Origin of the sequence: Enterobacter sp. RHBSTW-00593 (genome assembly GCF_013784105.1) — a bacterium.
GTDB classification, from domain to species: Bacteria; Pseudomonadota; Gammaproteobacteria; order Enterobacterales; family Enterobacteriaceae; genus Enterobacter; species Enterobacter ludwigii.
This window is the reverse complement of the sequence record NZ_CP056393.1, coordinates 1,955,206-2,011,192: the sequence shown is the minus strand read 5'-3', so window position 1 is coordinate 2,011,192 and position 55,987 is coordinate 1,955,206. Positions and strand designations below refer to the sequence as shown.

Sequence of the window (55,987 nt, the reverse complement as noted above, 5' to 3'; positions counted from 1 at the left end):
CCTCTCTCAGTGAAGACTACTGGGTACGTCACTATGTCGGCGCACGCCGCGTGATGACGCCAAAAACCATTCGCTAACCCCTGCCCTGCCACAGCCGTGGCAGGGTAAGTTCCTCTTTTGCATACCCTTTCAATTTGCTATCCTGTCCCTGTTGTCTGTGTGGTTATTGGCAACATAAAAAACAATAAGGAGAGAAGCAATGTCGTTCGAATTACCTGCACTACCATATGCAAAAGACGCCCTGGCCCCGCACATTTCTGCGGAAACCCTGGAGTATCACTACGGCAAACATCACCAGACGTACGTCACCAATCTGAACAACCTGATCAAGGGCACCGATTTTGAAGGCAAAACGCTGGAAGAGATCGTCCGCAGTTCAGAGGGCGGTGTCTTTAACAATGCCGCTCAGGTGTGGAACCACACCTTCTACTGGCACTGCCTGGCACCGAATGCAGGCGGCGAACCTACGGGTGAACTGGCTGGCGCGATTAACGCGGCATTTGGCAGCTTTGCTGATTTTAAAGCGAAGTTTACGGATGCTGCAGTCAAGAACTTCGGTTCTGGCTGGACGTGGCTGGTGAAAGACGCGGATGGCAAACTGGCTATCGTTTCCACCTCGAACGCGGGTACGCCACTGACCACCAGCGCAACGCCGCTGATGACCGTGGACGTCTGGGAACACGCTTACTACATTGATTACCGTAACGCGCGCCCGAACTACCTGGAGCACTTCTGGGCACTGGTTAACTGGGCGTTTGTGGCGAAGAACTTCGCCGCGTAAGAGACACGCAGAAGGGGTTGCCCTTCTGCGTTTTTTCATTATTCAGCAGCGCACGCTGCTTCCGGCTGTTTACGGCCAGACATCATCACTAACAGCAGGCCGAGCGCGGCAATTATCGCCCCCATCACCGGCACAAAGCTGTATCCCAGGCCACCAGAAATGACGGCACCACCGGCAGCGGCACCGAGCGCATTGCCAAGGTTAAACGCGCCAATATTAACCGACGACGAGAGACCCGGCGCCTCATGAGCAACGCGCATCACGCGCATCTGCAACGGCGGAACCACGGCAAAGGTCGCAGCCCCCCAGACAACCATCGCCATCGCCGCCCCGACTTCATTACGCGCCAGCCACGGAATGGCGATCATGATGACAATCAGCAGCGTTAAAAAACCTTTCAGCGTCCCGCTCACGGAACGATCGGCGAATTTCCCGCCGAGATAGTTGCCTATAGAGAACCCGACACCAATCAGCACCAGCATCGCGGTCACAAAGAGAGGCGTCGCGTGGGTGATATCGTGCAACACCGGTGAAATATAGGTGTACAGGGTAAACATGGCGCCCGCCCCCAGTACGGTGGTCAACAGCGCGGAGAGCACCTGCGGGCGCATCAGTACCGACAGCTCTTTGCGGACATCAGGACGTTCACCAGCGCTGCCTTTCGGCAAGGAGAAGTACAACGCCACCATGGCGATAACACCCAGCACAGCCGTCGCCAGGAACGACATGCGCCAGCCGATCGCCTCACCCAGCCAGGTTGCGGCAGGTACACCGCCAATGTTGGCAATCGTCAGACCCATAAACATGGTTGCCACGGCACTCGCCTGCTTGTGTTTTGGCACTACGCTTGCGGCCACAACCGATCCCAGCCCAAAGAACGCGCCGTGGTTAAGGCTGGTCAGAATGCGGGACAACATCAGGGTGGTGTAATCCGGAGCAATGGCGGAGAGCACGTTGCCCAGCGTAAATATCGCCATCAGGAAAATCAGCGCATTGCGGCGCGCGCGGTGTGAAAGCAGAAGCGTCATGAGCGGTGCCCCCACCATCACGCCAATGGCGTAGGCGCTGATGAGCATCCCGGCCGCCGGGATAGAAACATCCACGCCCCGGGCGATAACAGGCAGTAACCCCATCGGGGAGAATTCAGTGGTGCCAATCCCAAAAGCGCCAATCGCCAGGGCAAGCAGGGGAAAATTGATTTTCATGCGTCAACTCCGGATGCCGTGTCATGTCGTGACACAGAACAAAGAAGCCGAAAGCATGACATCAATCACAAAAAATGAGAAGTTAACAAATTGGCAAAAGATTTTTGCCGCAGGCGTAACAATCAGGAAAACTGAGAGGGAGAGAGCTCTCCCTCCGTGTAAATCAGTGCAATGCAGCCGTCAGACCCGCCGCAACAATCAGAGCCAGTACAATAACGGTGGTCACCAGCGAAAACTTCAGATCGTAGCTCATCAATTTTTCTCCTTTTAATCTCCCCACGAAAAGTGAGCCTGCTCATTTTTACACAGTTTAGTTCAAAAATCTTCCTGGATTTAAACTGATAACCACTTTAGCTCTTCCCCTTTTCATCAAGATAGGACAAAATTCCACGCTAAATTTATTAGCGTACCGGCCATTGACCCCCTCCTGACGTCCTGTGTCGTTTTCCCGGCGTGCCGCAATTCAAGATTGCGTGATAAGGGTGAGAGAAGGCAAACGTTTACCTTCAAGTTTTTCAGGAGTTTAGGATATGGTCTGGAGTGACATTTAATGGCAACAATTAAAGACGTAGCAAAACGCGCAAACGTTTCCACTACAACCGTATCACATGTAATTAACAAAACCCGCTTTGTGGCGGAAGAGACGCGCAACGCCGTCTGGGCGGCAATCAAAGAATTACACTATTCACCGAGTGCGGTGGCGCGCAGCCTCAAAGTTAATCACACCAAATCCATTGGTTTGCTGGCAACCAGCAGTGAAGCGGCCTATTTTGCCGAGATCATTGAAGCGGTCGAGAAAAACTGCTTCCAGAAAGGCTATACCCTGATTCTGGGCAACGCGTGGAACAGCATTGAAAAACAGCGCGCTTATCTCTCCATGATGGCGCAAAAGCGTGTGGATGGCCTGCTGGTGATGTGTTCAGAGTATCCGGAGTCCGTGCTTTCCATGCTGGAAGAGTACCGCCATATTCCTATGGTGGTCATGGACTGGGGCGAAGCACGTGCAGACTTCACCGACTCCGTCATCGATAACGCGTTTGAAGGCGGCTATATGGCAGGCCGTTATCTGATTGAACGCGGTCACCGCGAGATTGGTGTGATCCCGGGTCCACTGGAGCGCAACACCGGTGCCGGGCGTCTGGCCGGGTTTATGAAAGCAATGGAAGAGGCGCTGATTACCGTGCCGGAAAACTGGATCGTGCAGGGTGACTTTGAACCGGAATCCGGTTACCGCGCGATGCAGCAGATTGTCTCCCAGTCGCATCGCCCGACAGCCGTTTTCTGTGGCGGTGACATTATGGCGATGGGTGCTCTCTGTGCCGCCGATGAACTGGGTTTGCGCGTGCCGCAGGACATTTCCGTGATCGGGTATGACAACGTGCGCAACGCGCGCTTCTTTACCCCGGCGCTGACCACCATCCACCAGCCAAAAGACTCGCTGGGTGAAACGGCCTTCAATATGCTGATGGACAGGATCGTCAACAAGCGTGAAGAGTCTCAGTCCATTGAAGTTCACCCGCGTCTTATCGAACGCCGTTCCGTTGCGGATGGTCCGTTCCGCGACTATCGTCGTTAATCTTTTACGGGGCCAGTTATACTGGCTCCCGTAGCCATTCCCGGTTAAGCGTCTCACTGTCTCCCAGGTAATCCAGAAGCCAGGCCATTGCGGGCGACACATCATTTTGTTGCCAGGTGAGGCAACAGGCCGCATCCGGAAAAGGATTTTCCAGCATCAGTTCAACCCATTCACCGGTGTCGATTCGGGGCCGTGCAAAATGGCCAGGGACCATGGCAACGCACAGCCCGGCGCTGAGGCATGTTGCTGAGGATTCCCAGTCCGGCGCAACCACCCGTCGCTGGTTATCCAGCAGCCAGGTAATGCGTTTGGGCAACGAACGCGAGGTATCTTCCAGCACCAGCGAGGGCCAGTTACGGAGCGTTTCGTCGCTGAGCGGCCCGTCCAGGTCAGCCAGCGGATGATCGCTTGCCACCACACATTTCCAGTTGAGCATGCCCATGTCGCGAAAGGCAAAGCGTCCCCCAACCGGGATCGCCTGCGTGGCACCGATCGCCATCTCTGCCCTGCCATCCGCCAGCGCATCCCAGACGCCGTTAAACACTTCCTGGGATACCCGCAATTCGACATCCGAGAAATGGCGATAGAAATCGACAATCATTTGCCGGGTACGTTCCGGTTTTACGATGTTATCCACGGCAATCGAAAGATGTCCTCGCCAGCCGTTAGCGATCTGCTGACACTGTTCGCGGGTGATCTGCATTTTTTTGATAACAGAACGCCCTTCTTTCAAAAACCATGCCCCGGCGGGCGTTAATTCCACATCACGGTGACGCCGTTCAAACAGCGGAACGGCCAGCCATTCCTCAAGCTGACGCACCGTATAGCTGATTGCCGAGGGGACGCGGTGCAACTCCTGCGCTGCACCGCTAAAGCTGCCGTTGCGCGCAACAGCATCGACCACTTCAAGAGAATAATCTGACCACATTTTCTGCCTGCAAAAATTTTGAATGCACTCGCCAAATATTAGCGTTTCACAAGCTGCTTTGCACTCCCTACACTCTGCGCAAACATAGACCTGCCTCCCTCAGGAGAAAAAAACAATGCAACCCAGGAAAGGATTTTTAGTCTGGCTCGGTGGTTTAAGCGTGCTGGGCTTTTTAGCCACTGATATGTACCTGCCCGCCTTCGCCGCAATGCAGGAAGATTTACAGACCCCGGCGGCAGCCATCAGCGCCAGCTTGAGCTTATTCCTCGCGGGCTTTGCCTTCGCGCAGCTGCTCTGGGGGCCTCTCTCTGACCGCTTTGGCCGTAAACCGGTGCTGTTGCTGGGGCTGGCTATCTTTGCCGTCGGCTGTCTGGGAATGTTATGGGTACGCGATGCAACCTGGCTGCTGGTACTGCGCTTCGTGCAGGCCGTTGGCGTCTGTGCTGCCGCGGTGACCTGGCAGGCGCTGGTCACCGACTACTATCCGGCCAACCGTACAAACCGCATTTTCGCCACCATTATGCCGCTGGTAGGGCTTTCGCCTGCCCTCGCCCCGCTGCTCGGGAGCTGGATCCTGGCGCATTTCGACTGGCAGGCCATTTTCGCTACGCTGTTTGCCATCACGCTGGTCCTGATGATCCCGGCATTCACACTCAAAGCGGCACATAAGAAAGAGACGCCTGCTGACACGACACCGGTGACCTTCACCTCTCTGCTGAGCACCAAAGCGTACCGCGGTAATGTCCTGATTTATGCCGCCTGCTCGGCGAGTTTCTTCGCGTGGCTGACCGGTTCACCGTTCATTCTTCACGATATGGGTTACAGCCCGGCCGCCATTGGTCTGAGCTATGTCCCGCAGACCATCGCGTTTCTGGTCGGGGGCTATGGCTGTCGCGCGGCGCTGCAAAAATGGGAAGGTCAGCAGATGCTGCCCTGGCTGCTGGTGCTCTACGCGCTGAGCGTGATGGCCACCTGGGCTGTGGGCTTTATCCCGGGCGCCGGTCTGGCAGAAATTCTGATTCCATTCTGCGTGATGGCCGTGGCGAACGGTGCGATTTACCCTATCGTCGTAGCCCAGGCGTTACGTCCGTTCCCACAGGCAACAGGTCGTGCGGCCGCGCTTCAGAATACCCTGCAGCTGGGTCTGTGCTTCCTGGCAAGCCTGGTGGTCTCTGCGCTGATTGCCACGCCGCTCCTGACCACCACCAGCGTCATGCTGGTTACGGTTGCGCTGGCCCTTCTGGGATACCGTATGCAGTCTGCGGCACAACGTGAGCAGGATGACCGCGCAGAGGTGAAAACCTCGCATGCATAATCGCGCCAGAAATTATGTTAAATATCAGTGATTAGGTTGCTAAGAATTTTCTATTGAATCACCAAATTTTGAGGCCTATACTAAATTTGGTTCGATTAAATACGATAAATATTAAGTGTTAACGGGAGCCGGAGCGCTCCCGTTTTACCATGGAAGGCATTTCGGCAAGGGTTATCTCCCTTCCTCTGTTCTACGTCGGATACTAGCCTCACGGGGAAATACCGTGAGATTTCTCACAAACCATAAAAAGCGTCTACGCTGTTTGAAGGTTCTGATCACAGTAAGGTGATGGAGAAGCTATGAGTTCATCGTGTATAGAAGAAGTCAGCGTTCCGGACGATAACTGGTCCCGGATCGTCAGTGAACTGTTAGGTCGCGCAGGCATCACTATTAATGGATCTTCGCCATCCGATCCACAGGTTAAGCATCCCGACTTTTTTAAACGCGTATTGCGAGAGGGATCGTTAGGCCTGGGGGAAAGTTATATGGACGGCTGGTGGGAGTGTGAACGGCTGGATATGTTTTTCTCCAGCGTGTTACGCGCCGGTCTGGAAAACCAGCTCCCCCGCAATCTGAAAGATACATTACGTGTCGCCTCCGCCCGGCTGTTTAATCTGCAAAGCAAAAAACGGGCGTGGATCGTCGGCAAGGAGCATTACGACCTCGGTAATGACCTGTTCAGCCGCATGCTCGATCCTTTCATGCAATATTCCTGCGCCTACTGGAAAGAGGCCTCAACCCTTGAAGAAGCCCAGCAGGCTAAGCTGCGTCTGATTTGTGAAAAACTGCAGCTACAGCCGGGCATGCGTGTGCTGGATATCGGTTGTGGATGGGGTGGTCTGGCCTATTTTATGGCGAAGCATTATGGTGCCAGCGTGGTCGGTGTGACCATTTCAGCTGAACAGCAAAAAATGGCACGGGAGCGCTGCCAGGGCCTTGATGTGGATATTCGCCTTCAGGATTATCGCGACCTGAACGAGCAGTTTGATCGCATAGTCTCCGTCGGCATGTTCGAACACGTGGGGCCGAAAAACTATGACACCTACTTCAGCGTGGTGGACCGTAACTTGAAACCTGACGGCATCTTCCTGCTGCACACCATTGGTTCTAAGCGCACCGACAATAACGTCGATCCGTGGATCAACAAATACATCTTTCCGAATGGCTGTTTGCCGTCCGTTCGCCAGATTGCTAACGCCAGTGAACCTCATTTCATTATGGAAGACTGGCATAACTTTGGCGCGGATTATGACACCACGTTGATGGCATGGCATTCACGTTTCCAGGAAGCCTGGCCAGAAATTGCGGACAACTATTCTGAACGGTTTAAACGGATGTTCAGCTATTATCTCAATGCCTGCGCAGGCGCCTTTCGCGCGCGTGATATTCAACTTTGGCAGGTTGTTTTCAGCCGAGGGATAGAACACGGTTTGCGGGTCGCACGCTAAAAAAAACCCCGGATATCCGGGGTTCATTTTATTCTTCTTCTGCGGTCTTTATTATTGCGGCTTCTTTTGCCGCCAACAGCCGCTCAACGGTATCCACAACCGCCTGAGTCTGCGGATCGATTTCGATATTAACCCGATGCCCCAGTTTTTTCGCCCCCAGGGTTGTACGCTGGAGAGTTTCAGGAATTAAATGCACGCAGAAACGGGTCGGCGTCACTTCCCCAACCGTCAGGCTAATCCCATCAATACCAATAAATCCTTTATACAGGATGTATTTCATTAATGAAGGATCCTGCACTTTAAACCAGATTTGACGGTTATTTTCCGAGGTGACAATCTTCGCCACTTCCGCGGTGGTCATAATATGGCCTGACATCAGATGGCCGCCAATCTCATCGCTGAACCTGGCCGCACGCTCTACGTTTACGGTATCCCCTACCACCAGCTCGCCCAGGTTGGTGATGCGCAGCGTCTCTTTCATTAAATCAAAGCTAATCTGGTTCCCGTTAATTTCGGTTACCGTCAGGCAACAGCCGTTATGTGCAATCGAGGCGCCAGTTTCAATGCCATCAAGCATATATTCCGGAAGCTCAACCACATGAGTTCGGAAATTAGGTTTTTCATCAATGGACACCACTTTGGCGGTGCCCTGCACAATACCAGTAAACATGCTTACAACTCCTGTTTTTTCCGGACGGTGGTGACACCGTTTAATCCCACCACAATAACAGTTGGAAAAACAGGTTGCCAGCGGAGCGCATTTTGTGGCGATTTTTTCACTAGATAAATAGCTAAACCCCGCTACAATAGCTGGCACCCCCCTGCATTTTCTTCTTGCTGCCAGTTACGGCGGCCTTTTTAGTCTCTCAAATAACTAGAATATAAAGGTGTTCACGTGCAGAAGTACATGAATGAAGCGCGCCAGTTATTGGCACTGGCTATACCAGTGATCATCGCGCAAGTGGCCCAGACCGCAATGGGATTTGTGGATACGGTAATGGCGGGTGGCTACAGCGCCACCGATATGGCCGCCGTGGCAATAGGCACCTCGATCTGGCTTCCGGCCATCCTGTTTGGCCACGGCCTGCTGCTCGCCCTCACCCCAGTTATCGCTCAGCTTAATGGCTCAGGGCGACGTGAACGTATTGCCCATCAGGTTCGACAGGGGTTCTGGCTGGCAGGGTTTGTCTCCGTGCTGATAATGGTTGTGCTGTGGAATGCCGGTCATATCATCCGCGCCATGCATAATATTGACCCGGCTCTGGCTGACAAAGCCGTCGGCTATCTGCGAGCCCTGCTGTGGGGTGCGCCTGGCTATCTGTTCTTCCAGGTCGCGCGTAACCAGTGTGAAGGCCTGGCGAAAACCAAGCCCGGAATGGTAATGGGCTTTATCGGCTTGCTGGTGAATATTCCGGTGAACTACATCTTCATCTATGGTCACTTCGGTATGCCGGAGCTCGGCGGCGTCGGCTGCGGCGTGGCGACGGCTGCCGTCTATTGGGTGATGTTCTTCAGTATGATCTCCTATGTGAAACGTGCCCGTTCAATGCGCGATATCCGCAATGAACGTTCGTTCAGCACGCCAGACTGGAACATCATGACGCGTCTGGTGCAGTTAGGCCTGCCGATTGCACTGGCGCTGTTCTTTGAAGTGACGCTGTTTGCCGTGGTCGCCCTGCTGGTTTCTCCGCTCGGCATTGTGAACGTAGCCGGTCACCAGATTGCGCTGAACTTCAGTTCCCTGATGTTCGTATTGCCGATGTCGCTGGCCGCAGCGGTGACCATTCGCGTGGGCTTTCGTCTGGGGCAAGGTTCGACGCTGGATGCGCAAACGGCGGCCCGCACAGGGCTTGGCGTCGGTGTCTGTATGGCCATCTGTACGGCACTGTTTACCATCACGCTGCGTGAGCAAATTGCCCTGCTTTACAACGATAACCCGGAAGTGGTGGCCCTGGCCTCCCACCTGATGCTGCTTGCCGCGGTGTACCAGATCTCCGACTCCATACAGGTGATTGGCAGCGGCGTACTGCGTGGGTATAAAGATACGCGTTCGATCTTCTTTATCACCTTCATCGCTTACTGGGTGCTGGGTCTGCCGTGTGGTTATATCCTGGCGCTTACCGATCTGGTGGTTGACCGCATGGGGCCGGCAGGATTCTGGATGGGCTTTATCATCGGCTTAACCTCTGCGGCAATTATGATGATGCTGCGCATGCGCTTCCTGCAACGCCAGTCATCCTCGGTAATATTGCAACGCGCTGCACGTTAAATACGCAGTAGCCGCCAGCTGGCGGCTACTTTCTCTTCACTTTGCGCGGTAATAAAGCAATCGCGTGAAATCAGAGAGAAAAATGCATTTTCCCTCTTGCCTCAACGATGCTGTGCCGCTAATATTCGTCCCCGTTGTCACCGACAACACATTGCGTTCATAGCTCAGTTGGTTAGAGCACCACCTTGACATGGTGGGGGTCGTTGGTTCGAGTCCAATTGAACGCACCATTCTGCGTCCGTAGCTCAGTTGGTTAGAGCACCACCTTGACATGGTGGGGGTCGGTGGTTCGAGTCCACTCGGACGCACCATTTCAGTCCTGAAATGGTGCAAATCCTCTTCTTAATGCCTGATTTTTCTTAATACCCCAATTTCATCATTATTCTCCTGCTACGCTTTTCTTATGGAAAAAAAACAGGAAGACTATCGATGAAGAAAATCGCCATTATCGGCTCCGGCCCTACAGGGATTTACACCTTTTATTCTCTTCTTAAGAACGCGTCGCCGCTCTCTGTCTCCGTTTTTGAACAGGCAGACGAAGCTGGCGTGGGAATGCCCTACAACGACGACGATAACTCTCGCCTGATGCTGGCCAACATTGCCAGCATTGAAATCCCGCCCCTTTTTATGACCTACCTCGACTGGCTTAAGCGCCAGAGTGAAGCCCATCTGGCGCGCTTTAAGGTTGATAAAGCCACCTTGCATGACAGACAGTTTTTGCCCCGTATTCTGCTGGGCGAGTATTTTCGCGACAGTTTCCAGACGATAGTCCAGGAAGCTAAGAGGCGGGGATTTCAGGTTGAGATCCACACGTCTGCCACCGTCACCGATGTTGCCCCGTCCTCCTCCGGCGTGACGCTTTCGGTCAATGACACGCCGTTTCCGGAACAATTCGATCTCGCCGTGATCGCCACCGGGCATGTCTGGCCAGAAGAAGAGGAAGCCACGCGCGCGTATTTCCCAAGCCCGTGGTCAGGGTTGATGGATGCCCGCATCCGCCCCTGCCGCGTCGGTATTATGGGAACATCCTTAAGCGGGCTGGACGCGGCGATGGCCGTGGTCATGCAGCACGGTGAATTTCGCGACGGCACGTTCCTCCTCGATAAAGGAAGTGAAGCGTTAAAAATTGTACTCATGTCCAGGTCCGGGATTCTGCCAGAGGCCGATTTTTACTGCCCTATTCCGTACGAACCGCTGTCGGTATTAACCGAATCGGTACTCGAAGCCGAAATCGCCAAAGGATCAGACGGTCTGCTTGACCGCATTTTCGCCCTGATGGTGAAAGAGCTTGAACTCGCCGACCCGGCCTGGTGTGAGAAAATATCGCTGCGCATGCAGACGGCGGACAGCCTTCGCGAAGCGTGGTTTGAGGATCGAAAACAGCACGGTCCGTTTACCTGGGCTGAAGAGAACCTGATTGAGGTCGAGCGGAACAAACGTGACCGGCGCACGGTGGCCTGGCGCTACACCGTGCTTCGGCTGCATGAAGTGGTCCAGGAGATGGTTCCTCATCTTACCGAAAAGGACGCTGAACGCTTTAAAAACGGGCTGGCACGCGTCTTTATCGACAACTATGCCGCCATCCCCCCGCAGTCGATTCGCAGGCTTCTCGCGCTTCGTGAGGCTGGCATCATTAGTGTTGTGGCGCTGGGTGATGATTACACGCTGGATATTGGCAGTGCGCAGACGGTCATCGCCACAAAAGAAACGACCTACCGTTTCGACGTCTTTATTGATGCCCGCGGGCAAAAGCCGCTTAAAACAAAAGATCTGCCCTTCCCGACGCTGCGCAAGCAGCTACAGGCGACGGGCGATGAGATCCCGGATATTGGCGAGGATTACACGTTAAAAGCGCCGGAAACGCTTCGCGGACGCATTGCATTTGGCGCAATCCCGTGGCTGATGCACGATCGCCCTTTTGTTCAGGGACTGGCGGAATGTGCAGAGATAGCAGAGGCGATGGCAAAAGCCGCAGAGAAAACCGCATCGGGTTCAAGAAGGAAATTACCGTACAGTGATGACTGACAGGGCATCCGTGCCCTGCAACGCGGGATTACTCGAAGTAAACCTGCGGGTTATCGGATAAAGAGACGAAGGTTTTCGTCTCTTTATCCAGTGCAAGGATTTTGCCGCTTTCAATGTCATACACCCAGCCGTGAAGACGGATGGCGTTGTTGCGCAGGCCCACCGCCACTGACGGGTGAGTCTTAATGTTGCTCAGCTGCGCAAACACGTTTTCCTGCACCATCGCATTCACTTTATCGATTGGCTTATCCCAGGTTTTCTTCTCAACCACCGCTTTTGCCGCATCGGAATAGCGTAACCAGTGAGAAACCGCCGGCATAGGTTCGAGGTCCGCATTGTCGGCAATGGCTTTCATCGCCCCACAGTTGGAGTGGCCGCAGATAACAATATCGGTCACGCCCAGCGCGACAACCGCGTATTCAATCGTTGCGGAGACACCGCCTGGTTCAGGGCCGAACGGTGGCACGATGTTGCCAGCATTACGAATGACAAAGAGTTGTCCTGGCTCTTGCTGAGTGACCAGTTCTGGGACCAGACGGCTGTCGGAGCATGAGATGAACAGCGCTTTGGGATTCTGGCTGGACGCTAAACTGCGGAAGAGCTCTTTACGTTGCGGGAAAATCTCTTTTTGAAAGCTGAGAAAACCTTCAATGATATGTTGCATAGCAATTTCTCTTTTATCTGTTTTAGTTTAGGTATGATCGGGATCACACAAGTAAAGTTTACCCACCGGACTTTACTTCAGACAAGCAATATATTTCTGGCCCGACCGCTGCACAATCTCATCCGCATTCGCCAGGATATTTTGCCCTTCAAAAGCGCCGTACAGGCGAGCGAATTTTTTCCCCACCAGCCGCCTGGTCACGTCTTCGACGCTGCGGGCGGGCAACGGCAGCATATTCGGATAGCTCCACATAAACGAGACGGCATCTTTGCCCGGCGTGACCTGTAGAATATCGCCTGCCAGTAAGACACCATCACCCTCCTGCCAGTGCAGCACCGTTCCGCCAGCGAAATGTCCTCCGAGACGTAATAACGTTACCGCGGGGAAAATGTCCAGCGTATCGCCCTGCCAGAAGTGGAGCATCGGGCTGTCGCGCATAACCCACTCGCGATCGTTCGCGTGCAGGTAAACCGGCGCATCGAAAGCCCCGGCCCACTCCTGCATCGTGGTGTAGTAGTGAGGATGTGAAATCGCGATCGCGCTGATGCCGCCGAGCGCCGTGATGATGGTTCTGGTTGCCGGGTCGAGATTCGCAATGCAATCCCAAAGGATATTGCCGTGGGGGGTACGCAGAAGCAGCGCGCGCTGGTTGATGGCAAAAGCGGGCACCGTTTTGATACTGAGCAGCCGCGGCTCAAGCTGCTGCCATTTATTGCTGTGTGTGGCCATCACCGTCGCAAAATCACTCCACGCCTGGCCGCTGGCCGGAACATACTGGCGTTCATCCTCGCACACAGGGCATCGCGCCGGCGTTGCATCATAAGAGGTACCGCAGGTTTTACACAGTGTAATCATGAGCTCTCCTCAGCGATAAAGCACTGAGTATGGCAGGGATTATCGTTATGTGCTGCGCGGTACATTGCCGGCTCTTTTTGCCCTATACTGTGCCAGTATCAAAAACCGAACAAAGCAGGTGCCATATGGAAATTGATCTCGAAAACTTGGTCTTTAACGGGCTGGATGAAGCTGAAGAGCGTAACGCGGAACGTCTCGACGACGCTGATAAAAAAGCGCAGTCGATTATCGCCGATGACGACTGCGGTGATGCCTGCAAGATCTGATGATAAAGCACCGGAAAACCCGGTGCTTTTTTATATTATTTCTTCAGCCCGTCAATCGCCGCCTGCGCGCACGCTTCATCCAGATGACCACCCGGCGCACCGCCGATCCCTATTGCGCCGATCACCTCATCCCCCTCTTTCACCGGCAGACCACCGGCCAGCAGCAGGAAGCCCGGAATATCACGCATGTTTTGTGCGCCGGCATTGCTCTGCGCGGCTTCCATAACCTTGCCTGACGCATTTTTTGCACTCAGCGCGGTATAGGCTTTCATTTCGCTGGCTTTTACCGTGTGTGGCCCGGCATTGTCGGTACGCTGCACCGCTTTGACCACACCGGCGCGGTCCACCACGGTGACCGTCACCTGGTAGTTTTTCGCTACGCAGGCCTGAATGGCGGAGGTCGCCAGCGCGTTGGCCTGCGCCAGGGAGAGATTTTTCTGGTTCAATGCGTCGGCCTGTGCCGTCAGGCTTACGCTACCGGCGACAAGCGCGGCTGCCATCATTACTTTTTTCATCGCACGTCCTCGAATGATTGAATACCGTTCGATCGTACTCAGACGCGCGATGAGGCGTAATTCGGTTGATTACGCAATTATCCTGGTAGTTATACGGATTGTAATTTGTCGTAATCGCGGATTGCCTGCACCAGGCTGGTCACGCCAAGCTTGGCGAACGCCGCGGCCCGGTGCGCTTCAACCGTTCTGGGCGAGAGGTTCAGCTGCAGGGCCACCTCTTTATTGCTGCATCCTTCCATCAGCACCGCCAGCACCTCGTGCTCACGCGCCGTCAGTTGTTCGAAACGCGCTTTAATCCGCGACGTTTCCTGCCAGCGGGTCAGTCGTCTCTGGCTCTCTTCGAAGGCGAGCCCTACCGTTTCAATGAGCTTATCGGCATCCAGCGGCTTGGTGAAAAATTCAAAGACGCCATTGCGAAAGGCGCGGCGGCAGGCATCAACGGTGCCGTGTCCGGTCATGACGATAACCGGCAACAGCGGCCAGGGCCATTTGCCCTCCTCCAGCCAGGTCAGCCCGCCTTTTCCCGGCATGCGCATATCCAGCAGCAGACAGCCGACGAGCGCCGCGCGCCCACCGTGCGCTGACGTAAACGCGTCAACGCTTTCAAACCCATTGACCTGCCAGCCCATTCCCGAGAGTAAGAAGGCCAGCGACTCACGGATGGATTCATCGTCATCAACCAGCCAGACTGTGTTATCCACGCGTATTTACCTCTCCACTCGCCAGTTGTAACCGGACCTGCGCCCCGCCCTGGGCCGCATTGCCCAGCGTAATTGATCCGTTCATGCGCGTCATCAACGACTCCGTTAACGTCATTCCCAGCCCTATTCCTTCCGTCCGTCCGCTGTAAAACGGCATAAAGGCGTTCTGCAAGGCCTCCGGACTAAAGCCAGGTCCGCCATCGGTGAGGGTGATATAAATCCAGTTTTCCCGTTTCTCGCTGGTTATTTTCACCCACCCTTGCGCGCACTCTTGCTGGGCCTGAATGGCATTACTGAGCAGATTATGCAGCACCTGTTCAAGCCAGAGTCGGTCTGCCAGAACCCGCGTGGCACCTGCCGCGAACGCATGGCTTACCGCGATATGCTCAGAGCGGCGTTCATGTTCCAGGAGATCGACCACCTGCTGCCAGCACGGTTTCAGGTCGATGTCGCGCAAGGTGACTTTTTCCTGAACCACATGTTCGCGAAAGCGGGTTAAGAGCGCGCTGATACGCTGGGTTTGTACCAGCGCGGCAGCCAGCGCCTGCGATACGGCCTGCGGATTCGCCTGCAGTTGTTGGCGCTGAGCACCCTGGATCCAGGTCTGAACGGCAGTCAGCGGCTGGTTAATCTCATGCACGATCCCAGCGGTGATTTCTCCCAAGGTGTTGAGCCTTGCATGCTGGTAATAGTGTGCGCGCTGTTCGGCGTGCTGGCGCTGCCGCCGTTGCCAGAGCAGCAGGCTGGCCGCGGCGATAAGCACCGCCCAGCCGAAGAACAGGAACGGATATACCCACCAGGAGACGGCCAGCCAGTGCGGCTTTGCTGTGGCCATAAGGGTAAAAGGTTGTGTGGGTTGCGTGAAGGTCCGCTGCCAGTGCCAGAAAGCCCCTGCAGGGGGCGCGTTATCTGCGTCATTGAAGCGAATGGCAAGTGCGTCAAAGGTATGTTGGGTGCTGAGCAGCGGCGCAAGATCGATAAGTACGCGGATCTGACGCCAGGGATTATACAGCCAGTACTGACAATCGCGGGTCGATTCCACACGGGCAGCGTTCAGCGCACGGCCTGAGGTTTTCTCAAGGGCGAGGATGTGCGGGAATTTTTTGCGCAGGGCCGCGAGGTCTTCCTCGCCGTTGAGTAACGGCAAAACAGATTCATTTTGCGTCAGCACGGCGCTAAGGGTGGAATAGCGTGTCGAAAACTCACGATCGCGTTCCCAGAACTGGCGGCGGATCTGTTCGGCATAAAGCAAAACGCCGCTGATGAGGCACGCCAGGAGCCAGACAATAACCGTGCGCCTGAAAAGAGTGTTATTCATTCCGTTAACGGGTCAGGAGATTCATCCTGCCGACATTAGCAGTTAACCGTTGTCAGAACAAAATTTCGCACAGCTCATTCCAGTACATTTCGCGCGTGCGGCGCAGTTCAGCGTGACGTTTTATCATGGAACCACTCCGGATCAATGTTGGCAACGTCCACGCCATACAGGCTGGCGACAGGCAGTACGGACTCAAGAACACGTTGCGCGCTGTTCTCCGCATTCGCTGGTCGGGTCGCAAAAAACCGCCGTAACGTGTTTATCCACTTTTTCATCGTCTTTCCCCCTCTCGCTTCACTTGTCCTAAGTTAAACACCCAACACCCGCACAGGGGAAATACCAAAATCCACTGTCGATGTGCAGGATTTGCAAATAGCCCTCCATTCTTTTACTCGCCATTAACACCTTGTTCACTAATGCTTTTTTGCTAATAGCAAAGAACGATTTCTTATTTGGCGAGAGCTTTCGCTTATGGGAGCGTAACGGGGTAAAACAAAAACAACGGGATGAACAATCACTATGGCAGCAAACACGAAAGGGTTTAAAAAAAGGACACTGGTGCTGGGCTTACTGGCGGCAGGCGGTCTGTTCTCGATGCAGGTGCAGGCCGATCAACTGGCGGATATTAAAGCCGCAGGCGTGGTCAAAGTTGCCACCTTTGATGCCAATCCGCCGTTTGGCTCCATCGATGCAAAGACCCATGAGATTGTCGGCTACGACGTCGATTTCGCCAGAGCGCTCGCCAGTGCACTTGGCGTGAAGCTTGAACTGGTCGCCACCAACCCCGCTAACCGCATTCCCCTCCTGCAGTCCGGTAAGGCGGATTTGATTGTGGCAGATATCACCATTACCCCGGAACGGGCGCAGGTGGTTGATTTCTCCCTTCCCTATTTCGTGACCGGCCAACAGTTCCTGGTACCGGTAAAAGCTGCCGATACGCTTGATGCCTATAGCCGGGCGCGCATTGGCGCGGTAAAAGGCACAACGGGTGAACAGGCGCTGCACCAGCGTTTCCCGCACGCCCGCGTGCTCTCTTATGACGATATTCCGCTGGCGCTGACGGCCCTGCGCAACGGTAACGTGCAGGCTATCACTCAGGACAGTACGATTCTGGCCGGTCTGCTGGCGCAGGCGCCGGACAAGGCGAACTTCAAAATCCTGCCCGATCTGCTCAGCAAAGAAGAGATTGGCGTGGGGGTAAAAAAAGGCGAAACCGCACTGCTGAAAGCCGTCAACGACGAGCTTGTTAACCTTGAGAAGAACGGTCAGGCGGCAAAAATCTATGACGTCTGGTTCGGTCCGGATACCCCCTCCCCACAGCCTCGTGCCTTTAAAATAGAAGCTCAGTAATATGCTCTCAGCGCTTTTTTCACACTCCGCGGCCGGTGCCGCGGATTTTTCACATCTGGAACACGCCAGCGTCGAGTTTCGCGATGTGCAGAAACATTACGGTAACCATCAGGTTTTAAAGGGCATTAACCTCACCATCACGCCAGGTGAAGTGGTGGCCATTCTCGGGCCTTCGGGTTCCGGTAAATCCACCCTGATCCGGCTTATCAATCAGCTTGAAACCCTGAGCGGTGGCGAGATCCTGATCGATAACAAACCCACCGGACGGCTCTCCGGTACCGCGCTGCGTGAGTTGCGCAGCCGCGTCGGGTTTGTGTTTCAGCAGTTCAATCTTTACGCCCACCTCACCGCCAGTCAAAACATCACTCTGGCGCTGGAGCATGTTCACGGCTGGAAGGCCCAGCCAGCTCAGGCGCGGGCGCTGGCACTGCTGGAAAAGGTGGGGATGCTGGAAAAAGCACACCATTTCCCTGCCGAACTTTCCGGCGGTCAGCAACAGCGCGTGGCAATTGCCCGCGCGCTGGCCTCTTCACCGCAAATCATTTTGTTCGATGAGCCGACCTCCGCGCTTGACCCGGAGATGATTGGCGAAGTGCTGTTCGTGATGAAGGCGCTTGCGCACAGCGGGATCACCATGATTGTGGTGACGCATGAGATGCAATTTGCCCGGGAAATTGCCGACCGGATTGTGTTTATCGACGCCGGGCACGTTCTTGAAACCGCGCCACCGGAGCAATTTTTCAGGCAACCGTCGCACCCACGCGCTCAGCGATTCCTGCAAAAAGTCCTGAACCCGCTGCATCAGGAGCATCTCTAATGCCCACACTTGACTGGCAGGGCGTGCTGACCGGACAGCCCCTGCAGTGGATCGTATCCGGATTTCTCACCACCCTGTGGGTGACGCTCGCGGGGATGCTGCTGGCAACCCTGCTCGCGCTGCTTTTTCTGCTTCTTCGCCTGACGGGTGGACGTGTCGGGAACGTAGTCGTCAGTAGCTGGGTGTCGCTGTTTCGCAATACGCCGCTGCTGGTGCAACTGCTGTTCTGGTATTTTGCCGCCTGGAACGGGTTACCACAGGCGTTCCGGGATGCCGTGAATGCGGATCACCGCTGGTCCGTTTTGCCCGGTGACGTCTGGTGGTTTACCCCCGAGTTTTTATGTTCTGCATGGGGGTTAGGCGTATTCACCTCGGCTTTCTTGATTGAGGAAGTGGCATCGGGACTACGTTCAGTCCCTGCCGGGCAACGGGAAGCGGCGCTCGCACAAGGATTTTCCGCGTGGCGCTTGTTTCGTTACATCCTTCTGCCGCAGGGGCTGGCCAACGCCTGGCAACCCGTTGTCGGGCAGTATCTCAATCTGATGAAACTCTCATCGCTCGCCAGCGGCATTGGCTTTGCCGAACTGACCTATCAGGTGAGACAGATTGAAAGCTACAACGCCCATGCGCTGGAGGCGTTTACCGTCGGCACCGTCCTGTACCTGCTTACCGGTATGCTGATGGGGGCGGTGCTGGTGCGCCTCGGCCCAATCTCAGGGAGGGGAAACCATGCTTGCCGGACTTAATGTCATTACCGATAACCTGGATTACCTGCTCTGGGGACGTGCAGCAGTTGGGGAGCCTGGCGGGGTCTTGCTCTCATTGCTGATGGCGCTGGGCGCGGCGGCTCTCGCCCTGCCCGGTGGAATTGCTCTCGCGTGCCTGGCCTGGCGTTTTACGGGGCTTGTGCGCAAGGCGCTCTTTGTATGGGCGGAGTTAATTCGCGGGATCCCGTTAATCTTTGTGATTTTCTGGATGTGGTATCTGCTGCCGCTCATCACCGGCGGCGATCTCCCGGGGGCGCTCACCGTCACGCTGGCCCTGGCCTGGTTTACCGCGGCCTCGGTTATGCATTCAGTACTGGCCGGACTCAGCGCCTTACCGTCAGGGCAGTACGAGGCCGCCCTGTCTCAGGGTTTCAGTACCCGGCAAACGCTGTCGCGCGTGCTGCTGCCGCAGGCGCTGCGCAATATTCTGCCGTCACTGGTGGGGATTTTTATCAGCCTTCTGAAGGATACGTCGCTGGCGTTTATTGTGAATGTCCCTGAGCTCACCACGGTGGCCGGCCAGGTGAACAACCGGGTGCAAATTTACCCGGCAGCCATTTTTATCTTTACGGGTGTGGTCTATTACCTGCTCTGCTGCTCCCTTGAGCAGCTTGCGAAACGCTGGCGCTTCAACCGGCCAGCGCTTTGACCACGGTTTCCATCGCCTGGGTGGTTAACTCGCTACGTTTTACGCGCTGGTTCGCCAGCGCCGTGCGCAGCACCCCCGCGATGACAATATGCTTCGGCTCCTGCCCCAAATCACGCATCTCCAGAACGACCTTCCCGACCACCCGACACATCTCCTGATACAGCGCTTCGTCTTTGGTCACATTACCCATCGTCATCACTCCATTGCCCTAAACTCTCAGCTTAAATGATTCATCGCCCGGATACAAAAAAGAAGCCCGGCGAGAGTCCCGCCGGGCTTCATTCGTAAAATCAATAAATTAGTTGTTTACCGGGATCACTGCGCCTTTGTATTTGGTGCGGATCCAGTCCTGGATCGCTTTGGAGTGCAGAACGTTCACCAGCGCGACGATATCTTTCTTCTTCTCGTCACCACGATGAACGGTAATGATATTGGCATACGGGTTATTTTCACCACTCTCTACCGCAATCGGGTCATGTACAGGATCAAGGCCCGCATCAATCGCATAGTTGGCGTTAATCACGACCGCGTCACCTTCGTCGTTGTTGTACATCTGTGGCAGCAGAGAGGCTTCCACGTTAGGCGTAAACTGCAGTTTTTTCGGGTTTTCCACGATATCGCTGATACGCGCGGTCACTTTGTCGATGCCCGGTTTCAGTTTGATCACCCCCTCTTTTTCGAAGATAGAGAGAATGCGACCCTCTTCAGACACAGCATCACGCATGATGATTTTGCCGCCCTGCGGCAGATCTTTCAGGGATTTGTATTTTTTGGAGTAGATCCCGATTGGCTCGATGTGGATCGCGCCCGCGCTGACAAAATCATAATCCTTATCACCGGCGTGATCTTTCAGCACGCTGTTCAGGTAAGGAATATGCTGGAAATAGTTAGCGTCAATATCATGACCCGCCAGCGCGGTGTTGGGCAGAATGTAGTCCTGGAAAGGTTTGATCTCCAGATCGATACCCTGCTTCGCCAGGATAGGCTTCGCCTGCTCCAGAATTTCGGCGTGCGGCGTGTTGGATGCCCCCACGGTCAGGGTATCAGCCCAGGTGGCAAAGCTCAGGGCGCTCAGGGTTGCTGCGGCGATCAGTGTCAGTGTTTTTTTCATGATGATGGTTCCTGTGTGTTATTAGAGATTATCGTTTATCTAACAGTGAGGTCAGGACGTCGCCGCAGAACTGGATAATGAAAACGATGATCAGAATGGTCACCGTCGCCACCAGCGTGACGTCGCCATGGTTGCGCTGGAATCCTTCCAGATAAGCCAGATTTCCCAAACCGCCTGCGCCAATCACCCCCGCCATGGCGCTGTAACTCACCAGCGCAATCAGCGTTACCGTAATACCTGATACCAGTGCAGGTGATGACTCCGGCAGTAAAACCCGAAACACCAGGGTGCTCAGCCGTGCGCCCATTGAGCGCGTGGCTTCAATAACCCCCTTGTCCACTTCACGCAGGGCAATTTCGACCAGGCGTGCGTAGAACGGTGCCGCACCGACAATCAGAGCCGGCAGCGCCGCGTTTGCGCCAAGAATGGTGCCGACAAGGGTTTTCGTGAACGGGATCAACAGCACAATCAGAATGATGAACGGGATAGAACGAAACACGTTCACCACAATTGAAATCACGCTGTAGACCGCGCGGTTGTGGAACAACCCGCCGCGCGCGGTTAAAAACAGCGCCAGGCCAAGGACGATCCCAAGAACAAAGGTTGCCACGCCGGAAAGCGCAGTCATGTACAGCGTTTCCAGCGTCGCCGCCCAGAGTTGCTCCCACTTCAGATGAGGAAAAAGCGTCTCAGCCATGTTTAATTACCTCGCCTTCAATATCGCTGTGCTTCAGGTCGGCGAGGATATTGCTCAGTTGTTCATCCGATGCCACGACGTGTACCCAGAGTTGCCCAAATACGCCGTGGGCCGTTTGGGTCATTTTTCCGTGCAGAATGTTAAACGGCAGGCCGTAGCGCAGAGTCAGCTCGCCCACGATCGGCTTATGGGTGCTGTGGCCCGTAAAGGTCAACCTGATGACGCTACCTTCAAGGTCCGCTGCCAGCTCCGTATTAAACGTCTCTTCCTCGGCATACTGGCTCACCTGGCGGACGAACTGCTGAGTGATAGGCTGCTGCGGACGGGTAAAGACGCTCAGCACCTCCCCCTCTTCCACCACTTTGCCGTTCTCCATCACTGCCACGCGGTCGCAAATTTTGCGCACCACGTGCATCTCGTGCGTGATCAGCACAATGGTCAGCCTGAAGCGGCGGTTAATGTCCAGCAGCAGATCGAGGATCTGATCGGTGGTCTGTGGGTCGAGGGCTGACGTGGCTTCATCGCACAGCAATACGTCGGGGTTATTGGCCAATGCACGCGCAATCCCCACACGCTGTTTTTGCCCGCCACTCAGCTGCGAGGGATAGGCGTTCTCGCGTCCCTTCAGCCCAACGAGATCGACCAGTTCAGCCACGCGGGCCTTAATGTTGGCTTTTGGCACACCGGCGATTTGCATTGAGAACGCGATATTCTCACTCACCGTGCGCGACCAAAGCAGATTGAAGTGCTGGAAGACCATGCTGATTTTCAGACGCGCCTGGCGCAGTGCTTCGCCCTTTGCGGCAGAAATGTCCTGTCCGTTGATGGTCACACTGCCGCGAGTGGGTTTTTCCAGTCCATTCAGCAAACGAATAAGAGTACTTTTACCCGCGCCGCTGTAACCGATAATGCCGTATATCTGCCCCTGCTCTATCGTCAAATTGACGTTATCAACGGCAGTGAGTGCAACCTTCCCGTTGTCAAAAACCTTCGAAATATTGCTGAGTACAATCATTCTTATGTGTAATCCGTCCCGCGCATGGCGGTTTAGCAGTATGGATGTCCAAATGATAGTAAACAGGCGTTATCACCTTTTAAATGAACAAAAAGGAATTTGTTATAACTTGCAGGAATAAATAGCGATTTTCGTACCGGCAGGCATTTAGACCAATTTCAGAAATGATTATCTGGCATGTGCATATCAGTGGTTCATCACCTGATGAAAACGGTTAATTTTTCAGCATTTTTGACTGATATAGCCATCCTCACATCCAGAGCACTTTACGTCTTGCTATCCCTCCATCCAAAAACGGCATTTATATTCTTTTCTGTTCTAAAACGGAGTGAAGGATTCTTTAAGGGGTTAATTTCCCCGCCCTATCATCCTGTCATGACCTCCTGAAAGGAAAACACCATGACGATTTACCACTCCGTCACCGAACTGATTGGCCACACCCCGCTTATCCAGCTGCATAAGCTTGATACCGGTCTCTGCTCGTTGTTTCTGAAGCTGGAAAACCAGAACCCGGGCGGTTCGATTAAAGACCGCGTTGCACTGTCGATGATTAACGAAGCGGAGCGCAACGGTCAGCTGCAGCCAGGCGGTACCATCATTGAGGCGACGGCGGGAAATACCGGTCTTGGCCTGGCCTTGATCGCCGCGCAGAAAGGCTATTCGCTGATCCTGGTGGTGCCAGACAAAATGAGCCGCGAGAAGATTTTCCACCTGCGGGCACTGGGGGCTCAGGTGGTACTGACCCGCTCCGATGTCAATAAGGGCCACCCTGCCTACTATCAGGATTACGCGCAACGTCTGGCGAATGAACTGCCGGGGGCGTATTACATCGATCAGTTTAATAACGAAGCCAACCCGCTGGCGCACCGCACTACCACCGCGCCTGAACTGTATGAACAGCTTGACGGTAAGATTGACGCCATCGTCGTCGGCGTGGGGTCTGGCGGGACGCTGGGTGGGCTACAGGCGTGGTTCGCTGAGCACTCACCGCAGACTGAATTTGTGCTGGCCGACCCGGCCGGTTCGGTCCTGGCCGATCAGGTAGAAACGGGACGCTATCAGGATGCGGGCTCGTGGCTGGTGGAGGGGATTGGTGAAGACTTTATTCCTCCGCTGGCACACATCGAAGGGGTGAATCGTGCCTGGCGCATCACCGATCGCGAAGCTTTCACCACCGCCCGCGAGCTGCTGAAAACGGAAGGCATCCTGGCAGGCTCCTCCAGCGGCACCCTGCTGGCGGCTGCGCTGAAATATTGCCAGGCACAGACCACCCCGAAACGGGTTGTGACCTTCGCCTGCGACAGTGGCAACAAATATCTCTCAAAGATGTTTAACGATGACTGGATGCGCCAGCAGGGTTTAATCTCCCGGCCGCTGGCTGGCGATCTCTCCGACTACATTGCCCTGCGCCACGATGAAGGCGCAACCGTCACCGCCGCGCCGGATGACACCCTCTCCACCGTACTGGCGCGGATGCGTTTGTATGACATCTCCCAGTTGCCGGTCCTGGAGAACGGTCAGGTCGTGGGCATCATCGACGAGTGGGATCTTCTGCGCCATATCGGTGGCGATGGCGACCGCTTCTCGCTTCCCGTGACCGCGGCAATGACCCGTCAGGTGGAGTTCCTCGATAAAAACGCCCCGGAAAGCGCCCTGAACGCCATTTTCGATCGCGGTCTGGTGGCGGTCATTAATGACAATGACCGCTTCCTGGGCCTGATTACGCGCAGCGATGTTCTTACCGCCTGGCGCAACCGTCTTCAGCAATAAAGGAATACATGATGAAAAATCTGGCAACCCTGAGCGTACACAGCGGTGAGTTTAACGATCGGCATGGCGCGGTCATGCCCCCGATTTACGCCACCTCCACGTTTGCGCAACCGTCACCTGGCGAGCACACCGGCTATGAATATTCGCGCAGCGGCAACCCGACCCGCCATGCGCTGGAAACCGCCATCGCCGAACTGGAAGGCGGGACCCGCGGCTATGCCTTCGCTTCCGGCCTCGCCGCCATCTCTACCGTGCTTGAACTGCTGGACAAAGACAGCCATATCGTCGCCATTGACGATGTCTACGGCGGGACCTGGCGCCTGATTGAAAACGTGCGCAAACGTAGCACCGGCCTGCAGGTGAGCTGGGTCAAGCCGGACGATTTGGCCGGTCTTGAAGCCGCCATTCGGCCGGATACGCGGATGGTATGGGTTGAAACGCCAACCAATCCGTTGCTTAAACTGGCGGATCTGGCGGCTATCGCCGACATCGCCCGTCGTCATCACGTCATCAGCGTGGCCGATAATACCTTCGCATCGCCCGTCATCCATCGCCCGCTGGAAACGGGTTTCGACATCGTCGTGCACTCTGCCACCAAATACCTGAATGGTCACTCGGACGTGGTCGCCGGACTGGCAGTTGTGGGGGATAACGCCGCGCTGGCGGACAAGCTTGCCTACCTGCAGAACGCAGTCGGCGGTGTACTGGATCCGTTTAGCAGCTTCCTGACGCTGCGCGGTATTCGTACGCTGTCGCTGCGGGTAGAAAAACACAGCACCAACGCGCTGGCCATTGCGCAATGGCTGGAGCAACAACCGCAGGTCGAAAAGGTATTTTATCCGGGGCTGGAATCACACCCGCAATATTCGCTTGCCCGCACGCAGATGGCGCTGCCGGGCGGCATGATTTCTCTGGTGGTGAAAGGTGATGCGCAACGGGCCACAGAGGTGATCCGCAAACTGAAATTATTCACCCTCGCAGAAAGCCTGGGTGGTGTGGAAAGTCTGGTCAGCCAGCCTTACAGCATGACTCATGCTTCGATTCCGCTTGAGCAGCGGCTGGCCAACGGCATCGTACCGCAGCTGATTCGCCTGTCCGTGGGCATTGAAGATGCCAAAGACCTGATTGCCGACCTCAGCCAGGCGCTGAAAAACTAAGCAAAATGCGGCAGGTCACGCACCTGCCGCGATAAGATGTCATCTAACCTTAACGCCTTGATAACAATCTCATGTGGATCTGCACAGATTATTTTTGAAACGCTGTTTTCATTTTCCTTTTATCTTAAAATCAGCGTATAATGCGCGCCTAATCCCTGGTGAATGGTTTCAGCGCTTGGAATACAAAAAACAACGTACAACTACTCCTCTCCTTCGTTGGGCTGTCACTCAGGCACACTTTCTTCTGCACGCTCATTTGATGTCTCCTATCCTTAGTGCGTGTCATATACTCTTTTGCAACACAGGTTTGACTCCGCGGCGGTGCGCCCCCGGAGCGAGATTTCCATATCCTTCCCAACTTAAAGACTAAGACTGTCATGAAAAAGACGAAAATTGTTTGTACTATCGGCCCGAAAACCGAATCTGAAGAGATGCTGAGCAAAATGCTGGACGCCGGCATGAACGTTATGCGTCTGAACTTCTCCCACGGTGACTATGCTGAACACGGTCAGCGTATTCAAAACTTGCGCAACGTGATGAGCAAGACCGGTAAAAAAGCAGCCATCCTGCTGGATACCAAAGGTCCAGAAATCCGCACCATCAAACTGGAAGGCGGTAACGACGTCTCTCTGAAAGCGGGCCAGACCTTCACCTTCACCACTGACAAGACTGTTGTCGGTAACAACGAAATCGTTGCGGTCACCTATGAAGGTTTCACCAGCGACCTGTCCGTTGGCAACACCGTGCTGGTAGACGATGGTCTGATCGGCATGGAAGTGACCGCCATCGAAGGTAACAAGGTTATCTGTAAAGTGCTGAACAACGGCGACCTGGGTGAAAACAAAGGCGTTAACCTGCCAGGCGTTTCCATCGCGCTGCCAGCCCTGGCTGAAAAAGACAAACAAGACCTGATCTTCGGTTGCGAGCAAGGCGTCGACTTCGTTGCGGCATCCTTCATCCGTAAACGTTCCGACGTGGTTGAAATCCGTGAGCACCTGAAAGCGCACGGCGGCGAGAAGATCCAGATCATCTCCAAAATCGAAAACCAGGAAGGCCTGAACAACTTCGACGAAATCCTCGAAGCGTCAGACGGCATCATGGTTGCACGTGGTGACCTGGGTGTTGAAATCCCGGTTGAAGAAGTTATCTTCGCGCAGAAGATGATGATCGAGAAGTGTGTTCGCGCGCGTAAAGTGGTTATCACCGCAACGCAGATGCTGGATTCCATGATCAAAAACCCACGCCCAACCCGCGCAGAAGCTGGCGACGTGGCTAACGCCATCCTCGACGGTACCGATGCAGTCATGCTGTCCGGCGAATCCGCGAAAGGTAAATACCCGCTGGAAGCCGTTGGCATTATGGCGACCATTTGCGAACGTACTGACCGCGTGATGACCAGCCGTCTGGACTTCAACAACGACAGCCGCAAACTGCGTATTACCGAAGCAGTCTGCCGCGGTGCGGTAGAAACCGCTGAGAAACTGGAAGCGCCTCTGATTGTGGTTGCCACCCAGGGCGGTAAATCTGCTCGCGCAGTCCGTAAATACTTCCCGGACGCGACGATCCTGGCGCTGACCACTAACGAAACCACTGCCCGTCAGCTGGTGCTGAGCAAAGGCGTGGTTGCGCATCTGGTGAAAGAAATCGCGTCTACCGACGATTTCTACATTCAGGGTAAAGCGCTGGCGCTGGAAAGCGGCCTGGCACAGAAAGGCGACGTTGTGGTCATGGTTTCTGGTGCGCTGGTACCAAGCGGAACCACCAACACAGCATCTGTTCACGTGCTGTAATAATTCCCGAACGAATTAATTTTCATAAAAAGCGTCCTCCGGGACGCTTTTTTTATTTCATGCATTAGCCAAAGTCATTCAAAAAGCAAATCGGGTTTCTCTATTTAATTGCGAATTATCTAAGATGAATCCGATGAAAAATGCCTTTTTTTACAGAGCTTTTTGCCAAAAAAGGGCCGATTCGATGCTTCTTTGAGCGAACGATCAAAAATAGGCGTATTCCCATCAAAAAAATATTCTCAACCTAAAAAACTTTGTGTAATACTTGTAACGCTACATGGAGATTAACTCAATCTAGAGGGTATTAATAATGAATCGTACTAAACTGGTACTGGGCGCGGTAATCCTGGGTTCTACTCTGCTGGCTGGTTGCTCCAGCAACGCTAAAATCGATCAGCTGTCTTCTGACGTTCAGACTCTGAACGCTAAAGTTGACCAGCTGAGCAACGACGTGAACGCAATGCGTTCCGACGTTCAGGCTGCTAAAGACGACGCAGCTCGCGCTAACCAGCGTCTGGACAACCAGGCTACTAAATACCGTAAGTAATAGTACCTGTTAATAAAATGGCGCACATTGTGCGCCATTTTTTTTGTCTGCGTCAAACCCCTACTGCGTCACCTTCTCACCGTCATTTTCCGCGACCACAGCGGATGTCCGACTGTTCTGTACTGACAACACGTTCTGACGCGCTGACGCGCCGTTATCGGCCGACACGGCTACCGGGATCCCCGCGCGGCGTGACAAGGCTTTATCGATAAGCGCTTTATCACTTCCTGACTGCGAGACAAACGTCGCAAAGTCTGCGGAATGCGAAATGGGTGTCATCTGGGGGTTTTCACCCTCAACCTGCGCCAGCGGACGATGCACTTCAATATAGCGTTTACCGTCAGGCTCGACGGAGAACTTCACCGGCTCATTAATGATTTGCACCCGCGTGCCGACCCGCACCTGCTCAAACAGCGCTTTAATATCCGGCGCGTTCATGCGCATACAGCCGGAGCTGACCCGCAGGCCGACGCTGTCCGGCGCACTGGTGCCGTGGATCAGGTATTCCCCGTGCCCCACGCCTAAACGCAATGCAAAGCGTCCTAGCGGGTTATTTGGCCCGGCCGGGACCACGGGCGGTAATTTAATGCCCTGCTCCAGAGAGCGCGCTCTGATGCCCGGTGTTGGGGTCCAGGTAGGATTAGGGATCTTCTGGCTGACCCGGGTGGTAGTGACCGGCGTTTCCAGTCCCAGTTGCCCAATGCCGAGCGGGAAAACCTGAACGATGTTTTCGCCCGGCGGGAAGTAGTAAAGCCGCAGCTCCGCCAGGTTCACGATAATCCCCTCACGGGGCGTGTCGGGCAACAGCATCTGCGAAGGGATCGTGATCACCGTCCCCGGCGCAGGGTTTACCGGCGCAATAGTATTATTGGCTTCAAGGATAAGCTGCGCTGCAGTATTAAACCGGCGAGCGATGGTCTGAAGTTTATTATCCCCTTCCTGTATCGTGTAGGTTTGATTTTGCCCAATCAGACGGCTGCCTGCGGGCGGCAACGGGTAATCCATCGCGCGGGCCGAATTAAGAGCACCGAGCGAACCCAGGAGTAATAGAGTTATTAGAGACGCGCGCTTCATGCTGAGATTCCTTATTCACTGGCCGGATGCCAGAAAGCTGAAAAACCAGCGAGGCGGGAACCACCTCGCGAAACAGAATGAATGCTGTTCTGTAAGTCTAGCTAAGGATTGCAGCTTTGGCGCGGATGGCGCGAATCATCGCTTCCAGCCCCTGGGAACGGGACGGGGTGAGGTGTTGGGTCAGGGCCATTTTTTCAAACCACGGGCGGACATCAAAAGCGACAATATCCTGCGCTGACATCTGGTGATAGAGAATAAATACCACCGCAATAAGCCCTTTCACAATAGCGGCATCACTGTCGCCCTGTAATTCGATCACGCCGTCGCGCGTCTGCTCCATCACAATCCAGACCTGGCTCTGACAGCCCTGAATAATATTTTCCGGGTTGTGTGCCTCTTCGCTGAGCGGTGGTAAACGCTGGCCCAGTTCAATGATATAGAGGTACTTCTCTTCCCAGCTTGCGCAACGCCCGAAGTTACGCAGTAATTTTTCTTTATCCGGCAAATCTGCCATCTGTCGCCTCTCCGTTAGCCCAGCAACTGGTGAATACGTTTAAGCCCCGCCACCAGCCTGTCGACCTCTTCCGTTGTGTTGTACATCACCAGCGATGCGCGGCACATCGCCGGCACCTGGTAAAACGCCATCAACGGCATAGCACAGTGGTGCCCGGTACGCACGGCCACGCCGTAGTTATCGAGGAAACTGCCCACATCGTATGCATGGTGTTTACCGAGATTGAACGCAATCACCCCCTGGCGGTCCGCCGGACCATACAGGGTCAGCGCCGGTACGCTGGCAAGCTCATGCAGCGCGTAGTGCATCAGCAGGTGTTCGTACTCCTGAATCGCGTCAAGGCCAACAGACGTGACATAGGCGATGGCCGCCCCCAGCCCGATAATCCCGCCGGTATTCGGCGTGCCAGCTTCAAAGCGCCACGGCGCGCGTGCGTAGGTGGTCCCTTCCGAGAGACTGACGGTCGCGATCATCGAGCCGCCCCCTTCCCACGGTGGCATCGCCTGCAAAATATCTTCTTTCACGTACAGCACGCCAATCCCGGTCGGCCCATAGAGCTTGTGCCCGGAGAAGACGTAGAAATCGCAGTCCAGCGCCTGGACGTCGACCGCGTGGTGCATGACCGCCTGCGCACCATCAATCAGCACCTTCGCGCCAGCCTGGTGGGCTTTCTCAATAATCGCTGCCACCGGGTTCTCGGTTCCCAGCACGTTAGAAACCTGGGTCACGGCCACCAGCCGCGTACGCGCATCCAGCAACGCATCGAGTTGCTCAAGCTGCAGGGTGCCATCAACGTTCAATGGGATCACCCTCAGTTGCGCACCGACACGCTCACAGAGCATCTGCCACGGCACGATATTGGCATGGTGCTCCATCTGGGTGATGATGATGTTATCCCCCGCGTGGACCTGCGCGTTGCCCCAGCTGTTGGCAACAAGGTTGATCCCCTCGGTGGTACCGCGCACAAACACCAGTTCCTCTGGCGAGCGTGCATTGAGGAAAGCGGCGATTTGGGTACGCACATTTTCCATACGCTGGGTCGCCTCCGCACTCAGGGTGTGGATCCCCCGGTGCACGGCAGCATAACCGTGGCGGTAGAATTCCGCTTCCGCTTCGATCACCTGATTCGGTTTCTGCGCGCTGGCCGCACTGTCCAGATACGCCAGGGGCAGACCGTTCACTTCACGGGTCAGAACCGGAAAATCTGCCCGTACTTTCTCTACGGGAAAACTCATGCTTCGCCTCCAGGCAGACGCTGCCCGATACGGGCCAGCACCTGCTGTTTTAACAGGCCATCGTGCAGCGCTTCCGTCAGTTCAGCGGCAAACGCATAGATGATCATTTGCTGCGCCGCCTGCTGGTCGATACCGCGGGAGCGTAAATAGAACATCTGTTCGTCATCAATTCGCCCGACCGTCGCGCCATGGCTGCACTTCACGTCATCAGCATAGATTTCAAGCTGTGGTTTGGTGTCCACTTCCGCCAGGCGTCCCAACAGCAGGTTGTTGTTGGTCATCTGCCCGTCGGTTTTAATCGCGTGCTGCGCCACGTTAATCAGGCCGTTAAACACCGCCCTTCCTTTGTCGCTGACAATGGTTTTGTGCAGCTGGCGACTGTTACAGTAGCCTTTGTTGTGCTCAAGCCAGGTACGTGTATCGCACACTTGCGTTTTAACCGGCATCGCCAGGCTGTTGATGCGAAGCGTTGTATTCTCGCCGTTAAGCTGCGTGCTGGTGTTGTGGCGCAGTACCGCGCCGCCCAGCAAAAAGCTGTGGCTGTATGCCGCGGCATCTTGTCCAAGCAGCATGTCGTTATGCGCAAAGTGGTGGCTCTGCGGGTTTTCAAACGCCAGTTTGATATGGTGAAGCTGGGCATTGGCGGCAACATGCATTGTCAAACGCGCCCCGGTAAAGTGCCGGGCCTCGTTGAGGCTGACGTAATGCTCAATCACCGTAGCCTCCGCCCCTTCCGCCAGCTCAAGATGGTGGCGGTAGTGAGCAGTGTTGATCTCGTCGCCGTCTGCTCCCTGAGTGATGTGCATCAGCAGCAGTGGTTTTACCGGACGCTGGTTACGCTTAACGCGAATATGCGTCACGCTCCGCGCCAGGCTCTCGGTGAGATGCAGGAAGACCTCGGGCTGTACCGGGGCGCTCAGGCTCTGACGGTCATCGTTAATGGCAATCTCAAACCCACAGTCCTGGGTGCTGTCACTCAGCTCAGGGCGGAACTGACCATCGACGAAGACCAGATGCACGGCATCCACGGTCAATGCCAGGGCATCGCGCTGCGCCGGGCTGATGTCTGCCAGGCGGGTGACAAACTCGCCGTTCAGCAGGCCATCAAGCGGCGTGTATTTCCAGTTCTCCTGCTTGCGTGACGGCAAACCGAGACGCAGCATCTGCTGCAGGTGCTGTTGCGCCTGTTCCGAGCGCGTATTGCCCTGCGCTTCAAACAGACGGTGCCACTGCTGGAGCGCATTACTGCTGTTCGGTAAGCCAGCCATAACCCTGCTCCTCCAGTTGTTTAACCAGCGTGAAATCACCGGATTTCACAATACGCCCCTGGTAAAGCACATGGACGAAATCCGGCTTGATGTAATCCAGAATACGCTGGTAGTGAGTGACGATGATGAACGCGCGTTTGCCGTCGCGCAGGGAGTTCACCCCGTCGGCGACAATCTTCAGGGCATCGATATCCAGACCGGAGTCGGTTTCATCCAGAATGCACAGTTCAGGCTCAAGGACCGCCATCTGCAGAATGTCGTTACGCTTTTTCTCACCGCCTGAAAAACCGACGTTGACCGAGCGGGTCAGCAGGTCTTCCGGCATTTTCAGCAACTTAATCTTCTCTTCCATCAGATCCTGAAAATCAAAGCGGTCCAGTGCTTCCAGTCCGCGATATTTACGTACCGCGTTCAGCGCCGTTTGCAGAAAGAACTGGTTACTCACCCCCGGGATCTCCACCGGGTACTGGAAGGCCATAAAGATACCTTCACCGGCCCGCTCTTCCACCGACATCTCCAGCAAATCTTTGCCGTTAAATTCGACCGACCCGTGGGTCACTTCGTAATCTTCGCGTCCTGCCAGCGTCGCGGAGAGCGTACTTTTCCCGGAGCCATTGGGGCCCATAATGGCGTGGACTTCACCCGGTTTGACATCAAAATTGAGACCACGCAGGATCTCTTTGTCTTCCACGCTAACCTGTAAATCTTTAATACTTAACATGTGCTTTCCTTAACCGACGCTGTGTTCAAGACTAATGGCGAGGAGTTTCTGGGCTTCAACGGCAAATTCCAGCGGCAGTTCAGAGAACACATCCTTACAGAAGCCGTTCACAATCATTGAGATGGCATCTTCCTCACTGATCCCGCGCTGCAGGCAGTAGAAGAGCTGATCTTCCCCAATACGTGACGTCGTCGCCTCGTGCTCAAGCTGGGCGGTATTGTTACGGCATTCAACGTACGGGAAGGTGTGTGCCCCGCAGTCTGCGCCAATTAACATTGAGTCACACTGGGTAAAGTTTCGGGCATTGGTGGCCGTCGGCATGATTTTGACCAGCCCACGATAGCTGTTCTGACTGTGCCCGGCGGAGATGCCTTTAGAAATAATGGTCGACCGGGTGTTTTTACCGATGTGGATCATCTTGGTACCCGTATCTGCCTGCTGATGGCCGCTGGTCAGCGCCACGGAGTAGAACTCACCGATCGAGTTATCCCCACGCAAAATACAGCTCGGGTATTTCCAAGTGATGGCAGAGCCGGTTTCCGACTGGGTCCAGGACATTTTGCTGTTTTCGCCTTCGCACAGCGCACGCTTGGTCACGAAGTTCAGAATACCGCCGGTGTTGCCATCGCCCGGGAACCAGTTCTGCACCGTGGAGTATTTCACCTCTGCATCTTTATGAATGATGACTTCAACCACCGCGGCGTGAAGCTGGTAGCTGTCACGGACCGGTGCGGAGCAACCTTCAATGTAACTGACGTAGCTGCCTTCATCGGCCACCAGAATGGTGCGTTCGAACTGACCGGTTTTTTCCGCGTTGATACGGAAATAGGTCGACAACTCCATCGGGCAGCGAACGCCTTTTGGTACGTAGATAAAGGTGCCATCAGACGCTACCGCCGCGTTGAGCGCGGCAAAAAAGTTATCGTTACTCGGCACCACGGTGCCGATGTACTTTTTCACCAGCTCAGGGTGCTCGTGAATCGCTTCGCCGAAAGAGCAGAAAATAATCCCCTGCTCTGCCAGTTTTTCACGGTAGGTTGTCGCCACTGAGACGGAGTCAAAAATGGCGTCCACCGCCACCTCTTTCCCTTCGCGAACGGGCACACCCAGCTGGTTAAATGCCTCTTCCACTTCTTTGCTCAGGAAGCTGTTGTCCGCACCGGTTTGCTGCACAGCGCCAGGCTGTGAGGCGCAGGTGTCGTCGCAACTCCCGCAGGATGGCGCAGAGTAGTAGCTGTAATCCTGATAGTTCAGCTTGTCATAATGCGCTTTCAGCCAGTGAGGTTCTTCCATTTCCAGCCAGGCCCGGAAGGCGCTCAGACGAAACTCCAGCATCCATTCAGGTTCATTACGTTTGGCCGAGATCGCCCGGACGACATCTTCATTGATGCCTTTCGCCAGTTCATCGGTCTGCAGCTGGGTAAAGAACCCCTCTTTATAATTGAGGTGGCCGCCGCTCCAGGTGTTAACATCACTCGTTGCTTCAGTATTACGAGACATAGTACCGCCTATACCCCAAAGCTTTCGCCGCACCCACATTCGTTCTGGGCTTTCGGGTTATGAAATTTGAATAACTGGTTTAAACCTTCACGTACGTAGTCCACTTCCGTGCCGTCAATAAACGGCATGGCCTGCAGGGCGACATACAATTTTGCGCCGTCAGTTTCGAATACCAGATCATCTTTCTCGGGTTCTGTGACGGTATCGAGCACGTAACCGAATCCTGCGCAGCCGGTCTGTTTCACCCCCAGGCGCACGCCGAGGATATCTGGCTTTTTCGCCACCAGTTCGTGAATATGTGCCGCCGCCGCTGGCGTGAGCGTTAAGCCACGCCAGGCGAAGTCGGCAGGATTGAAGGTTTCTGAATGCAGTTCCATAGGTCCACCTCATCTAATAAGCCCCAGGGCATAACACCATGTTAGTGATAACGATTATCACTTCAACCCTCTGTCAGCAGGGGCATTGGGCTAAATCGCCCTTTTTGCATACTTTTATTAAGCATAGACCCTGTCAGCGGATGCGGGCGGGATGGATTTAATTGTTCAATACTTTGAAAAATAATGGGTTATCTAATCAGAAAAGCGGAGTAAAGGGGAAAAATAAAATATGCATCGGAAATGCCTATTTTTAAGATAGATTTTATCCAGGGGAACGACGAGCAAAAAAAGGCCTTCAAGGCCTGCGAAAATTAATGATGAAAGGAGACAACAAAACCCTGTTCACGCCAGTGGTCAAGCAGTTCCTGCTGACGCGGCGTCGGCGCTTTACCGGTCCAGACGAAAATTCTTTGCCCAGGAAAAAGCTCCGGACGAGGGGAATCAATCGGGTCGGCCAGCACATCAATATGCCATCCCTTTTGTGCCAGACGCGCAGCCTCAAGCCACAGGTGGGTGCGGTCATCGCACTCCCAGCCAATAAGCAGAGCATCTTTACCGGCTTTCTTACGTGACTCCGCCAGGCTTGCGACAGCAAATTCTATCAGCACACCGTCAAGCAGGCTCGCCATATGACGCACCGTATTTTGATCCTGATTCATTCGCTGACGAACGGGAGAAATAATATTATCGATAAGCGCATCCATCGCGTGATCGCGGCGGAATTCGCCTATTTTGGCGCGCAGCTTTGCCGGGCTGGCATAACGCAAAACCGTCATCATCTCTTCCTGGATTGATGCCCAGTTACCCTGAGTCATCACTTCTTTGTTTTCCAGCAAGCCTTTGACTTTGCCGACCGAAACGCCGCTTTTCATCAGGCGTTTGATCTCTTCAATACGCAGGATATCTTCATCGTCAAACTGACGATGGCCCCCTTCGCTTCGCTGCGGCTTCAACAATCCATAACGGCGCTGCCAGGCACGCAGCGTAACGGGGTTGATACCGCATCGTTCGGCCACTTCGCCGATACTGTAATAGGCCATTAACTCCCTCACGCTTAGAACTTCCATACCCAACCAGACCAACCTTATCAGATTGTACAAACCATTTGTATAACTAAGGCCTCTTTTTGAGCGGGTGAAGGGTATACAAGTTCCTTCACCCGTTAATGTATTGTTGTACAAATTTTGCCGCGCGTACAGTCAAGCTTGCAGGTTTATGTACAGCTTTCTCAAAATTCAAACTTCTTCTCTGGCCACGCGATCGCCGGAATTCCCCCGTGACGCGGGCTGGCAAACAGATGCCCCTGGAACTGGGAAATGCCTGCAGACTCCAGCCACATCCACTCTTCAGGCTTCTCAACGCCGACGGCACAGAACTGGATCTCCAGCGAGGAACAGCAGGTGATAATCGCCTGAATGATGGCCTGCCGCGGGCCGCTTTTGTGCACATTCGCGACCAGATCGCGGTTAATCTTAATTCTGTCAGGCTGGAATTGCGCCAGTAACTGCAGACCGGCAAAACCGGCACCAAAGTGATCGATGGTTACGCTGATACCGGCACTTTTTAGCTGCCTGACCGAATGGGTAAACTCTTCAAAACGGGAAATCGCTTCGCTCTCGGTGAATTCCACCACAATCTGCTCCGGCACAAAGCCATTCGCGTCAATGGCCGTCAGCAGGAAATCCACGGCGCCAGGCACGTTGACCAGCGTCATGGGCAGCAGGTTAATGGATAATGTCTGATCCTGTAATCCCAGAGCGCTCGCCATGGAGAGCGCAACCTGCTTGCTTTTCAAATCAGAGGCGTACACCTCTTCACGAGGAATTTGGGCAAAATAGGTTCCGGGGGATTCACCGGTGGGCGTGCGGATCAAGGCCTCCCAGGAGACGACCTGCTGCATAAACGGATCCACGATAGGCTGGAACGCAAAGCTGCAATCCGCACCTTTAGCCACCACCTCCGGTTGCGCCGATAAAGGCGTCTCTTCCGGGATAAAATCCCAGGCATCTGCAGGGGGCAGTTCAAAGTAGTTGGCTTTCTCCGTGGCCTCCACGAAAGTGCGGAAAAACTGCAGGGCGCGATCGCTATATGTCAGTTGATACCTGCTGGTGCCTTTGTCGAGAACCTGCTGAAGCACCTCTTCCCTGTCGAACTGACGCAAGTCAAAAAGCTCCATGCCAACCTTGCCGAAGCGTCGGGAGGGGCCGTGATCGCGCATCAGCTCCACCACGTTATGGTGGCGCGTGTCCTGGCAAATCTGCTCGTAAATGGATGAAACGTTTTCCGCTGGGCCTTCGAGCAACTGAAAAAAATGCGTGCCGTTAAACAGCAAGATCCCCGTGACATTGGATTGCCGGTTTTTACTATTTGCAGCAGCTACCATGTTTTCCAGCGCTTTCACTGGAACGTCCTCGCAGATATGACTGCGGTATATGATGGTTGTAAGCATGCTTATCCTGAAGGGGGTTAGGGGTTGGCCACAAAAACACGTCGGTAAACATCTGTTATAGCATATTAATTACGTGACAAATAATTTACATCTCAACCATTTACGGCACCTAACGCATCCGTTTCCTGCGTTGTACAACTTATCCATCACCGTGCGTATTGTACAATATATTCTGTAACGGAAATGCTTCATTTTTATGACTCAACCACCTGATAAACATAGATTTTATAAAATATATCACAATTATTTTAAAAAATTGTACATTTTCTATGTACAGATTTGGAAATTGTGTATACCTTAAATGTAACGTTAGTGATTACATTTTTTTACAGGAGCGAAACATGCAGCAGAAGGATTATGTCGCAGATTCAGCAGCAGCGATCGCGCACTACTTCGAGAAAGCCGCGCTTCCTACCCAACAGGAGACGCTCGGTCAGGTCGTGGTTGAGATTCTAAGCGACGGGCGAAATCTGAATCGCAAATCGCTCTGTACCAAACTCTTAAGCCGCCTCGAAAAGGCCGATGGGCCTGAAGAGGAACAGCATTACCACATGCTGCTTGGTCTGCTTTTCGAACGGTAATGTTATGAACAGCAGTGATGCAGACCGACTGATTGACCAGCTTATCGGTGAAGCCGTTCTTTCTCTTTTGAAAGAGCGAGGCCCCGTCACAACCGAAGCTCTGGTTCAGCGTCTGCGGGATATGAAAGCACATGAAAAGGATCCCCAGCGGCGGGAGACACTTGCGATGGTGATTGCCGACATCGGTTCAAACAACATCGCCCTGAAACGTCGCAGAACCGCGCAAGGACGAACCGATAGAGAGGGATCTCTCAACGTTAAAAGAGACAATGTAGTGCCGTTATTTGGAAATGGAAAACCGTCCGATCCCAGAAAAATACATTGACTGCAATTTTACAGCTACGGTGAGAACAAATGAGACAAAATATTCAGCTTCAACCCGAATACCATTCCGCTTTTTTAGAAAGCGCGCTGTCGGAATATTTCCGTCACGCAGGCGATCGTTTTGCTGAAGAGTCCGCTGTTTTTTCTACTGCAGTACGCTGTGTTCTGGCTTCTGAAGGACACCTGTCCAACAAAGCGATCATTTTGTGGCTGATCCAGACGCTGGAATGCACAAACGACGTTGTGCAGGCAGATGTCATTCGTAAGACCCTGGAAATCGTTGTGGGTCACACCATGGACGATCTCTAAAAACCCTCCCCTCTGTGAAGGCTAACGTGTCATCGTCAAAACTGACGATCGGGCTGACGATGACACGTTCCCTCCTCGTATAACACCCTGTAAAACCTACAAAGTAAATATGGCATGGTTCCTGCTTACTCCCGTTTACGGGACTGGGCTACCCAGTCAACTTTGCTTCATTTCTTAACAGGTCTGTTATTGATGAAAAAAATCGCCAGCGTCTGCCCCTACTGTGGTGCAGGCTGCAAATTAAACCTTGTCGTCGAAAATAACCGTATCCTCCGTGCCGAAGCGGCCGAAGGCGTAACAAACCAGGGCACCCTGTGCCTGAAAGGCTTTTATGGCTGGGACTTCCTGAACGATACGCGTCTGCTTACCCCCCGTCTGACTCAGCCCATGATCCGCTACCACAAGGGAGAGGCTTTTACCCCCGTCACCTGGGAAGAGGCGATCCGCTATACCGCCCATAAACTCAGGAGCATAAAAGAGCAGTATGGCCCGCGGTCCATCATGACCACCGGTTCCTCCCGGGGAACAGGGAATGAAACGAACTATGTGATGCAAAAATTTGCCCGTGCGGTACTGAATACCAACAACGTGGACTGCTGCGCGCGCGTCTGTCACGGCCCTTCTGTTGCCGGGTTACAGGAAACCCTCGGCAACGGTGCAATGAGCAATTCCATTAACGATATTGAAAACTCAAAATGTCTGCTGGTGTTTGGCTATAACTGCGCCGATTCGCACCCCATCGTCGCCCGTCGGGTCTTAAAAGCGCGCGAAAATGGCGCGAAAATCATCGTCTGCGATCCCCGTCGCATTGAAACCGCACGCATTGCCGACCAGCACCTGCAGCTGAAAAACGGCAGCAACATGGCGCTGGTCAATGCGTTTGGCTATGTCCTTCTGGAAGAGGAGCTGTACGACAAAAACTACGTCGCGCGCTTTACCGAAGGGCTTGACGCTTATCGGGAAACGGTCAAAGACTACGCGCCCGAAAACGTCGAACATCTCACCGGCATTCCAGCCCGGGATGTGCGTCAGGCGATGCGGACGTTCGCGGCTGCGCCTTCCGCCACCGTCATGTGGGGCATGGGCGTAACGCAGTTTGGTCAGGCTGTAGACGTGGTCAAAGGTCTCTCCAGCCTGGCGCTGCTGACCGGAAATCTTGGTCGACCTGCCGTCGGCGTTGGGCCAGTACGTGGTCAAAACAACGTTCAGGGCGCGTGTGATATGGGCGTTCTGCCCAATATGTTCCCGGGGTATCAGGACGTTACGGACCCGGCGGTCCGGCAGAAATTCGCCACTGCCTGGGGAATCGATGTCGGGATTATGGACAAAGAGGTTGGAACGCGTATCACCGAAGTCCCTCACCTTGCGCTGGAAGGCAAGGTAAAAGCCTATTACATCATGGGCGAGGATCCGCTGCAGACTGAAGCCGATCTGGGGCTGGTGCGCCGCGGTTTTGAAGCACTCGATTTTGTGGTGGTTCAGGACATCTTTATGACGAAAACGGCGGAAGTGGCGGATGTTCTGTTACCTGCCACATCGTGGGGAGAACACGGGGGCGTCTTTACCTGTGCCGACCGCGGTTTCCAGCGTTTCGGTAAAGCCATTGAGGCCAGCGGCAACGTGAAACGTGACTGGGAGATCATCAGCCTGCTTGCTACCGAAATGGGCTATCCGATGCATTACGCATCCAACCAGCAGATCTGGGACGAGATGCGCGAGCTCTGTCCGCTGTTCTATGGCGTGACATACGAAAAAATGGGTGAAATGGGCCATGTGCAATGGCCGTGTCCAACGCTCGATCATCCGGGGACGCCGTATCTCTATAAAGATAACCAGTTCGATACGCCGAGCGGCAAAGGCCAGCTTTTTGCGGCAGCCTGGCGCGCGCCAGCCGAGATCCCGGACGAAACGTATCCGCTGGTGCTCTGCACCGTGCGCGAGGTCGGCCACTACTCCTGCCGTTCAATGACCGGCAATTGCGCCGCGCTGCAAAGCCTTGCCGACGAACCAGGCCGTGTACAAATGAACCCCCTTGATGCGGACAACCTGGGCATTAAAGACGGACAGCTGGTGTGGGTGAATTCCCGTCGGGGCAAAGTCATTACCCGTGCCAGCATCAGCGAGCGCATCAATGCCGGCGCGGTTTATATGACTTACCAGTGGTGGATTGGTGCCTGTAACGAACTGACGCAAGATAACCTTGACCCGGTCTCCAAAACCCCAGAAACCAAGTATTGTGCGGTTAAGCTTGAGGCGATTGAAGACCAACGCTGGGCGGAAGACTTTGCAGCGTCGTCTTATCAGACCATGAAGACGCGGTTAATCACGGCAGTAAACGTCTGAGGAAAAAGAGGCTCGCCACGGCGAGCCTCGTTATACGTTAGCCAATCAGAAGCAGGCACGAGAGGTCGTCCCCACCGTTAATCTTATCGATAGCAAAATCCATACGGGCATCTATGGTCTGATTGTGCAGGGTCTTTTCTGAGAAACTGGCGATGGTTTTCATGACCATCTGCTGGTTCAGTTGTTCATCCATTGATTTGACGCTCAGGAAAACTTTCAGGTAGAAAAAGTCCAGAACAATGCGATAAAACTGACGCATAATGGTGGCGGTATTCTTACCCGGGAAATAGCCGCTGTAGAGTTTGTACAACAGATAGTTGCGTAATACGTACGGCTCTGACAGACAGGATTCCTGGAAAAGTTTCCCCCACTGCTGGTTAATCGCGTCGAATTTCTGCGCCAGCCTGGCGGGATCGCTGTCATGGCTGAAATTCAAAAAGTCAGCAATTTGCCGATGCCCTTCGTTGATATACCCATCCCGTGCAGAATCTCGCGCCACGTTCGTGCCGAGGATCGACAACGCCAGATATTTCATCGCATTTGATCGCCCGACATTGCTTTCAGAGAGCAGCGATTTACCGCTCTGCAACGCTTCCAGCAAGGCTTCGTAAAAGCGTTCAACCTGCTCATACTGATTGTGCAAATCGAAGTTCACATGCTGTAAGGTCAGGATCAACTGAGCCAGCGCCATCAAATTTTCTTCAACATTCCTCGCTGGCGACTGGATTATTTTCCACGCAAGGAGATGAATGACCTGGCTGCTTTGAGGCATAGACTGGCGCTGACCAATCAGATTGGTTTTATAAACGGCCAGCAGTTCATCCTGCTCCTGCAATAACATCGCATCGGGGTCGAAGAGAACCCGCCTGACCACTTCCGGACATGAAAGGGTCATGCTGTGGCGAGTTTCATCAAGATAGCGGGTGGAGCTTCGGGGATAAGTACTGCAGGTGTGCGATAAGGCACTTTCACCTAAATCACGGTGTACCATACAGAGCTTATTTTCATCGATAAACGGACACTCCCCATTTTCATCCAGTTTAATACGGGAATAGTTTACTTTGCCTTTACGCTGCAGAATCAGATTGTCTTTGGCTATTGCAGCGATACCGGGATGCGTTGATGAAAGATATTTTTGATGTGTTTTTTTATCAATGGAAATTGTCCAGCCGCGGCAGCAGGAAATTAAACATTCCGGGCCCACACACTTGAACCTGGTCACAAAAATCGGTTTCAGGGTTTTATGAATTTGCATCGCTAATTAATCGTTATATAAAACGTAAAAATAACATGCTGCAGATGCAACTCTAAAGTTTCATAACCGAACACTTGTTTCCGTTATTCCTGTCATCAATAAAAGTGTCTTTACGCCTCCAGACAGGGGCGGTCCTGTAAACCCTGTCTCACAGAATCACGAAAAATATTGGGGGTGCCGTTTTTCTTCACCATCCTGTTGAGCAGCGCGATAAGCTCATAATCACTTCGCAGGTTAAATTTTTGCATGATCATGTACTTGTGCGCAAAAACGGTCTTATAGCCGATCTGTAACACGTCTGCCGTCTGCATAACGGATAAGCCTTTATACAGGTTCATGACGATGCGTATTTGCTGCGGTGATAATATCTTATGCTCGCAATCGAAACAGGACGTTTTCTGCAGCACATGCCCCTTCAACTGCGCTTTACGCCACGCGCACCATACCGTCTCACCAATCATGTCAAGAGAGGCCCTGCGGGAGATGAAAATAATATCCTGATAACAGGATTGCGACGCCGTAGAGCGTTGCTCATCATCAACCCAGCCGATCACAATGCCTTTTTGCCGTGACTGTAATTCCGGAAAACAGGTCAGGGTTTCTCCCTGGCATAAAGAGAGGACAATAATATCCGCCGTGCTGACGTTATGCGGCGTCATTTCATAATCAAAATGAATACAGTCATTAAAATTACGCCAAAAGAAATCCATAAAAAAATACTGCAGACCAGACTGAAATAACGAATCCGTCTCGCTAATTAAAATATTCAACATAGACCACACCGACGGGAAGCAAAAATGCGCGTGAAATCCCGCGCGACTTAATTGTATTGCAGCGTAATGACCACCACTGCGCTGAGGGTGCCGGGCGTCGCCCTGCCTCCGGTGGATATAACCGCAGCCTGCATCGCCATCTTCGCCGTCCGGTCTGAGGCGATATATTCCGTCATGCTGGAGCCGTTCCCTTTCAGTATGCCACTTCCGGCCTCGCGCATTGCTATCGCCACGTGGGTGGCCGTACCGCGGTTAATGTAATAGTCGGCGCCGGCAACAGGGTCGGGTGTACCCGTAAAGGTAGCGGTGACGCTACGCGTCCCCACCGGACATTGGGTAAATAACAGATCAAACGTAACCGGGTCTGAGGATGATCCTGGCGTCACCATATTACTTGCCTGGATATTGCCCAGATTAATATCGAGATTCGTATTGCCGTTATTAAACAGGCAGGGTGAGGCCACGATATTTCCGGTGACCCCGATATTCACGCTGTCTGCACATAGCGCTTTGCCGCACAGTAAACCCGACACAAGCAACGCCGCGGGAATTATTTTCATCATCTCACCGGTTATTGATAGGTTATCGTGAGCGTGGCTGACGCATTTGCCGAGCCTGATTCCACGGTGGTTAACGTCTGGTAATAGCGCGCGGTTAACGGGAGCGTCTCCTGTCCTCCCGCAGACTGTTTTAATAACAGGCGACCGTTCATTACCAAAGGAGAGCCGTTATAAAGTAGCTGAACCCCTACCCCTTTTGCCGTACCGGCATTCCCCTGACCGGTTAATGCCATGACGCTGGTATTGGCGCTGTCCGGATTTTGCATACCGCTGAGTGACACACTGATATTGGTGCCGGCACTGCAGGTTAACCCCAGATTTTGCGTATTTTGGGCGCCGGATGGCGTGGTTCCAATAACGGAGCCAAACGATGAGGCCGGAATATCGCCTATCGGGAACGTCAACTGCGCCGTCGTTATCGTGCATGCCAGCGCATTAATTGTGCCGTCAGTTAACTGGACCGTCAGACCGTCACGATAAACACCGTCACTTCCCTGAAGCGCCACGGTTCCGATAACGCCCGGCGTTAAAGCGCCCGACGTTACCGGGCCGGTCACCACCAGCTCAACTTTTCCACCAAACCAATCCACATACGACGTCACCGCGTTATACGAAAACGTGTAAGCCGGGTTTTCAAAATAATTCCCCGAGGAAAAGCGAATACCAATACCGCTGACATTGGTGGCATAAACATGGTTACCGTAGCTGCTCAGGTTCCCATTGTTATATCGCATACTGAATCCCAGCATCAGCGGGTTAGAACATCCCGTTAAATAGGTTCCCGTTGATGAAGCGGCGCGAGAAAAAATAATGGTGCCCACAGGGGCATCACGCTGCACGTTAATCGTGCCCACAGATATCGTCGATATTTGCGGCGTGATGGTTGTACAGGTGCCGGCACGGGCGCTATTCCACCCGCTCAGTAAACAGAGCAGGATCAGAGATAAAGCAAATTTCATTTTTAACCTTCCTGGCGGCAAAGCGCGTTAACGTCGGTTATTCCGCCGTAGGTGGGTTGTGCAGGCAGGCTAAACTGCGCGCGGCACTGCTGACCGGGTTGATTTCCCCAGGTTGCCACGATTTCTCCCTGTCCGGGCAGTCCCGTTAAATAGACCTGACCACGGTCGCCCACAATAAAGCTGCTGTTGCTGTCGCCTTTGAGCGTGACGACCGCACCAAACGGAACGGCATATTGCCCGTCGGACAGGGTCATTAGCACCCGGCGCCCGATTTTAGACACATAATCGGCTTCCACTATCGCCCCGCGGGTCGGTGTTACGGTGCGCGTATTAATCTCAAGTTCCACGTCATCCGGCATAGTTTCCGGCTCAAGAGTGATGTCGTTTTTTCGGTATACCGACAGATTGTTAACCACCGTATACCCGCGGTAATCCGTACGAACTCCGGGTTGATTGCGAATATCGACACCGTGTGCACCCGGCGCTTTCACCAGGATATTGGTTTCACCGAGCGGCTGCGAAAGCGTGATGCCGTCACGGTGAGCAATGACGCCCCCCTGCAACCCGTAATTCAGGCGCTCGCTGTGTTTGTCGTAGCTGTAGCCCGCGACAATTTCGCCATAGGTGCCTTTATAGTCGCCGTTCAGGTTGCCGGTATTTCCCGTGCCCTGTGTGCCATAACCTTGCTGCACGTTCCAATTCAGGGCACTGTTTTCCAGAGACACGCCGTTCAGCCCGACCACGTGCGTCGTGCCGTTGTGCTTACTGGCGTTCATGCCATAGTTAGCCCAGGTACGCGGCAAGAATTTGTCCAACGGTACGCTGACGTTAAAGGCCAGCAACCGATCGTGGTCCGCGTTTTGTGCGCTCCCGCGTCCATTCTTGCTGTAGGTCCAGGTCAAACCGTAACTGACGTTGTTCCAGTCATTGTTGTAGCCCACGCTCCAGGAGGCCATCGCCTGACCAGAATTCCAGTAATCTTCGCGTGCGGCGCTGAGCGTCAGTGAACCCAACGCGCCGCCCAGCGCCTGGCTCATGGTCAGTTCAGCACGGTTACGCCGCCGATCCTGCAGGGCGCTGCTGTCGCCGTAGGAATCCAGCACGTCCTGCATCCCGTAATAGCCACGGGTTGAATATCGGTATCCCGCAATTGAAAAGTTTGTCCCGGTCTTCGCCATATTTTTGCTGTAACGCGCGCGCAAGGACTGACCGGATGTTTTGTCGGTGTTATTCGGCGTTGACCAGGCCTGGGTCACGTCGGCAGAGATCGCGCCGATATCCCCCATGTTTTTACCGATGCCAAACGCCACTGAACGGTATTTATCAGACCCCTGCATCCCGCCGTAAACGGTGATGCCGTGCTGAACCCCATAAATACCGGTGATTTGACCAAAGGACGTTTTCTCCACGCGGCTGTTGTAGGCGCGATACTGCCCGGCCGTCACCGCATACTTCAGTCGTCCTTCCCGCTGCAGGACCGGCAGCGAGGCATAAGGCAGCGTGAAATGCTGCTCACTCCCGTCAGCCTCTTTAATGGTCACATCCAGATCGCCTGCGCCGCCGGTGGGATACATGTCCGAGATTTCAAACGCGCCTAGCGCCACGTAGCTCTGATAAATTTGATAACCATTCTGGCGGACCACCACCTGCGCATTGGTTCGCGCGATGCCGCGGACCACGGGCGCATAGCCTTTAAGAGAGTCCGGCAGCATGTCATCATCCGAGGCCAACTGACCGCCGCGAAATGGCATACTGTCGAAAACATCCGCCGGTGCGGTACTGTCCCCGATAATCAGCTGTGCTTTCAGCGGAATGACGGCGCGCTGCGCATAGGTATACACATTGTCCCACCGATCCTCACCGCTGGAATCCCGTGACCAGGTGGTGTAATTACGTAAGCGCCACGGCCCGATATTGATCCCGGGGCGCAGGTTGGCGTACTGGCTATCATTCTGGCTGCCGCGAGTGTTCTTCGCCCATGCGTTTGCGCCGCTCAGACTGTAATTAAGCATGGCGGCATTAATCCCCTCATCCCACATCTCTGGCGGGACCACGTCCCTGGCTGGCAGGTCGATGGCGGCCTGAGGAATGCTGATCACCAGCCGCTGTGCGCCAAACTGAAATTCGCTACTGGCCTGCGGGATCGCCTGAAGGTTTGCACATTCACCGTTGTTCGCCGCCAGCTGCGGGAAAAGCGTGGTTCTTACGCCCCACTGTTTTAACTGGTCAAGGCTCAGGCACGGCCGGAGGACGTCATTGCCCTTTTCGTCTTTTACTGCAGTAAAGGTGATATCGCGGGTCGCCATTAGCTGGTCATCAAGAACAATATCGACGTGATAGGTGCCGGGTGCCTGCGATCCGGATTCAAATGCCGATAAATCCGTTCTCCCCCTTCCTGGATTATCAAGTTCAACCAGTTCGGCATTAAATGTCTCACCGGCAAAAAGCGCCTGCGATGAACCTGCAAGTATTAATCCGATCACTGTCGCCAGGGGTGCAGGTCGAGCCCGAAAATAGTGTATTGCCATCGCTTTTAACTCATTTATGACAGGCAATGCCCGCGTTTCACCGGTTATAAGGTTGCCTGATGCGCGCCCCCAGGGCTGCCAAAGTCATTAATCACTTTAAATGTCAGTACGCTGCCGCTGGCTCCTTGCGGTAACGTGAAACGGACTGAGCCACCGGGTAAGACATACGACACGTCATCGATTTTTTTACCCCCAAGGGTGATTTCATTAAAATTGATGACATACGCGGTCGGGTTATTAACCTGAAGTTCATTCCCGGTTCTGCGCCAGCGTAATTGACTGGCCTGTTCGTCAGGCGTGGACGCGTGCAGCTCAGCGGGCCGATAAATCAGTTTGATGCGCGTTTTAACCGCAATTTGTAATGCGTTCATCTGCGTTGAGGCAGACGGAATCGCTTTAATATTCAGCCAGAATAAACTTTCCCGATCCTGAGGCAGTGCCCCCGTCATCACGATGCGCTCAACGTTTTTTTGCCCGCCATCCAGACGATACAAAGGCGGCGTAATAATAAAAGGCACCTTGCCTGACGCCCCTTCCTGCACGTCGATCCATGACTGAATTAAATACGGCGTACCATCAGGGTTATTCACACTGAGTGACGTTTCCTTTTTAGCGCCATCAAAAATAATGCGCGTACCACCAATAATGACGCCGGCATGAGCCGTTGACAGCATCAGAGATAACAACGCTGTTGCCAGTAAAGGGGTTCTGAAAAAATACATTCTGTTCCTCATAAAATTGGGGGCCGGGGCGGCCCCGACGTTCAGGCAAAAGAGCTAGTTATAAACCACCGAGAAGTTGGCGACAGAATTCGCCGGGCCTGCCGTGACGCTGGCCGTGGTCGAAATATACTGGGCATAGAAATTGAGCGTATTGTCTGCGGAGCTGCTGAGCATGTAGGTGTAACCATTGCTGCCATGCAGAGGCAGGTCGGTTTTATCCGCGGTCATCAGGTTGATCGCCACGCCCGTTGCGGCACCCGCCACGGAGGTGTCAATCGCCAGAAGATTGCTATTAGACGCATCCGGAGTACCGTCAAAGCGCACTTTGGCGTTCGTGACCGAGACCGGACAGTTTTTCAAAATAATATCGAATTTCGTTGCCGCGGTTCTCGCCCCCGTCGCGGTAAACTCTGTTTTATAATAATCCCCAAGTACAACCACCTGGTTCTGCGATGCCACATCAACATCACAGGCAGAATCCAGAATATTACCGTTAAAATTAACGGTACCTGCAGCGGCAAACGCATTGGCCATTGTCAGTACGGAACCTGCTGCGATCGTTGCCAGAAGAAGTGTTTTTTTCATCATGCTATATCCTGTATCACTTTATTTATTATTAACATTCAGACAAAAAGACGCGTCGGTTTTTTCACCCACTTAATGTTTTGCCTTTTACAGACAGCAGCGAAAAAAAAGAAATAACTTTATTTCATTAAACGTCTGAAGACGCATATGACTTGCTGTCGATGAAATAAAATTTATACAACTCCGTTGACGTCGACAATCATTTTCGGAGTCTTTCCGTAGACCCGTAATTAACAAAAATAAAACATTGTAAATAAGGAATGCCTTACGCATATAACGGGCAGTCTATTAATAGACCGGAGTGTTAAGATCATTAAATTCAAAATGTTAGTCAGGATAATATTGAAAGTCTACTTTTAGACCTGTGCTGCATATTCCCGTAGTCGCTGTTTTTTAAGATAATTCTCTACGCCGGTCACCCATGATCGCAATGAAAGCAGTGGAGCACCTTATGAACACGCGAATGACAGCGGTCCTCACCGATGTAAAATCTACCGTACTGGATTTAAAACCGTATGCCCATATTGATAAGTTAATCAGTACTGTGCTGCCTTTTACGGAAAGGCATATTCTCGCGAAAGGCGAAATTATTCAGTATCACAATAATGATGTTCGCCTCTGTTTTTTGCTGTTACACGGCAGCGTTGCGCTGCATCGTCGTGGCGATGGTATTGTTTTAAACTCAGAGTCCTCACCTTTTATTCTGGGTGTCAGCAGCCAGTTCTCCTCTGAACATCTGTACGTCAGAGCGCTTGAAACCTCAGAAATAGCGCATGTCTCTCTGGATAATTTTAATAAGATCGTGGCGGAAAAAAACTTATGGGAACATTTTTCAAAGCTACTCATCTATACCGCCTCCCGGGTATACGAGCACTGCGCGCAAATATCGCAGATGTCAGCCTATGACATTATCCGGTTTCAGCTGGTCGAACTGATGCAGGAGCCAGATGCCGTACGGAAAAACATCACGGCGGCAGCGTATATCAAGAGTCGAACCTACCTTTCGCGCAGTGGGATTATGCGTATTCTCGCGGAACTGCGTACCGGAAAGTACATCACGATGGAGCGTGGCGTGCTGCTGGAAATCCGTCATTTACCACGTAAATACTGATTGGCCTCGTGTTTACGATAAGGAGTAACGCTATAATCAGGGGGGTTATCGCTACGGGTTATAGGTTATGTCCTCTACTGAAAAAACGCATCGTGGTTCTCCTTACGCACGAGAACTGATTTCATTCCTGCAACCCTACTGTACCACGCGCAATGTTGCTCCCGGCGAACAGCTGGATCTCCAGGTGAATGGCCAGAGCGTGTGCTATTTGATCCTCGAAGGCACCGTTGCTATCTACCGCAGAAGCGACAACATGATGCTCACCACCGCACGTAGCCCGGCGCTTTTTGGCCTCGCCAATCTGACAGACATCTACTTCAATGATTATCTTAAAACCGTGACCCCCTGCCTGACGGGTATGCTTACCACCGTTCAGGTGGAAGCCGTTATCAAAGAGAATGGGTTATGGGGGTTGTTGTCTAAGCACCTGATGTTTGTTTATAACCGGCTATACAATAATGTGATGCCTCAGGGCGCGCCCACGGCCTATGAGATGATTCGCCAGCAATTGATAAAGCTGATGGATGAAGATGAGAGTTATCGCAACGCCATCACCGCAGAGCGGTATATTCGCGAAAAAACCCAGCTGTCGCGCAGTGGGGTAATGCGTATTCTGGCGGATTTAAAAACAGGCGGGTTCATTGAGATAGAAGATGGCAGGCTCGTTAAAATCAATAAACTGCCTGCCCGGTACTGAACGTCAGATACAAAAAAGACCGCTGACGCGGCCTTTTTTTTACTGTCACAATCAATGGACGTGAACGCCCAACCGCCAGGCAAAGTAGATCTCTTCTTTAAGCTCATTTGAAGAGAGCGCCAGCAAATCTGTGAACTCCAGTTCAAGCTGTTTCAGCTTTTTCAGGTACTGCGCCGGAGACAGGTTGCTTTTATCACGACGTAAATATTCAATTGCCAGCTGTGTTGGGGTTATTTCAGTATCCATGATGTCCTCGCTTATGTACAAAACCTGACCAGTATATCACAAGAGGCTGGCTAGTTTTTGACCAAAGGCAAAACATCTGAAAACTTTACACGACCGCCGTCGTCAGTCGCGACGAGCAGCAGAGCCGATCCTGCTCGTCAAGAATGTCAATCTGCCACACCTGATGGCGGCTACCGGCGTGTAGCGCGCGACAAACGCCGCGCACCCGTCCACTTCGCACCGAGCGAATATGGTTCGCGTTCACCTCCAGCCCGACGACCTTTTGCTCCCCTTCGGTGCAAAGATAACCCGCCACGGACCCCAGGGTTTCGGCCAGCACGACGGATGCGCCGCCGTGCAATAAACCAAACGGCTGATGCGTGCGATGATCGACAGGCATCGTGGCCTCCAGTTCATCCTCGCCAATATGCGTGAACTGAATGTCCAGCAGCCCTACCATATTCCCCTCGCCCATGGCATTCAGCGCCTGCAGCGTCACGGCTCGTTTCCAGATCATCCAATTATCTCCAGTAAAGCCTGTAATGGGTGACGCACTCCGTTCCCTTCAACCCGTTTCACCTGGCTTCGGCAGGAGTAGCCCGTGGCCAGACAGCGGTTCCTCGGCAAACGCTGCATCGCCTGATGCCACGACAACTCATAGATACCGAGCGAGTTCTCGTGGTTTTTCACTTCGTGCCCGTAGGTACCTGCCATGCCGCAGCAGCCCACGTTGACGCTCTCAAGCTTCGCCCCGAAGCGGGCAAAGATAGAAGCCCACTGCGCCGGGGCGCCCGGCAGTGCCGTCACTTCCGTGCAGTGGCCGAACAGATACCACGATTCACCGCTCACATCCTTCACGGTCGCCTGTTGCAGCGCCGCCGGCAGCCACTCGTGCACCAGCATGACGTGGAAATCACCGCGTTGCTCCCCCAGCGTCTGCTTATACTCATCGCGGTAGCAGAGCACCAGCGCCGGATCGACACCGACCATCGGCATCCCTAGCTGCGCCACCCGGTTGAGGAAGTCAGCGGTTTTCCGCGCCGTTTTCGCAAAACGGGTAAGGAAACCTTTAATGTGCTGCGCTTTGCCGTTTGGTGAGAACGGCAGTACCACCGGCTGATAGCCCAGTTTTTCTACCAGACGGATAAAATCGGCTACCACCTGGGCATCGTAGTAACTGGTAAACGGATCCTGCACCACCAGCACCACATTGGCTTTCTGCTCAGGGGTCAGCGCCTCAAGCTGCTCCAGCGTCATATTCGCCGAGCGGTGCCCCACGAGCTGACGCTGTAGCGAAGGGACTGACAGCAGCGGCAGGTCCACCATCCCGATATGTTTTTCGGAAAGCTTTCGCACCAGCGGCTGATTGATGAAGAAGTTAAAGGTCTTCGGCGCACGCGCCATCAGCGGGGCATAGCTCTCCACCGTCGCCACCAGATGGTCACGCATTGGACGCAGATAGCGGGTATGGTAAAGCTGCAGGAACCGTGAGCGAAACTCCGGCACATCAATCTTGATCGGACACTGGGTTGAGCAGGCTTTACAGGCCAGGCAGCCGGACATGGCCTCCTTCACCTCGTGGGAGAAATCATACTCGCCTTTGTTCGCATGCCAGCTGTTGCGGGTACGTTCAATCAGCGAGCGCAGACTGGCGCGTTTTTCCGGCAATTCCTGTTCCAGCTTCAGCGGATCAACCCCGCGGTCGGCCAGCAGACGCAGCCATTCGCGGACCAGCGTTGCGCGGCCTTTGGGCGAGTGAATACGGTTACTGGTAATTTTCATCGACGGGCACATTGGGCTTTTCACGTCGAAGTTGAAACACAGACCGTTACCGTTACACTCCATTGCACCGCGCCAGGAGGCGCGCACCGCAATCGGGATTTGTCTGTCATAGGTGCCGCGCTTGACGGCGTCCACCTGCAGCATTGGGGCATCGACGCCCTCTGGCGGGCAAATTTTACCCGGGTTGAGACGGTTATCCGGATCGAATGCCGCTTTGACCTTACGCAGCTCAGCGTAGAGCGCTTCACCGAAGAACGCCGGGCTGTACTCCGCGCGGAACCCTTTCCCGTGTTCTCCCCAGAGCAGACCGCCATATTTCGCGGTCAACGCCACCACATCGTCGGAGATCTGTTTCATCAGGATCTCCTGCTGCGGATCGCACATGTCCAGCGCCGGACGCACGTGCAGCACCCCGGCATCCACGTGGCCGAACATGCCGTAGCTCAGACCGTGGCTGTCAAGCAGGGCGCGGAACTCAACGATGTAATCCGCCAGATGCTCAGGCGGGACGCAGGTGTCTTCAGCAAAGGGAATCGGTTTGGCAGCCCCCTTCGCGTTGCCCAGCAGCCCCACCGCTTTTTTACGCATCGCGTAAATACGCTCAATGCCGGAGAGTTCGCTGCAAAGCTGCCAGCCAATCACCCCACCTTCACCTGCTGCAATCAGTTCGTCCAGCCGCTGACAGAGCGTGGTGACCTGGCTTTCAATCAGCGCTTCGTCATCGCCGGCAAATTCAACGATGTTGAGACCCAACATCTCTTTATCAGGTACATCGGTGATAAGCTCACTCACCGAGTGCCAGACGATGTCTTCCCGAGCCAGATTAAGCACTTTAGAGTCGACGGTTTCCACCGACAGCGCCCGCGCGTCAACCATAAAGGGCGCATTTCGCAGGGCAGAATCGAAGGAGTTGTATTTGACGTTCACCAGCCGACGCACTTTCGGCAGCGGCGTAATATCCAGCCGTGCCTCGGTAATAAATGCCAGCGTCCCTTCGGAGCCGGTCAGCACGCGGGTTAAATCAAACTGCGTCAGGTCATCGTTAAAGACATGACGCAGATCGTAGCCGGTTAAGAAGCGGTTCAGTTTAGGGAATTTGTCGAGGATCAACTGGCGGTTATCGCGACAGCGCTCAAGCACGGTGCGGTAAATCCGCCCGTTGGCCGTGTTGTCTTTACCCAGCCTTTCCGCCAGTTCGACCGGCATCGGCTGGGTATCCAGGATATCGCCGCCCAGCAGCACCGCGCGCACGCCAAGAACGTGATCGGAGGTTTTACCGTAGACCAGCGACCCCTGCCCGGAGGCATCGGTGTTAATCATCCCACCGATTGTCGCACGGTTGCTGGTAGAGAGCTCGGGGGCAAAGAAGTAACCATAAGGCTTGAGGTACTGGTTAAGCTGATCTTTGATGACGCCCGCTTCGACACGCACCCATCCTTCTTCGGGATTGATCTCAATGATGCGGTTCATATAGCGCGACATATCAATGATGATGCCCTGGTTCAGCGCCTGACCATTGGTGCCGGTGCCGCCGCCGCGTGGCGTGAACACCAGCGAGGTAAATCGCTCCTGCGTTGCCAGTCGCGCAATAAGCGCCACATCGGCCGTTGAACGGGGAAACACGACTGCATCGGGAAGAAGCTGGTAGATACTGTTGTCGGTCGCCATTGTCAGCCTGTCGGCATAATGTGTGGCGGTATCCCCTGTAAAACCCTGTTGCTCCAGTGCCTGCAAAAAATTAAGCACCAGCTGAACGACGCCAGGTGCCTGAGAAATCTGTGGGATCATTACTGTCGACCCTAATTAGAGGTGTGAAATCGTTTGCGTGTATCGTAAAAGTTTTATCACATTTTTTTCTTATACGCTCTGCAGAATTACAGGCAGAATTCGCCTGTCAAAAATCGCTGAAATCATTAATGATTAGAGAATCGCGGTTTTCCGTTCCCGCCAGCCACGCTGGTGTTCAATTAAGGAAAGTTTCATTTATGGTCAATCTTCGCCAGCCCAGGGATGTTGCGCAAATTTTGCTGTCGGTGCTGTTCCTGGCCCTCATGATTATTGCGTGTTTGTGGATCGTTCAACCCTTCATTCTCGGCTTCGCCTGGGCTGCAACCGTTGTGGTTGCCACCTGGCCTTTACTCTTACGGTTGCAGAAACTGCTCTTCGGACGTCGTGGGCTGGCGGTCCTGGTGATGACGTTGCTGTTGTTCCTGCTGTTCATTATTCCCGTTGCGCTGCTGGTCAACAGCCTTGTCGACTCCAGCGGCCCGGTGATTCGCGCCGTGACCAGTGGCGATCTGACACCGCCGGATCTCGCCTGGCTCAACAGCATTCCGGTTGTTGGCGCAAAACTTTACAGCGGCTGGCATGGCCTGCTGGAGATGGGTGGCAGCGCCCTGATGGCGAAAGTGCGCCCGTATATTGGCACCACCACCACCTGGTTTGTGGGTCAGGCAGCGCACATTGGCCGCTTTATGATGCACTGTACGCTGATGCTGGTCTTTAGCGCCCTGCTGTACTGGCGCGGTGAGCAGGTGGCATTAGGCGTTCGTCATTTTGCCACTCGCCTGGCGGGCAAACGGGGTGATGCCGCGGTTCTGCTGGCGGCGCAGGCCGTGCGCGCGGTTGCGCTTGGCGTCGTGGTAACGGCGCTGGTTCAGGCGGTGCTGGGCGGTATTGGTCTTGCGATTTCTGGCGTGCCGTACGCCACCGTCTTCACCGTGGTCATGCTGATGACCTGCCTTGCGCAACTGGGTCCGTTGCTGGTGCTGGTACCCAGCATTATCTGGCTGTACTGGACCGGCGATACCACGTGGGGCACCGTTCTGCTGGTCTGGAGCTGCGTGGTCGGCACCATGGATAACGTTATTCGTCCCATCCTTATTCGCATGGGCGCAGACCTGCCGCTGATCCTTATTCTCTCAGGCGTCATTGGTGGATTGATTGCCTTTGGGATGATTGGTCTGTTTATTGGTCCGGTGCTTCTGGCCGTGACCTGGCGTCTGTTCTCCGCCTGGGTGCACGAAATCCCACCTCCGGGAACGGACCCGGACGTGATTTTGAGCGAACTGGAAGAGCTGGAAGATAAGAACAAGCAGTAATGGACAGGCCGGGTAACGCAGTCGCGTACCCGGCCTACATATTCCCCTATAATACTTAAACGTTGCTAAAGTATTTATTCGTTGCGCACTGGTCAGACCCGCTATTACGGCTCTAAGTCCCCTATTAACCTCAAGAAATCTTTACGTCTCTTTAACTATTGAGACGAATCTGATCGACGCTAAAAGCTGACATGCCTACTATTAGGACACGGTTATAAATCAACACCTTGATTTATAAGCATGGAAATCCCCTGAGTGAAACAACGAATTGCTGTGTGTAGTCTTTGCCCATCTCCCACGATGGGCTTTTTTTTATCCTGATTACGCGCGGCTGACGTCACAGGTGCTGAGCATCCGCCATTCCGTTGACAATACACGGGTTTCCCCGGTCACATTGACCGTCACCACCTCGCGAATATCCGCCGACGATGCACCAATCTGCAACTCAAATTCACCCGGCTCGACGATCCGTTTGCCGTCACGACGGGTAAAGTTGAACATCTCAACGGGCAACGTAAAGGTGAGCGTGGCGGTTTCACCCGGTGAGAGCGTGACGCGCTGGAACGCCTTCAACTCCTGCAGTGGCCGCACCTGCGTGGCGACGTTATCCCGGACATAGACCTGTACCACCTCGCTGCCGCTGCGCTCACCGGTATTGGTGATATCCAGGCTTACGACCACCTCGCCGTCGATCGGAACGCGGGGTTCAGCCACGCGCGCCGTTCCCCAGCTAAACTGCGTCCAGCCGAGACCGAAGCCAAAGGGATAGCGGGAGCCAAAATGGAAAGCGAACGGTGTGCCGCCACTTTTGAGCTTGTGGTTGTAGTAATAGGGCATTGCTCCCGCGCTTTTCGGCACGCTGACCACCAGACGTCCCTGCGGTTCAGCGCGGCCCGTTAATACATCCGCAATCGCCCAGCCGCCCTCCTGCCCTGGTGCCCAGGCCATCATCAGCGCGGCGACGTTATCTTCCAGCCCCTGAAGGTTGTAAGGCCTCCCGCCGGTCATGACCACGATAACCGGCTTGCCGGTGGCCACCAGCGCAGCCAGCAATTGTTGCTGTACGCCCGGCAGATCCAGAGAGTCGGTATCAGAGCCCTCCCCGACGGTTCCGCTCTGGAACAGCCCGGCGAGATCGCCAACGCAGGCCACCACCACGTCACTCTCCTGTGCGGCTTTCACGGCTTCAGGGATCAGGTCGGTACGCTGCGAAACCGGAGATTGCTGCATGGGTTTACCGCCGCTGTCACCCGGAAACACCGGCGCACCCGCCATCCGTTTTTCGATAATGTGACAGCCTTTGGCATAACGTACCCGCGAGGCCCCCAGATACTGCTCGAGCGCCGCGCGCGGTGTCGTGACCTGCGAGGTCTCTTCCACCATGTCGCTAATAATTAAGTGCACCGGAAAACTGTAACCGCTGAGGAGCGCCAGCGGATCGTCTGCCGTTGGCCCGAC

The 55,987-nt window shown here is 54.1% G+C and carries 58 protein-coding genes, 2 tRNA genes and 1 other RNA gene (2 of these 61 running past the window's edge); 27 read left to right on the top strand and 34 right to left on the bottom strand.

What is annotated here, in order from left to right; genetic code table 11:
* A protein-coding gene (locus HV242_RS09515) for a C40 family peptidase (RefSeq protein ID WP_014169773.1) crosses the window boundary here: on the top strand, positions 1-77 show its 3' end. 697 nt of this gene lie to the left of the window's left edge; only the last 77 of its 774 coding nucleotides appear in the window; the start codon falls outside the window, past its left edge; the stop codon is at positions 75-77.
* Between the two features lie 122 nt (positions 78-199).
* Positions 200-781, top strand: a complete 582-nt coding sequence (gene sodB, locus HV242_RS09510) for a superoxide dismutase [Fe] (protein ID WP_020884341.1) — start codon at positions 200-202, stop codon at positions 779-781.
* 38 nt (positions 782-819) lie between these two features.
* On the opposite strand, the gene HV242_RS09505 is transcribed toward sodB, so the two are convergent.
* Together HV242_RS09505 and cydH are read right to left on the bottom strand one after the other, a co-directional pair.
* Positions 820-1,986 (bottom strand): MFS transporter, encoded by a 1,167-nt coding sequence (locus HV242_RS09505; RefSeq protein WP_014169771.1) that lies wholly within the window; start codon positions 1,984-1,986, stop codon positions 820-822.
* Between the two features lie 163 nt (positions 1,987-2,149).
* Positions 2,150-2,239: a cytochrome bd-I oxidase subunit CydH gene (cydH, locus tag HV242_RS09500; RefSeq protein WP_032670423.1), complete on the bottom strand. Its 90-nt coding sequence runs from the start codon at positions 2,237-2,239 to the stop codon at positions 2,150-2,152.
* A 297-nt stretch (positions 2,240-2,536) separates the two neighbouring features.
* On the opposite strand from cydH, the gene purR reads away from it, so the two are divergent.
* On the top strand, positions 2,537-3,562 hold the full coding sequence (gene purR / locus HV242_RS09495; RefSeq protein ID WP_014169769.1) for an HTH-type transcriptional repressor PurR: 1,026 nt from the start codon (positions 2,537-2,539) through the stop codon (positions 3,560-3,562).
* Between the two features lie 16 nt (positions 3,563-3,578).
* Here purR and punR read toward each other — a convergent pair whose 3' ends face one another.
* Positions 3,579-4,490, bottom strand: coding sequence for a DNA-binding transcriptional activator PunR (punR, locus tag HV242_RS09490; protein ID WP_050736689.1), 912 nt, complete (start codon positions 4,488-4,490; stop codon positions 3,579-3,581).
* A 115-nt stretch (positions 4,491-4,605) separates the two neighbouring features.
* Here punR and punC point away from each other — a divergent pair, with 115 nt between their 5' ends.
* Both punC and cfa read left to right on the top strand, forming a co-directional pair.
* Entirely contained in the window at positions 4,606-5,805 is a 1,200-nt protein-coding gene (punC, locus tag HV242_RS09485) for a purine nucleoside transporter PunC (RefSeq protein ID WP_050736688.1), read from the top strand.
* Positions 5,806-6,104: 299 nt separating this feature from the next.
* The gene (gene cfa / locus HV242_RS09480; RefSeq protein WP_014169766.1) at positions 6,105-7,253 is read left to right on the top strand and encodes a cyclopropane fatty acyl phospholipid synthase; all 1,149 of its coding nucleotides are present in this window, start codon (positions 6,105-6,107) and stop codon (positions 7,251-7,253) included.
* A 28-nt stretch (positions 7,254-7,281) separates the two neighbouring features.
* Here the strand turns inward: cfa and HV242_RS09475 are convergent, their stop codons facing one another.
* The gene (locus tag HV242_RS09475) at positions 7,282-7,923 is read right to left on the bottom strand and encodes a riboflavin synthase (RefSeq protein ID WP_020884345.1); all 642 of its coding nucleotides are present in this window, start codon (positions 7,921-7,923) and stop codon (positions 7,282-7,284) included.
* A 225-nt stretch (positions 7,924-8,148) separates the two neighbouring features.
* Here HV242_RS09475 and mdtK point away from each other — a divergent pair, with 225 nt between their 5' ends.
* The 4 genes from mdtK to HV242_RS09455 all read left to right on the top strand — a co-directional run bounded on the left by mdtK (position 8,149) and on the right by HV242_RS09455 (position 11,547).
* Entirely contained in the window at positions 8,149-9,522 is a 1,374-nt protein-coding gene (gene mdtK / locus HV242_RS09470; RefSeq protein WP_014169764.1) for an MdtK family multidrug efflux MATE transporter, read from the top strand.
* Positions 9,523-9,675: 153 nt separating this feature from the next.
* A tRNA-Val gene (locus tag HV242_RS09465) sits at positions 9,676-9,752 on the top strand.
* 4 nt (positions 9,753-9,756) lie between these two features.
* Positions 9,757-9,833, top strand: a tRNA-Val gene (locus HV242_RS09460).
* A gap of 118 nt (positions 9,834-9,951) precedes the next feature.
* Positions 9,952-11,547 (top strand): FAD-NAD(P)-binding protein, encoded by a 1,596-nt coding sequence (locus HV242_RS09455; RefSeq protein ID WP_050736687.1) that lies wholly within the window; start codon positions 9,952-9,954, stop codon positions 11,545-11,547.
* A gap of 28 nt (positions 11,548-11,575) precedes the next feature.
* On the opposite strand, the gene HV242_RS09450 is transcribed toward HV242_RS09455, so the two are convergent.
* On the bottom strand, positions 11,576-12,211 hold the full coding sequence (locus HV242_RS09450; protein WP_014169762.1) for a carbonic anhydrase: 636 nt from the start codon (positions 12,209-12,211) through the stop codon (positions 11,576-11,578).
* A 72-nt stretch (positions 12,212-12,283) separates the two neighbouring features.
* Entirely contained in the window at positions 12,284-13,066 is a 783-nt protein-coding gene (locus HV242_RS09445; protein WP_050736686.1) for an MBL fold metallo-hydrolase, read from the bottom strand.
* Positions 13,067-13,191: 125 nt separating this feature from the next.
* On the opposite strand from HV242_RS09445, the gene HV242_RS09440 reads away from it, so the two are divergent.
* Positions 13,192-13,332, top strand: coding sequence for a hypothetical protein (locus HV242_RS09440; RefSeq protein WP_020884349.1), 141 nt, complete (start codon positions 13,192-13,194; stop codon positions 13,330-13,332).
* Positions 13,333-13,367: 35 nt separating this feature from the next.
* On the opposite strand, the gene HV242_RS09435 is transcribed toward HV242_RS09440, so the two are convergent.
* The 4 genes from HV242_RS09435 to HV242_RS09420 form a co-directional block, all read right to left on the bottom strand.
* Complete coding sequence (locus HV242_RS09435; protein WP_020884350.1) at positions 13,368-13,847, bottom strand: GlcG/HbpS family heme-binding protein; 480 nt, start codon at positions 13,845-13,847, stop codon at positions 13,368-13,370.
* An 89-nt stretch (positions 13,848-13,936) separates the two neighbouring features.
* Entirely contained in the window at positions 13,937-14,548 is a 612-nt protein-coding gene (locus HV242_RS09430) for a response regulator transcription factor (protein WP_032678010.1), read from the bottom strand.
* On the bottom strand, positions 14,541-15,866 hold the full coding sequence (locus tag HV242_RS09425) for a sensor histidine kinase (protein ID WP_050736685.1): 1,326 nt from the start codon (positions 15,864-15,866) through the stop codon (positions 14,541-14,543). The genes HV242_RS09430 and HV242_RS09425 overlap by 8 nt, the downstream gene beginning before the upstream one ends.
* Before the next feature lie 107 nt (positions 15,867-15,973).
* The gene (locus HV242_RS09420) at positions 15,974-16,141 is read right to left on the bottom strand and encodes a hypothetical protein (RefSeq protein ID WP_014169756.1); all 168 of its coding nucleotides are present in this window, start codon (positions 16,139-16,141) and stop codon (positions 15,974-15,976) included.
* Between the two features lie 244 nt (positions 16,142-16,385).
* Here HV242_RS09420 and HV242_RS09415 point away from each other — a divergent pair, with 244 nt between their 5' ends.
* The 4 genes from HV242_RS09415 to HV242_RS09400 are packed head-to-tail and all read left to right on the top strand — an operon-like array spanning position 16,386 to position 19,449.
* Complete coding sequence (locus tag HV242_RS09415) at positions 16,386-17,216, top strand: ABC transporter substrate-binding protein (RefSeq protein WP_049022388.1); 831 nt, start codon at positions 16,386-16,388, stop codon at positions 17,214-17,216.
* 1 nt (position 17,217) lies between these two features.
* The gene (locus HV242_RS09410; protein ID WP_050736684.1) at positions 17,218-18,033 is read left to right on the top strand and encodes an amino acid ABC transporter ATP-binding protein; all 816 of its coding nucleotides are present in this window, start codon (positions 17,218-17,220) and stop codon (positions 18,031-18,033) included.
* Positions 18,033-18,779, top strand: a complete 747-nt coding sequence (locus HV242_RS09405; protein WP_050736683.1) for an amino acid ABC transporter permease — start codon at positions 18,033-18,035, stop codon at positions 18,777-18,779. The genes HV242_RS09410 and HV242_RS09405 overlap by 1 nt, the downstream gene beginning before the upstream one ends.
* A complete protein-coding gene (locus HV242_RS09400) occupies positions 18,763-19,449 on the top strand; it encodes an amino acid ABC transporter permease (RefSeq protein WP_020884354.1) in 687 nt (228 codons plus the stop codon). The genes HV242_RS09405 and HV242_RS09400 overlap by 17 nt, the downstream gene beginning before the upstream one ends.
* Here HV242_RS09400 and fumD read toward each other — a convergent pair.
* The 4 genes from fumD to HV242_RS09380 all read right to left on the bottom strand — a co-directional run bounded on the left by fumD (position 19,430) and on the right by HV242_RS09380 (position 22,272).
* On the bottom strand, positions 19,430-19,639 hold the full coding sequence (gene fumD, locus HV242_RS09395; RefSeq protein WP_014831602.1) for a fumarate hydratase FumD: 210 nt from the start codon (positions 19,637-19,639) through the stop codon (positions 19,430-19,432). The genes HV242_RS09400 and fumD overlap by 20 nt on opposite strands.
* Before the next feature lie 108 nt (positions 19,640-19,747).
* Positions 19,748-20,560 (bottom strand): MetQ/NlpA family ABC transporter substrate-binding protein, encoded by an 813-nt coding sequence (locus tag HV242_RS09390; protein WP_014169750.1) that lies wholly within the window; start codon positions 20,558-20,560, stop codon positions 19,748-19,750.
* Between the two features lie 28 nt (positions 20,561-20,588).
* On the bottom strand, positions 20,589-21,257 hold the full coding sequence (locus HV242_RS09385) for a methionine ABC transporter permease (RefSeq protein WP_025204366.1): 669 nt from the start codon (positions 21,255-21,257) through the stop codon (positions 20,589-20,591).
* Complete coding sequence (locus HV242_RS09380) at positions 21,250-22,272, bottom strand: methionine ABC transporter ATP-binding protein (RefSeq protein WP_020884357.1); 1,023 nt, start codon at positions 22,270-22,272, stop codon at positions 21,250-21,252. The genes HV242_RS09385 and HV242_RS09380 overlap by 8 nt, the downstream gene beginning before the upstream one ends.
* A gap of 399 nt (positions 22,273-22,671) precedes the next feature.
* On the opposite strand from HV242_RS09380, the gene HV242_RS09375 reads away from it, so the two are divergent.
* The 5 genes from HV242_RS09375 to lpp all read left to right on the top strand — a co-directional run bounded on the left by HV242_RS09375 (position 22,672) and on the right by lpp (position 27,536).
* Positions 22,672-24,042: a pyridoxal-phosphate dependent enzyme gene (locus tag HV242_RS09375; RefSeq protein ID WP_063858568.1), complete on the top strand. Its 1,371-nt coding sequence runs from the start codon at positions 22,672-22,674 to the stop codon at positions 24,040-24,042.
* Between the two features lie 11 nt (positions 24,043-24,053).
* Positions 24,054-25,199, top strand: a complete 1,146-nt coding sequence (locus HV242_RS09370; protein ID WP_047955498.1) for a trans-sulfuration enzyme family protein — start codon at positions 24,054-24,056, stop codon at positions 25,197-25,199.
* Between the two features lie 73 nt (positions 25,200-25,272).
* On the top strand, positions 25,273-25,569 hold the full coding sequence (ynhH, locus tag HV242_RS24455) for a protein YnhH (protein WP_419145756.1): 297 nt from the start codon (positions 25,273-25,275) through the stop codon (positions 25,567-25,569).
* Positions 25,570-25,576: 7 nt separating this feature from the next.
* On the top strand, positions 25,577-26,989 hold the full coding sequence (gene pykF, locus HV242_RS09365; protein WP_014169744.1) for a pyruvate kinase PykF: 1,413 nt from the start codon (positions 25,577-25,579) through the stop codon (positions 26,987-26,989).
* A gap of 310 nt (positions 26,990-27,299) precedes the next feature.
* Positions 27,300-27,536 carry a murein lipoprotein Lpp gene (lpp, locus tag HV242_RS09360; protein WP_001082307.1) on the top strand — a complete coding sequence of 79 codons (237 nt, stop codon included), beginning with the start codon at positions 27,300-27,302 and terminating at the stop codon, positions 27,534-27,536.
* 60 nt (positions 27,537-27,596) lie between these two features.
* Here lpp and ldtE read toward each other — a convergent pair whose 3' ends face one another.
* From ldtE to HV242_RS09315, 9 genes are all read right to left on the bottom strand, one after another.
* Positions 27,597-28,610, bottom strand: coding sequence for a L,D-transpeptidase LdtE (ldtE, locus tag HV242_RS09355; RefSeq protein ID WP_050736681.1), 1,014 nt, complete (start codon positions 28,608-28,610; stop codon positions 27,597-27,599).
* 97 nt (positions 28,611-28,707) lie between these two features.
* Positions 28,708-29,124: a cysteine desulfuration protein SufE gene (gene sufE, locus HV242_RS09350; protein ID WP_050736680.1), complete on the bottom strand. Its 417-nt coding sequence runs from the start codon at positions 29,122-29,124 to the stop codon at positions 28,708-28,710.
* 14 nt (positions 29,125-29,138) lie between these two features.
* Positions 29,139-30,359, bottom strand: a complete 1,221-nt coding sequence (gene sufS / locus HV242_RS09345; RefSeq protein ID WP_050736679.1) for a cysteine desulfurase SufS — start codon at positions 30,357-30,359, stop codon at positions 29,139-29,141.
* Positions 30,356-31,627, bottom strand: coding sequence for a Fe-S cluster assembly protein SufD (sufD, locus tag HV242_RS09340; protein WP_044868190.1), 1,272 nt, complete (start codon positions 31,625-31,627; stop codon positions 30,356-30,358). The genes sufS and sufD overlap by 4 nt, the downstream gene beginning before the upstream one ends.
* The gene (gene sufC / locus HV242_RS09335; RefSeq protein WP_050736678.1) at positions 31,602-32,348 is read right to left on the bottom strand and encodes a Fe-S cluster assembly ATPase SufC; all 747 of its coding nucleotides are present in this window, start codon (positions 32,346-32,348) and stop codon (positions 31,602-31,604) included. The genes sufD and sufC overlap by 26 nt, the downstream gene beginning before the upstream one ends.
* Positions 32,349-32,357: 9 nt before the next feature.
* A complete protein-coding gene (gene sufB, locus HV242_RS09330; protein WP_020884366.1) occupies positions 32,358-33,848 on the bottom strand; it encodes a Fe-S cluster assembly protein SufB in 1,491 nt (496 codons plus the stop codon).
* Between the two features lie 8 nt (positions 33,849-33,856).
* Entirely contained in the window at positions 33,857-34,225 is a 369-nt protein-coding gene (gene sufA, locus HV242_RS09325; protein ID WP_014169736.1) for a Fe-S cluster assembly scaffold SufA, read from the bottom strand.
* Positions 34,226-34,536: 311 nt separating this feature from the next.
* Positions 34,537-35,265, bottom strand: coding sequence for a MerR family transcriptional regulator (locus HV242_RS09320; RefSeq protein WP_020884367.1), 729 nt, complete (start codon positions 35,263-35,265; stop codon positions 34,537-34,539).
* A gap of 188 nt (positions 35,266-35,453) precedes the next feature.
* Positions 35,454-36,674 carry a diguanylate phosphodiesterase gene (locus HV242_RS09315; protein ID WP_014169734.1) on the bottom strand — a complete coding sequence of 407 codons (1,221 nt, stop codon included), beginning with the start codon at positions 36,672-36,674 and terminating at the stop codon, positions 35,454-35,456.
* Positions 36,675-37,015: 341 nt separating this feature from the next.
* Between HV242_RS09315 and ycgZ the strand changes: the two genes are divergently transcribed.
* The 4 genes from ycgZ to fdhF all read left to right on the top strand — a co-directional run bounded on the left by ycgZ (position 37,016) and on the right by fdhF (position 40,231).
* Positions 37,016-37,255: a regulatory protein YcgZ gene (gene ycgZ / locus HV242_RS09310; protein ID WP_020884368.1), complete on the top strand. Its 240-nt coding sequence runs from the start codon at positions 37,016-37,018 to the stop codon at positions 37,253-37,255.
* 4 nt (positions 37,256-37,259) lie between these two features.
* On the top strand, positions 37,260-37,580 hold the full coding sequence (locus HV242_RS09305) for a hypothetical protein (protein ID WP_020884369.1): 321 nt from the start codon (positions 37,260-37,262) through the stop codon (positions 37,578-37,580).
* A gap of 29 nt (positions 37,581-37,609) precedes the next feature.
* Complete coding sequence (locus tag HV242_RS09300) at positions 37,610-37,888, top strand: biofilm development regulator YmgB/AriR family protein (RefSeq protein WP_050736677.1); 279 nt, start codon at positions 37,610-37,612, stop codon at positions 37,886-37,888.
* 192 nt (positions 37,889-38,080) lie between these two features.
* Positions 38,081-40,231, top strand: coding sequence for a formate dehydrogenase subunit alpha (gene fdhF / locus HV242_RS09295; RefSeq protein ID WP_050736676.1), 2,151 nt, complete (start codon positions 38,081-38,083; stop codon positions 40,229-40,231).
* Positions 40,232-40,268: 37 nt separating this feature from the next.
* Here the strand turns inward: fdhF and fliB are convergent, their stop codons facing one another.
* The 7 genes from fliB to HV242_RS09260 all read right to left on the bottom strand — a co-directional run bounded on the left by fliB (position 40,269) and on the right by HV242_RS09260 (position 47,613).
* Complete coding sequence (gene fliB / locus HV242_RS09290; protein WP_050736675.1) at positions 40,269-41,486, bottom strand: flagellin lysine-N-methylase; 1,218 nt, start codon at positions 41,484-41,486, stop codon at positions 40,269-40,271.
* Between the two features lie 110 nt (positions 41,487-41,596).
* Complete coding sequence (locus HV242_RS09285; protein WP_050736674.1) at positions 41,597-42,259, bottom strand: LuxR C-terminal-related transcriptional regulator; 663 nt, start codon at positions 42,257-42,259, stop codon at positions 41,597-41,599.
* Between the two features lie 47 nt (positions 42,260-42,306).
* Positions 42,307-42,822 carry a fimbrial protein gene (locus HV242_RS09280; RefSeq protein WP_080471947.1) on the bottom strand — a complete coding sequence of 172 codons (516 nt, stop codon included), beginning with the start codon at positions 42,820-42,822 and terminating at the stop codon, positions 42,307-42,309.
* An 8-nt stretch (positions 42,823-42,830) separates the two neighbouring features.
* On the bottom strand, positions 42,831-43,778 hold the full coding sequence (locus tag HV242_RS09275) for a fimbrial protein (protein ID WP_020884374.1): 948 nt from the start codon (positions 43,776-43,778) through the stop codon (positions 42,831-42,833).
* Between the two features lie 2 nt (positions 43,779-43,780).
* Complete coding sequence (locus HV242_RS09270; protein WP_063858567.1) at positions 43,781-46,306, bottom strand: fimbria/pilus outer membrane usher protein; 2,526 nt, start codon at positions 46,304-46,306, stop codon at positions 43,781-43,783.
* Between the two features lie 44 nt (positions 46,307-46,350).
* Positions 46,351-47,028 carry a fimbrial biogenesis chaperone gene (locus HV242_RS09265; protein ID WP_020884376.1) on the bottom strand — a complete coding sequence of 226 codons (678 nt, stop codon included), beginning with the start codon at positions 47,026-47,028 and terminating at the stop codon, positions 46,351-46,353.
* Positions 47,029-47,082: 54 nt separating this feature from the next.
* Positions 47,083-47,613 (bottom strand): fimbrial protein, encoded by a 531-nt coding sequence (locus HV242_RS09260; protein ID WP_050736933.1) that lies wholly within the window; start codon positions 47,611-47,613, stop codon positions 47,083-47,085.
* Positions 47,614-48,064: 451 nt separating this feature from the next.
* Here HV242_RS09260 and HV242_RS09255 point away from each other — a divergent pair, with 451 nt between their 5' ends.
* Complete coding sequence (locus HV242_RS09255) at positions 48,065-48,724, top strand: winged helix-turn-helix transcriptional regulator (protein ID WP_025204381.1); 660 nt, start codon at positions 48,065-48,067, stop codon at positions 48,722-48,724.
* Between the two features lie 67 nt (positions 48,725-48,791).
* Positions 48,792-49,421 carry a winged helix-turn-helix transcriptional regulator gene (locus tag HV242_RS09250; protein WP_044867629.1) on the top strand — a complete coding sequence of 210 codons (630 nt, stop codon included), beginning with the start codon at positions 48,792-48,794 and terminating at the stop codon, positions 49,419-49,421.
* Between the two features lie 51 nt (positions 49,422-49,472).
* Here the strand turns inward: HV242_RS09250 and HV242_RS09245 are convergent, their stop codons facing one another.
* The 3 genes from HV242_RS09245 to ydiJ form a co-directional block, all read right to left on the bottom strand.
* Positions 49,473-49,667 carry a YdiH family protein gene (locus tag HV242_RS09245; protein WP_003857766.1) on the bottom strand — a complete coding sequence of 65 codons (195 nt, stop codon included), beginning with the start codon at positions 49,665-49,667 and terminating at the stop codon, positions 49,473-49,475.
* A gap of 85 nt (positions 49,668-49,752) precedes the next feature.
* Positions 49,753-50,163, bottom strand: coding sequence for a 1,4-dihydroxy-2-naphthoyl-CoA hydrolase (gene menI / locus HV242_RS09240; RefSeq protein WP_040017277.1), 411 nt, complete (start codon positions 50,161-50,163; stop codon positions 49,753-49,755).
* The gene (ydiJ, locus tag HV242_RS09235; protein WP_050736671.1) at positions 50,160-53,216 is read right to left on the bottom strand and encodes a D-2-hydroxyglutarate dehydrogenase YdiJ; all 3,057 of its coding nucleotides are present in this window, start codon (positions 53,214-53,216) and stop codon (positions 50,160-50,162) included. Before ydiJ ends, menI begins: the two co-directional genes overlap by 4 nt.
* A gap of 197 nt (positions 53,217-53,413) precedes the next feature.
* On the opposite strand from ydiJ, the gene ydiK reads away from it, so the two are divergent.
* Entirely contained in the window at positions 53,414-54,529 is a 1,116-nt protein-coding gene (gene ydiK / locus HV242_RS09230) for an AI-2E family transporter YdiK (protein WP_020884383.1), read from the top strand.
* Positions 54,530-54,737: 208 nt separating this feature from the next.
* Positions 54,738-54,845: antisense sRNA RprA (rprA, locus tag HV242_RS09225), an RNA gene on the top strand.
* Between the two features lie 5 nt (positions 54,846-54,850).
* Here rprA and HV242_RS09220 read toward each other — a convergent pair.
* Positions 54,851-55,987, bottom strand: the final stretch of a protein-coding gene (locus tag HV242_RS09220) for a glycoside hydrolase family 3 N-terminal domain-containing protein (protein WP_050736670.1). The gene runs 1,239 nt beyond the window's last position; only the last 1,137 of its 2,376 coding nucleotides appear in the window; its start codon lies beyond the right edge, outside the window; it ends in the stop codon at positions 54,851-54,853.

Bases quoted from the DNA above. Each gene is read 5' to 3' on its own strand.
- HV242_RS09440 (WP_020884349.1), top strand. From the start codon at position 13,192: ATGGAAATTGATCTCGAAAACTTGGTCTTTAACGGGCTGGATGAAGCT.
- HV242_RS09420 (WP_014169756.1), bottom strand. From the start codon at position 16,141: ATGAAAAAGTGGATAAACACGTTACGGCGGTTTTTTGCGACCCGACCA.
- ydiK (WP_020884383.1), top strand. From the start codon at position 53,414: ATGGTCAATCTTCGCCAGCCCAGGGATGTTGCGCAAATTTTGCTGTCG.
- HV242_RS09415 (WP_049022388.1), top strand. From the start codon at position 16,386: ATGGCAGCAAACACGAAAGGGTTTAAAAAAAGGACACTGGTGCTGGGC.
- HV242_RS09250 (WP_044867629.1), top strand. From the start codon at position 48,792: ATGTCCTCTACTGAAAAAACGCATCGTGGTTCTCCTTACGCACGAGAA.
- HV242_RS09285 (WP_050736674.1), bottom strand. From the start codon at position 42,259: ATGTTGAATATTTTAATTAGCGAGACGGATTCGTTATTTCAGTCTGGT.
- sufS (WP_050736679.1), bottom strand. From the start codon at position 30,359: ATGAGTTTTCCCGTAGAGAAAGTACGGGCAGATTTTCCGGTTCTGACC.
- HV242_RS09400 (WP_020884354.1), top strand. From the start codon at position 18,763: ATGCTTGCCGGACTTAATGTCATTACCGATAACCTGGATTACCTGCTC.
- HV242_RS09245 (WP_003857766.1), bottom strand. From the start codon at position 49,667: ATGGATACTGAAATAACCCCAACACAGCTGGCAATTGAATATTTACGT.
- sufB (WP_020884366.1), bottom strand. From the start codon at position 33,848: ATGTCTCGTAATACTGAAGCAACGAGTGATGTTAACACCTGGAGCGGC.
- HV242_RS09305 (WP_020884369.1), top strand. From the start codon at position 37,260: ATGAACAGCAGTGATGCAGACCGACTGATTGACCAGCTTATCGGTGAA.
- sodB (WP_020884341.1), top strand. From the start codon at position 200: ATGTCGTTCGAATTACCTGCACTACCATATGCAAAAGACGCCCTGGCC.
- HV242_RS09380 (WP_020884357.1), bottom strand. From the start codon at position 22,272: ATGATTGTACTCAGCAATATTTCGAAGGTTTTTGACAACGGGAAGGTT.
- lpp (WP_001082307.1), top strand. From the start codon at position 27,300: ATGAATCGTACTAAACTGGTACTGGGCGCGGTAATCCTGGGTTCTACT.
- HV242_RS09300 (WP_050736677.1), top strand. From the start codon at position 37,610: ATGAGACAAAATATTCAGCTTCAACCCGAATACCATTCCGCTTTTTTA.
- fdhF (WP_050736676.1), top strand. From the start codon at position 38,081: ATGAAAAAAATCGCCAGCGTCTGCCCCTACTGTGGTGCAGGCTGCAAA.
- HV242_RS09390 (WP_014169750.1), bottom strand. From the start codon at position 20,560: ATGAAAAAAACACTGACACTGATCGCCGCAGCAACCCTGAGCGCCCTG.
- fumD (WP_014831602.1), bottom strand. From the start codon at position 19,639: ATGGGTAATGTGACCAAAGACGAAGCGCTGTATCAGGAGATGTGTCGG.
- ycgZ (WP_020884368.1), top strand. From the start codon at position 37,016: ATGCAGCAGAAGGATTATGTCGCAGATTCAGCAGCAGCGATCGCGCAC.
- HV242_RS09405 (WP_050736683.1), top strand. From the start codon at position 18,033: ATGCCCACACTTGACTGGCAGGGCGTGCTGACCGGACAGCCCCTGCAG.
- ldtE (WP_050736681.1), bottom strand. From the start codon at position 28,610: ATGAAGCGCGCGTCTCTAATAACTCTATTACTCCTGGGTTCGCTCGGT.
- sufA (WP_014169736.1), bottom strand. From the start codon at position 34,225: ATGGAACTGCATTCAGAAACCTTCAATCCTGCCGACTTCGCCTGGCGT.
- HV242_RS09450 (WP_014169762.1), bottom strand. From the start codon at position 12,211: ATGCAACATATCATTGAAGGTTTTCTCAGCTTTCAAAAAGAGATTTTC.
- HV242_RS09255 (WP_025204381.1), top strand. From the start codon at position 48,065: ATGAACACGCGAATGACAGCGGTCCTCACCGATGTAAAATCTACCGTA.
- purR (WP_014169769.1), top strand. From the start codon at position 2,537: ATGGCAACAATTAAAGACGTAGCAAAACGCGCAAACGTTTCCACTACA.
- HV242_RS09435 (WP_020884350.1), bottom strand. From the start codon at position 13,847: ATGAAAAAAGTAATGATGGCAGCCGCGCTTGTCGCCGGTAGCGTAAGC.
- HV242_RS09370 (WP_047955498.1), top strand. From the start codon at position 24,054: ATGAAAAATCTGGCAACCCTGAGCGTACACAGCGGTGAGTTTAACGAT.
- HV242_RS09475 (WP_020884345.1), bottom strand. From the start codon at position 7,923: ATGTTTACTGGTATTGTGCAGGGCACCGCCAAAGTGGTGTCCATTGAT.
- HV242_RS09425 (WP_050736685.1), bottom strand. From the start codon at position 15,866: ATGAATAACACTCTTTTCAGGCGCACGGTTATTGTCTGGCTCCTGGCG.
- HV242_RS09320 (WP_020884367.1), bottom strand. From the start codon at position 35,265: ATGGCCTATTACAGTATCGGCGAAGTGGCCGAACGATGCGGTATCAAC.
- cfa (WP_014169766.1), top strand. From the start codon at position 6,105: ATGAGTTCATCGTGTATAGAAGAAGTCAGCGTTCCGGACGATAACTGG.
- HV242_RS09265 (WP_020884376.1), bottom strand. From the start codon at position 47,028: ATGTATTTTTTCAGAACCCCTTTACTGGCAACAGCGTTGTTATCTCTG.
- HV242_RS09385 (WP_025204366.1), bottom strand. From the start codon at position 21,257: ATGGCTGAGACGCTTTTTCCTCATCTGAAGTGGGAGCAACTCTGGGCG.
- sufC (WP_050736678.1), bottom strand. From the start codon at position 32,348: ATGTTAAGTATTAAAGATTTACAGGTTAGCGTGGAAGACAAAGAGATC.
- HV242_RS09315 (WP_014169734.1), bottom strand. From the start codon at position 36,674: ATGCTTACAACCATCATATACCGCAGTCATATCTGCGAGGACGTTCCA.
- ydiJ (WP_050736671.1), bottom strand. From the start codon at position 53,216: ATGATCCCACAGATTTCTCAGGCACCTGGCGTCGTTCAGCTGGTGCTT.
- HV242_RS09375 (WP_063858568.1), top strand. From the start codon at position 22,672: ATGACGATTTACCACTCCGTCACCGAACTGATTGGCCACACCCCGCTT.
- HV242_RS09270 (WP_063858567.1), bottom strand. From the start codon at position 46,306: ATGGCAATACACTATTTTCGGGCTCGACCTGCACCCCTGGCGACAGTG.
- sufD (WP_044868190.1), bottom strand. From the start codon at position 31,627: ATGGCTGGCTTACCGAACAGCAGTAATGCGCTCCAGCAGTGGCACCGT.
- pykF (WP_014169744.1), top strand. From the start codon at position 25,577: ATGAAAAAGACGAAAATTGTTTGTACTATCGGCCCGAAAACCGAATCT.
- HV242_RS09505 (WP_014169771.1), bottom strand. From the start codon at position 1,986: ATGAAAATCAATTTTCCCCTGCTTGCCCTGGCGATTGGCGCTTTTGGG.
- HV242_RS09410 (WP_050736684.1), top strand. From the start codon at position 17,218: ATGCTCTCAGCGCTTTTTTCACACTCCGCGGCCGGTGCCGCGGATTTT.
- punR (WP_050736689.1), bottom strand. From the start codon at position 4,490: ATGTGGTCAGATTATTCTCTTGAAGTGGTCGATGCTGTTGCGCGCAAC.
- cydH (WP_032670423.1), bottom strand. From the start codon at position 2,239: ATGAGCTACGATCTGAAGTTTTCGCTGGTGACCACCGTTATTGTACTG.
- HV242_RS09445 (WP_050736686.1), bottom strand. From the start codon at position 13,066: ATGATTACACTGTGTAAAACCTGCGGTACCTCTTATGATGCAACGCCG.
- HV242_RS09280 (WP_080471947.1), bottom strand. From the start codon at position 42,822: ATGATGAAAATAATTCCCGCGGCGTTGCTTGTGTCGGGTTTACTGTGC.
- sufE (WP_050736680.1), bottom strand. From the start codon at position 29,124: ATGGCAGATTTGCCGGATAAAGAAAAATTACTGCGTAACTTCGGGCGT.
- HV242_RS09455 (WP_050736687.1), top strand. From the start codon at position 9,952: ATGAAGAAAATCGCCATTATCGGCTCCGGCCCTACAGGGATTTACACC.
- fliB (WP_050736675.1), bottom strand. From the start codon at position 41,486: ATGCAAATTCATAAAACCCTGAAACCGATTTTTGTGACCAGGTTCAAG.
- menI (WP_040017277.1), bottom strand. From the start codon at position 50,163: ATGATCTGGAAACGAGCCGTGACGCTGCAGGCGCTGAATGCCATGGGC.
- punC (WP_050736688.1), top strand. From the start codon at position 4,606: ATGCAACCCAGGAAAGGATTTTTAGTCTGGCTCGGTGGTTTAAGCGTG.
- HV242_RS09260 (WP_050736933.1), bottom strand. From the start codon at position 47,613: ATGAAAAAAACACTTCTTCTGGCAACGATCGCAGCAGGTTCCGTACTG.
- HV242_RS09275 (WP_020884374.1), bottom strand. From the start codon at position 43,778: ATGAAATTTGCTTTATCTCTGATCCTGCTCTGTTTACTGAGCGGGTGG.